Origin of the sequence: Pseudomonas sp. B2M1-30 (assembly GCF_025447575.1) — a bacterium.
Lineage (GTDB): Bacteria > Pseudomonadota > Gammaproteobacteria > Pseudomonadales > Pseudomonadaceae > Aquipseudomonas > Aquipseudomonas botevensis.
Genome location: NZ_JAOEJT010000004.1, coordinates 170,367 through 228,037 on the forward strand (window position 1 = coordinate 170,367; position 57,671 = coordinate 228,037).

Consider the following 57,671-nt stretch of genomic DNA (forward strand, 5'->3'; position numbering starts at 1 on the left):
AATGTCCGAGGCGATTTTCTTGAAGTTCTCCCACCAGGCCCAGCGCGCATTGCTGTCGGCATCAGCGGTGGAGACCGCGATCATTCGCCCGTCATTGAGAATCTTGTTGAGTTGCTGGTGGTAGCGATAGCGCCACAGCGGCTCCCGGATCGGTGTCGCACTGAATTGCAGGCGCGGATTGTCCACCGGGGTTTCGCGCCACGACGGACGTGAATCGCCCGGCTCCTTTGGATACCACTTGATAAAGGTCAGGCGCTGTTCGAGATCGGCAAAAAAGTGTCCGCGCTGGCCGTGATCGACGAACTGACTGAAGAACTGCCGATAACTGACGCCCGTGGCCGGCGAAGTCTTGTTTTCCCGCAACTGGCGGGTCAGCTCGTTCATGAAGTCGATCGTGGAGTTGTACTCCTTGAGCGGGTGATCCGGATCGTGCGGCACCCATGCCAGCACCTTGCGCGAAACCTCTTCGCAGTAAGGCGCCGGCTGAATGATCAGAATGCCGGTGAGGTTCAGGTCCATCATGCCCAGGTCACAGAGCAGCATGGTCTGACCGTGGAATTTCAGATCGAGCCGGCCCCGCAGCAGTTCGCCGATCAGCCGGTGGGCTTCGCGAGTGATGTCATGTCGAACCAGCGCCATGTGCGCCGCTGCCTTGAGCGCGGCTTGCTGGCTCTGCTGTACGCGCACTCGCAGGTAGGACTGGGCGACCGGCTCCGGGTTGAGCAGGTAGCTTTCAAGGTGAGCCTTGAACTGCGCCCCCAGGTCCAGTTCCCGGCAGAGTTTCTGAAACTGGCGGATGGTGATTTTTTTATCCAGGGGCGAGAGGTCGTAGAGGTCGCGATAAGGATCGGTTTTCAACAGGAAGGCGGATTCATCGGTGAATGTTTCATCTTCGGAAAAGTTGTGCAGGGCGGCATCCAGTAATGAGACTTTTCGAATCGAATAACCTTTCGCAACGTGTATGACCCACCAAGGCGTACCTTGCGGTACATACAGTCTCAAGTAAGTGTTATTTACATCAACTTCGATATCCACCAGTTCACGCAGTTTTGCCTTTAACAACGGTTCGGCAAAGGCATAAGCGTTTTTTACACGGTCGAGCAATTGGTCGGTTTTGTTCTGTGTGTCCCAGGCTTTCAGGTTGGCATCGGATATCCGGTTCAGTGCTTTCTTGGGGGCCTTGATCATCCAGCGTTCACGCTTGTGCGAGGCGTTGCGCAGCGCTTCGCTGCGGTGCAGTTGCATATCAGCGAATACCGGATGGATATGCGATTTAATTAAGTCGTAATGTTGCCCTTTGTTTTCGGATGTTGCGGTCATTGTTAAAGCCTTGAGTCAGTCTGGAATCGCCAGACTAACGTTCAAGGTCTTGAATGATTAGTTTAAAAGTCTGCTGCCGAACAACGTCCTTCATGAGTGAATGATTGAATATTGAAATGCATAAAATAAATAAATACCGCCCCTGTCAGTGTTTCATTCAAGTGTCGAATCATTCACCGAGGCCACGGTCGGTGCCTGTGGCGGAGTGCATTGTGAATGGCTGCCCGGTTGCAGGTAGTTATTGAGAATCGGCGCCATGCCCTTGAGTACCTGCACCGGCAGGGCCGAGGTGAATTTGAAGTTTTCCGCCGAGCGACCGGGGACGTAGGCGGTGAGCGTGCCGAAGTGGCTGTCGCCGATGTAGAACACAAAGGTCGCGGTCCGGTTGATCGACTTGGAACTGAGAATCCGCCCGCCGGAGCCGATGGCCTCGATGCGGTTGTCGCCGGTGCCGGTCTTGCCGCCCATCGCCAGTGGCGTGCCATCGGCCAGTTTGAAACTGCCGGCAACACGTTTGGCCGTACCGGCGTCCACCACTTGCGACAACGCTTCGCGCATGGCCGTGGCGACTTCCGACGGCATCACCCGTTTGCCGACGTGCGGGTCGTTGACCAGCCGCGTTTCATACGGTGTATCCGCTGCAAAATGCAGGCTGTCGATGCGCAGGGTCGGCATGCGCACGCCGTCGTTGAGGATGGTGCCGATCAGCTCGGCCAGGGCTGCCGGACGGTCGCCGGAACTGCCGATGGCGGTCGCCAGCGATGGCACCAGATGATCGAACGGGTAGCCGACTTTCTGCCAGCGCTGATGGATCTCGAGAAACGCCTCGATCTCCAGCATGGTGCGGATCCGGCTGTCCCGTGCGCCCTTGTGCTTGCTCTTGAACAGCCAGCTGTAGACTTCCTGGCGCTCGAATTCGCTGGCCTTGACGATCTGGCTGAAGGTCGCGTCGGGGTGGTTGAGCAGGTAGCCGATCATCCACAGGTCCAGCGGGTGAACCTTGGCGATGAAGCCCTGGTCCGGCAGATCGTAGGTGCCGGGACCGTAGGCCAGGTAGAGCCGTTCCAGGCGTTCGTCGGTGAGTTTTTCGGTGAGCTTGGTGCCCTTGAGGTGCGAGCGCACGAAGCTGTTGAAGTCTTCCTGGCTGGCGTTCGGCAGCAGGTAGCGATGCACGGCGGCCATGCGGATCGGCGTCGGGCGCATGCTGTCGAGGAAGGTTTCCAGGCGCGCCTGGGTGTCCTTGTTCTTGTACTTCTTCCAGAACTTGAGCAGGAACGAGGTGCCTTCGCGGTCGGCGAAATTCGCCAGGTATTCCTGGCGCCGCGGGTCGCGGTCGTCCTTGAGCAGTTCGGCGCTGTTGTTGGGGCCGGAGTAGGTGGTGTAGCGCACCAGGTCGCGCATCAGGCGAATGAACGGCAGGTTGATCGATTCGCGCAGGGCATCGCGCAGGGTCGGCATGCGGCCGTTGTCTTCCTTGCGAAAGTTGTGGAACACATGCAGGCCGCCACCGGTGAAAAACGCCTCGCCGGGGCTGGCCGAGTATTTGCGGTCAAGGGCGGCGCCAAGCATCTTCGACAGGTCGCGATCCTTGTTCTGCACCAGGTAGTCGATGACCCACTGGCTCAGGCGATCCTGATCCGGCACGTCGACTTTTTTCAGTTCCGGCACGGACATGCCGGCGTACTTGTCGTGCAGCTCGGAGATGATCTGCAAATAAGTGGTCAGCACGCGCATCTTGGCCGTGGAGCCGAGTTCGAGCTTGCTGCCCTCGTTGATGTCGAACGGTTGGTCGGTGCTGTCGGTCTGCACCCGCACTCGCGAGCCGTCCGGGGTCAGTTCGAACAGGGTGAAGCTGTAGCGCACCTGGGTGGTGCTGGTCGGCGTCAGCAGGCGTTCGCCGAGCAGGCCGATTTCGGCGGCGTAGGCCGGGTCGGCGAGTTTCTTCAGGTAAGCGGTGGCTTCGGTCTGCAACTCGCCTTGCAGGGTGCTGGTGGCCGAGAGGTCGAGGCGATCGAGGTCGTACAGCGGCCGGTTGAGCATCGAGGCCAGGCGACTGCGGGCGACGCTGATGCCCTTGTTGGTTTCGATCGGCTGGATGGTCGGTTGGGTCTGCCAGTCGCGGTAACTGACTTTGCTGGCAAGCGCGGCATCGGCCAGGGCGCTGTCGATCACCCCGTTCTGCTTGAGCAGGCGCAGGTGGCTGTCGGTAAGGTCGGCCAGTTCGTCGTGGCCCTTGGTCAGGTAATGGGAAGGGCGGCGCTGGGCGATCATCAGCGAGAGCATTTCGCGCAGGGCCAGGCCCTTGGCGGCCATGGTCTGCGGATCGGTGGCGCTGCTTGCGAGTTTTTCGTTGGCCTGGTTGAAGTCGGCGCCGTACCAGACCCGCAAGCCTTCGGCCATGCCATGCACTTCGCCATGGCCGGGTACGGCCGACAACGGCACGCTGTTGAGGTAGTCGCGAATGATGTTCTGCCGCGCCACCAGGGTTTGCGGCCCGGCCTGATAGGCGCGCACGCTGGCGGAAATCATCTGGCGGATCTTCTCGGCTCCGGACACCGTCAGGCCATCGGGTGAGTGGCGGTATTTTTCCAGTTGCGTCGCCAGCGTACTGCCGCCCGCCGATTGCCCCGGCAGATGCAGCAGCTTGGCGACCTGCGACCAGGCGGCCATGCCAAAGCGCGGCCAGTCCACCGCCGGGTTGGCGAGCGGTTGTTTCGGGTCGAGCAGGAAACGGTTCTCGATGAACAACAGGCTGTTGACCACCACCGGCGGAATCGCCGCGAAACTCGAATACAGCTGTTGCGGATATTGGTACTGATACAGCGGCGCGGCACGGCAGTCGGTGATCGACAGCCCGGCCTGGATTTTCTCGGAATAGGGCACGAACAGGCCCTTGTCGGTGTAGCCGAGCAGGGCGGCGGAGAAGCGGGTCTGCTCGGTGATCACGTAATTGCGTTTGAGCAGTCGCGGCAGGAACTCATCCAGCGAGCTGTAGCCCAGGCGCAGGTCGAACGGCCCGTTGCCCGGATAGCGGATCGCTTCGCTCGGCCCCGGTTGCAACTCGTATTTCAACGACGCCGCGTACTGGCTGACCTGCCGCGACTGAAAGCGCGAGGTGCGCATCTCCTTGGCCGCTGCCAGTCCCACCACAATCGCAATGATCAACAACAACAGCCAGAAAGCCTTCCACCCATGCCGGTTACGACGGGGTTTTTCAGGTATAGGCGCTTCATCCACACGTTCAGTCGGAACCACGGTTTTACTCGAATCGGTTTGCCACAAAGCGCCCATAGTCGATTGATCCATTCACGCAGATTGATCGGACTTGTCTGAAGCTTAGTCGGTGGTTGGCGCTGGTGAAAAAATTGTGAAGGACGGTGGGCGACAGGGATCTGAACAAATCTGCCGGGCGGGCCGTTCACCCTCGTCAGGCGTGCGTGTTGCCCTGGAAATGGCGCAATAGAGCGCTTGCGCGATTAATCGCATTCACGGCTGAACATGACCCTGCACCATTACCGTGCAATACTCGCCAACCCGTTCGACGGTGGTTTTCTCTGGTTTTCATAGACAGTATTTCTCCGTGGGATGGCAAATCATCGAGAGTTATCTCTGAATGTCGCGGTTTATAGAGTGAATTACCCTGTCCGATGTTTCTTACACTGCACGCCCCGCCGATCCTGCAGGTCTGCCCTGCAAGACGCATCTGTCCACGAAACAGATGTGGTTTCAGGAGGTGAAGGCTTATCGGCCGACGCTTCGAGACTCGATGGGTCATATCCAATAACAAGATGAGGTTGTCCTTCCATGTCATCAGGTAATCACCTGCAGGCTGGCGAATCCGCTCAGGGCGGTCCGCTCAAACGCGAACTCGGCGAACGGCACATTCGCTTGATGGCGCTCGGCGCCTGTATCGGCGTCGGTCTGTTCCTGGGGTCGGCCAAGGCCATCGAAATGGCCGGTCCGGCAATCATGCTGTCTTACATCATCGGCGGTCTGGCGATCCTGGTGATCATGCGCGCCCTTGGCGAAATGGCCGTACACAACCCGGTGGCCGGCTCCTTCAGCCGCTACGCCCAGGATTATCTCGGCCCGTTGGCGGGGTTTCTCACCGGCTGGAACTACTGGTTCCTGTGGCTGGTGACCTGCGTCGCGGAAATCACGGCGGTGGCGGTGTACATGGGCATCTGGTTCCCCGACGTACCGCGCTGGATCTGGGCGCTCGCGGCGCTGGTCAGCATGGGCTCGGTCAACCTGATCGCGGTGAAGGCCTTCGGTGAGTTCGAATTCTGGTTCGCGCTGATCAAGATCGTCACCATCATCGCCATGGTGCTGGGCGGCATCGGCATCATCGCGTTCGGTTTCGGCAACGATGGCGTGGCGCTGGGGATTTCCAACCTCTGGACCCACGGCGGGTTCATGCCCAACGGCGTGCAGGGCGTGCTGATGTCGCTGCAAATGGTCATGTTCGCCTATCTGGGCGTGGAGATGATCGGCCTGACCGCCGGTGAAGCGAAGAACCCGCAGAAGACCATTCCCGATGCGATCGGCTCGGTGTTCTGGCGGATCCTGCTGTTCTACGTCGGCGCGCTGTTCGTGATCCTGTCGATCTATCCGTGGAATGAAATCGGCACCCAGGGCAGTCCGTTCGTGATGACCTTCGAACGCCTGGGGATCAAGACCGCTGCGGGCATCATCAACTTCGTGGTGATCACCGCTGCGCTGTCGTCGTGCAACGGTGGCATCTTCAGCACCGGGCGCATGCTCTACAGCCTGGCGCAGAACGGCCAGGCCCCGGCCGGGTTCGCCAGGACCTCGAGCAACGGCGTGCCGCGTCGCGCCTTGCTGCTGTCGATCGGCGCGTTGCTGCTGGGTGTGCTGCTCAACTATCTGGTGCCGGAAAAAGTCTTCGTCTGGGTTACCTCGATTGCCACCTTCGGCGCGATCTGGACCTGGGTGATGATCCTGCTGGCCCAGCTGAAATTCCGCAAAGGCCTGAGCGCCAGCGAACGTGCCGGGCTGAAATACAAGATGTGGCTGTACCCGGTCAGCTCGTACTTCGCGCTGGCGTTCCTGGTGCTGGTGGTGGGCCTGATGGCGTACTTCCCGGATACCCGCGTGGCGCTCTATGTCGGGCCTGCGTTCCTGGTGCTGCTGACCGTTTTGTTCTACGTGTTCAAGTTGCAACCGAACGAAGGCTCGCAAGGCGCGGTGCGTTCCGCTTCCTGATCGAAGACGTCTGCAATGCCAAGGCCCCGCTCGCAAGACCGGGGCCTTTTTCGTTGGGCGGCCGGCGCCCACCGTCGGTCTGAAAAACTGACAGAAAACCCATTGTCAGACTCCAATCTTTATCACTATCGATGCCACTCGACAGTGAATGGAGTCACCGTAATGAGGATGAGCGATTTTTTCGTTCGTGAACTCGGCCGCCGTCAGGTCCTGTGGTTTTTTTTGCTCGCGACAGCGCTGTACGTCCTGCCGCTGATCCTCGCGGACTTCCCCTATATCGACGACAACTGGCGCGCGCTGGCCGCCGGTAATGCCTGGGCCGGGCAAGGCCGGTTGTTCGCCGACTGGCTGTATGAGGTGCTGACCTTCAGCGGCGCCGCGCCGAACATTTTCCCCTTGCCGCTGCTGCTGGCAGTTGGGGTGATGGCCCTGGCCCTGAGCCGACTGACGTTTCACTATTTCCCCGAGCCAACCCTGGCCGGTTGCCTGGTGGTGTTGCCGCTCTGGTACAACCCGTTCCTGCTGCAAAACCTGTCCTATCAGTACGACGGCCCATGCATGGCGCTGAGCCTGGCGGCGGTGATTTTCGCCATCAGCTTCGACAGCGTTTCGCGGGTGCAGCGATGGTTGATTCCGGCGGCACTGCTGGCGCTGGCGATCGGGCTGTATCAGATCAGCCTCAATGTGTTTCTCGGCTTGTGCGGGGTGGCGTTGATCCGCGCGATTCATCGTCGCGTCCCATGGGCGCAGATCTGGCGAATGCTTGGCTGCAAAGGCGCGCAACTGGGCCTGGGGGTGTTGATCTACAGCGGCACGGCGTACCCGTTCATGTTGCCCGAGGGTCGCAGCGACCTGCTGAACTGGAACGCCCATCCGTTGCTGCAGATCGGCATCAATGGTGGGCGGGTGCTGGAGAAAGTCGCCCTGCTGTTTCACGGTGGCTACCCGTGGCTGTTCGGTCTGTTGCTGTTGTGTGCCGTGATGGGCATGGCGCGGCTTGGACGCCAGACACCGCGCTGGAGCGGGTTGCTGGCCTGTCTGTCAGTGCTGGTTTCACTGGTTCTGCTGGTGCCCGGCATGACCCTGCTGTTTCGCGATTTCAACGAAGGCGCACGCACCCTGATCGGCTTTGGCGTGCTGCTGGTCCTGCTGTTCTACCTGGCGAATCTGGGGCTGGCGCCGCTGCACCGGCGTTTGCCCTTGTTGCTGATGATTCCGTTGCTGGCGACGCTGTCGCTGTCGTTCGCTTACGGGCGCGTGCTGACGATGCAGAAAACCTTCGCCACGTCGGTCCTGTACAGCCTCGGCCAGGACATCAACGCCCATCGGCAACTGCGCGAAGCGAAAAGGATTTACCTGTCGGTCAGCTATTCCGATCACTGGCTGGTGGGCGCGGCCGGTTCATTCAAACAGCTGCCGGTGCTGCGTTATCTGCTGAATGTCGACTACGCGGTACTCGCGGAAAACCTGCCGGGCGTGGGCATCACCAACGTGGTCGCCGAACGCGAGCGGCGCAATGCCACCCGCGTCGGCTACCAGGGCTTTCCAGCGTTACTGGAGAGCCGCTTCTACCGGATCTATCTGATCGGCGACTACGGTTTCATCGTCCTCAAGGAGCCTGCACCGATCAAAACGCTGCAGTGGTGAGCAACCCAGTTTGGAACCTCATGCCGCTGCGGCGTCCTGCGGTTCGAAACTGTCCGCCCGCGCCATCTGCCACATCCGCGAGTAGAACTCGCCGTTCACTTCCCCGGTGAGCAATTCCCCCGGCTTGAGGAAGACGTGCAACTGCGAGAACAGCTTGATCTCGGTCGCCGACATGCGCCGCACCAGATGCTTGGCCGACAGTTGCGAGGGGTGATCGAGGCCGGCGGCGGCGAGCATTTCGGCCAGGGCCTTGAGGGTGTTGCGGTGGAAGTTGTAGACCCGCTGCGCCTTGTCCGGGACCACGAGGGCACGTTGGCGCAGGGCATCCTGGGTGGCGACGCCGGTCGGGCATTTGTTGGTGTGGCAGCTCTGCGACTGGATGCAGCCGATGGCGAACATGAAGCCGCGTGCCGAGTTGGCCCAGTCGGCACCGGTGGCCAGGACGCTGGCGATGTCGAAGGCGCTGACGATCTTGCCGCTGGCGCCGAGTTTGATCTTGTCCCGCAGGTTCAGGCCGACCAGGGTGTTGTGGACGAACAGCAGGCCTTCGCGCATCGGCACACCGATGTGGTCGGTGAACTCCACCGGTGCGGCGCCGGTGCCGCCTTCCTTGCCGTCGACGACGATGAAGTCCGGGAGAATGCCGGTTTCCAGCATGGCTTTGGCGATGCCCATGAACTCCCACGGATGGCCGAGGCAGAACTTGAAACCCACCGGTTTGCCGCCGGACAGTTCACGCAGTTGCTGGATGAAATGCATCATTTCCAGCGGAGTGGAAAACGCGCTGTGGCGTGACGGCGAGATGCAGTCTTCGCCCATCATGATGCCGCGCGTGTCGGCGATTTCCTGAGTGACCTTGTGCTTGGGCAGAATCCCGCCGTGGCCGGGTTTGGCGCCCTGGCTCATCTTGATTTCGATCATCCGCACCTGCGGGTTCTGCGCCTGGGTGGCGAAGCGCTCCGGGTCGAAGCGGCCGTCGCTGGTGCGGCAACCGAAGTAGCCGCTGCCCAACTCCCAGGTCAGGTCGCCGCCGTTTTCGCGGTGGTAGGGGCTGATGCTGCCTTCGCCGGTGTCATGGGCGAAGTTGCCGAGTTTGGCGCCCTGGTTCAGCGCGCGGATGGCGTTGGCGCTGAGCGAGCCGAAGCTCATGGCCGAGATGTTGAACACCGAAGCCGAGTACGGCTGGGTGCATTGCGGGCCGCCGACGGTGACGCGGAAACTGCTCGGGTCGCTCAATGGCGCGGGGCGCATCGAATGGCCGATGAACTCGAAACCGGACTGATACACGTCGATCAGGGTGCCGAACGGTTTGTCGGCGGTTTCATTCTTGGCCCGCGAGTACACCAACGAGCGCTGGGCGCGGGAGAAGGGCAGGGCGTCGCTGTCGGACTCCAGCAGGTACTGGCGGATTTCCGGGCGGATGCCTTCGACCAGATAACGGATGTTGCCCAGGATCGGATAGTTGCGGCGTACCGCGTGCGGGCTCTGCATCAGGTCGAACAGACCGATCAGGCTCAATACCCCTGTCACGGCGGTGATCGGCCACAGCCAGTCATGTTCGAGGAAGGGCAGGCTGGCGAGGGTGAATATCACGCAGACGGCAAAGAAGGCGTAGCGGCTCAGGAGTGACAGGCTCATACGGTTTCCCTGGTTCGGACTCGGATTTTCTGCGCCGCAGATCCCTGTGTGGGTGTGGGTTTGCTCGCGAAAGCGCCAGTCCGGCCAACAGCATGTCGGATGTGACGGCCCCTTCGCGGGCAAGCCCGCTCCCACGGGAAAGCGGTCCAGCGTTGCTCAGGCGTTCTGCGCCTGGAGAAAGATCGAAAACAGCTCCGACTGGGATTTGATCCCCAGCTTGCTGTACATGTGTTTCTTATGGACTTTCACGGTTTCTACGGAGATTTCCAGCTTACGGGCGATTTCTTTACTGGAGCAACCGCTGAGCATCAAACGCCCGACATCCAGTTCCCGGGCGGTCAATTGCGCGCCCTTGAGCTGTTGCACCGATTCTTCCAGTTGCGCCCGCCAGTCGTTGTGTACCGGTGGCGGGGCGAGGGCGACGACTTCGTTGATTTCGTAGGGCAGGCGCTGGCGCAGCAAACCCAGCACCCACGGCTGGATCAGCGACAGCAGGGCAATCTGTTCGGCACTGAAACGCTGTTTGCTGCCCAGCGACAGGCACAACGTACGGTCGCCTTCGAGCTGGCAATTGAACTGGATTTCGTCGGCCACCACATTCAGACGAAAGTATCGCTGGTAATACTCGGTCAGCTCGAAGTGCTCCGGCGCCACTTCCGACAGTCGATACAACCCGGTGCGCGATTGCTCGCGGCAGGCGATGTAGAAGGGGTCGAGCAGGTACAGACCGCGCAGGTAGTCCTGGAACAACTGGTCGGGGCTGCCGTCCTCGCCGGGGCATTCGGCGAACACTTGCGGGTGCCGGTCGGCGCTGAACAGCAGGGCCACCCAGCTATCGAACGTGACGTATTGGTCGAGCAGACGCACCAGTTGCGCCCAGAAGTTAGGCTTGTCGAGGGCATCGATCAACTGCCCGACGGCCCGGTGCCAGGTGATGTCGTCAAACGAAAGTGTCATGGATCTACCCCTATCGGGTTACCCCGGCCGCGTGATTCCCTGGCCGGTCGCTGCTGCGCATACTGGCTCACAGACAGCCACCGGGCAATCTTTCAGCGTCCGGCGCTCATAACAAGGAATACCCATGAAAGTCGAACTCGCCCAACTGGCGGGCCGTGACAATGGCACGGTCTATAACCTGGAACGCGCCCTGGCGGCGATTGCTGCCTGCAGCGCTGACACGCAATTGGTCGTGTTCCCCGAAACTCACCTGATGGGCTTCCCAACGGCCGAGACCGTGGCTGAGGTTGCCGAGCCGCTGGACGGCCCGACCGTCAGCGCAGTGCAGGCCGCCGCCCGCGAACGCAACATCGCCGTGGTGATCGGCATGGCCGAAAACGACAACGGCCGCTTCTACAACACCACGCTGCTGATCACTCCCGAAGGCATCGCCCTGAAATACCGCAAGACCCACCTCTGGGCTTCGGATCGCGGTGTGTTCGAGGCGGGCGACCGTTATGCCACATGCCTGTGGAACGGCGTGCGGGTCGGCCTGCTGATCTGCTACGACATCGAATTTCCGGAAACCGCCCGCGCCCTCGCGCAATTGGGCGCCGAACTGTTGATCGTGACCAACGGCAACATGGACCCCTACGGCCCGACCCACCGCACCGCGATCATGGCCCGCGCCCAGGAAAACCAGGCGTATGCGCTGATGGTCAATCGCGTGGAAGCCGGCGATGACGGCCTGATGTTTGCGGGTGGCAGTGCGCTGGTGGATCCGCTGGGCACGCTGCTGTTCGAGGCCGGGCGGGAAGAGGGGCGGTTCAGTGTCGAGCTGGATTTCGGCCAGCTGGAGATCGCGCGCAAGGATTACCGCTATCTGGATGATCAGCGGTTGAAGTTGCCTGGGGAAATTGTGGAGCGGGACGGTGGTGTCCGGGAGCTGTTGATTCCCCACCGTTGAACGCAGCCCTCACCCTGACCCTCTCCCGGAGGGAGAGGAACTGACCGAGTTGTTCTTGCAAGCTGCATCGACCGGAAACATCAGGTCGAACTCAGGGCTTGAAATGTACAAGGATCGGCTCCCTTTCCCCCTCTCCCCCATGGGGGAGAGGGCTGGGGTGAGGGGGAATGGATTTCACGTCGGACACTTGAGTCCGGCAACACCAGAACAACAACGCAACACCCGAAATATTGCCGAACTCGGCTCTGCCATAAATCCAATAAAATTCGGAGTAGACGCTCATGGCTGGTTTGCAACGCACTCTCTCGCTAGGGTCGGTGGTGCTGTTCGGCATCGCCTATATGACGCCGATCATCGTCCTCGGCACCTTCGGTATCCTCGCCCAATCCACTGCCGGCATGGTGCCCGCCGCGTATCTGGCGGCGCTGGTCGCGATGTTTTTCACCGCCCTGAGCTACGGGCACATGGCCGCCGCGTTCCCCGTGGCCGGGTCGGCCTACAGCTACGTGCGCAAGGCCATCAGCCCGAAACTCGGCTTCATCGCCGGTTGGGCGGTGTTGCTCGATTATCTGTTCCTGCCGATGGCGATCTGGCTGATCGGCGCGGCGTATCTGGCGTCGGCATTCCCTGCCGTGCCGCAATGGATCTGGGTGCTGGCGTTCATCGGCATCACCAGCGCGATCAATATTGTCGGCCTGAAACTGGCGAACGGCATCAACGCCTTGCTGATGCTGGTGCAATTCCTCGTGCTGGTTGCCTTCGTGGCGCTGTGCGTCCACTACGTCGGGGGTGACGCCAGTCAGCCGCTGTGGTCGATCAAACCGTTCTTCAATGGCGACATGCAGATGCCGCTGATCATGAGCGGCGCGGCGATCGCCTGTTACTCGTTCCTCGGATTCGATGCGGTCAGCACCCTTACCGAAGAAACCCGTGATCCGCGTCGCACCATCCCTCGGGCGATCATGCTGATCACCCTGATCGGCGGGCTGATTTTCGTCGTCGTGGCGTACTTCGTGCAGACTGCCCACCCGTCGTTCCAGTTCGACAGCGTCGACTCGGCGGCCTATGAAATCGCCCGCAACATCGGCGGCGACCTGTTCGTCTCGATCTTCCTGATCGGTCTGATCGTCGGCCAGTTCGCCTCGGGTCTGTCCGCCCAGGCCAGCGGTTCGCGGCTGCTGTTCGCCATGGGCCGTGACGGCGTGTTGCCGAAATCGTTCTTCGGCACCCTGCACGCGCGTTTCGGCACGCCGATCAACAGTATCCTGCTGTGCGCGGTCGTCGCGTTGCTGGCGCTGAAACTCGACGTGACCACCTCGACCTCGTTCATCAACTTCGGTGCGTTCCTGGCATTCAGCCTGGTCAACCTGTCGGTGATCTTCCACTACTGGATCGGTGGCGACAAAAGAGGCCCGCGCGAACTGATGCTGTTCCTGATCTTCCCGTTCATCGGTCTGGTGGCGGATCTGTGGCTGATGGTCAGCCTCGATCACCTGGCGGTGTACCTGGGCCTGAGCTGGCTGGCGATCGGTGTGGTCTACCTCGCGGTATTGACCGGCGGCTTCCGTCGTCAGCCGCCGGAGATGGACTTCCAGGAAGCGGCGTAAGCGAGCCTCAGGCGGCCGGTCGGGTCTGGCGCAGCGGCAGTTCCACCCGGAACGTTGTGCCGACCCCGAGTTCGCTGTTGACGGTGATTTCCCCGCCGTGTTTTTTCACGATGCCGTAGGACAGGGACAGGCCCAGCCCTGTCCCCTGGCCGACCGGTTTGGTGGTGAAGAACGGGTCGAAGATTTTCTGCAGGGTTTGCGGCGCAATGCCCGAGCCATTGTCGGCGACTTCGATCCACGCGGTTTCACCCTGTTGCCCGGTGCGCAGGGTGATGGTGCCGCGCTCGGAACCCATGGCCTGCGCCGCATTGACCACCAGGTTCATGACCACCTGGTTGATTTGCGACGGCAGGCATTCGACTTCCGGCAACGCCTGATAATCCTTGATCACATCGGCCTTGTATTTGAGTTCGCTGGCGACGATGTTCAGAGTCGAATCGATGCCCTGCTGCAAGTCGGCCCACTGCCATTCCAGCTGGCTGTCGACCCGGGAGAAATCCTTCAGGTCCTTGACGATCTGTCCGACCCGGCCGATGCCGTCCTTGGATTCCCTGATCAGCGACGGAATGTCATCGAGCAGAAAATCCAGTTCGTTTTTCTCGCGTAATTGCTGTAACTGCGCGGCGGACTCAGCCCCCAGCGTCTGACTCGCCACCTGATAGGCATCGAGTATCTCCAGCAACTGCTGGAAGTAGCTGTCCAGCGCCCCGAGGTTGGAGGCGACGAAGCCGATCGGATTGTTGATTTCATGGGCGACGCCGGCCGCCAGTTGCCCCAGCGACGCGAGTTTTTCCGATTGCACCAACTGGCCTTCGAGCTGTTTGCGCTCGTCGATTTCCCGCTGCAATGCTTCGCTGGCCTGCTTGAACTGCGTGGTGCGCTGATCCACCTGATGTTCCAGCTCATGCATTTGCATCGAGGCGCGTTCGGTCATGTCCCATTTGGTCAGCAGGGTATTGGCCATCTGCTGGACTTCGATGTTGTCGAAAGGCTTTTTCAGGATCAGCAAGCGGTCGTGGGCGTGCAGGCGCTCCAGCAGTTCATCCCAGGAATAATCGGAATAGGCGGTGCAGACCACCACCTGCAATTTGGGATCTTTCTGCCACAAGTGCTCGATGGTTTTTGCCCCGTCCCAGCCGTCGGGCATGCGCATGTCGACGAACGCCAGGGCGAACGGCCGTTGTGCGTCCATGGCCGCGATCAGCCTGGCCAATCCTTCCTCGCCGCCATAGGCCGATTCCATCTCGAACTTCTGTTGCACGGGTTTGGCGGTTTCGCCGAACAGCGCGGCTTCCATTGCATCCAGCTCGACCGATTGGGCCTGGGCCGGGGCGAGAATCTTGCGAAAGTCATCGTGAATCGACGGCATGTCGTCGATCACCAGAACCCGGCGGTTGGATGGTTCGCTCATGCGTCCTCCGTTACCTTGATCAGCGGAATTTGCAGGGTAAACAACGCGCCCAGGCCCGGCCCGTCACTGTGGGCGGTGAGGTGGCCGTTCATCTCGATGGCCGCCAGGGCACAGCTGTGCAGGCCAAAACCGTGGCCTTCCTTGCGGGTGGTGAAGCCGTGGGCAAAGATCCGCGTCATGTTTTCCGGGGCGATCCCCTCGCCATCGTCCTTCACGCTGATTTCCAGGAAGTTGTCATCGACAACCCTGGCGCCGAGGGTGATGGTGCGCGGTCGATTGTTGAGGTCGGACATCGCGTATTTGGCGTTGCTGATCAGGTTGATCAGGATCAGCAGCAAGCGGTGCTTGTCGCCCATCACCTGGGGCACGTCGCCGTATTCCTTGACCACCGTGACGTGGTGCCGGGTCAGCGCGCCGGCGTTCATGCGCAGGGCGTCTTCGAGCATCTGGCTGATGTACAACGGTTCGGCCAGGCTGTTGGCCCCGGCGTAGGATTGCTGGGTGGCGACGATGTCCTTGATGTGATCGACGCTTTTGTTCATCTGGTTCAGTTCGTCGACCATTTCCTGCTGTTCTGCGGCGATGGCGCCGACCAGTTGATTGAGGTAACCGGGCAGCAGCTTGCCCTTGTCGTCCTGGGTCAGGAAATGGCCGAGGTCATCCGGGTGCTCGTTAATCATCTGCATGGCCTTGCCCAGGCCCTGGGTTTTGCTGGCGCGCAATTTGCGCGCGATCAGGTCGGAGGAAATGTTCACGCTGTTGAGTACGTTGCCGACGTTGTGCAGCACGTTGGTCGCGATCTCGGCCATCCCGGCCTGACGAGCGGAGTCGAGCAGTTCGCTCTGGGCATTCTTGAGTTCCTGGGTACGTTCCTCGACCCGCTGTTCCAGCACCTCATTGGCGGTTTGCAACGCGCTGTTGATCCGGTTGATCTCGGCGAAACTGCGGATCAGGCTGATGGCCAGCCAGAGCAGCGACAGCATCAGCAGGACGGAAAACACCAGCAGGTAAAAGTGGTACTGGCGATTGACCTTCTCGGCTTGCTGCTGATCCAGGTCGAGCAGGTTGGTGATGTTGTCCAATCGTTCGGCCGAGGGGATCGCTTCGATCTGTTCGAGCAATTCGTTGACGATCGGCTGCTCGCGCAGGATCAGGCCGATGTGATTGCTGACGATCTTGATCGGGGTTTGAAAGTCAGCCGGCAGACGCTGCGCGTTGACCGCCAGTTTGCTCAGCCCGACTTCGATGTCGGCGGCCTTGTCGGCCGAGGTGACCTGAGCGAACTCCAGGGCACTGAGCAATAGGTCATAGGTGTCGGTGGCGATGTTCTGCATCTGCAGTTTGTCGAGGTCGGACAGACTCGCCAGTTGCACCTGAATGTCGTCTTCGGCGGTCGGCAGGAAGGCCAGGGAGTTGCGCAGCAACGCGTTGTGCGATTTGAAGCGTTCCACCAGCCGGGTCTTTTCCTCCATCGCCTTAAGGAAGCCTCCGTGGGCGTCCTCCCATTTACCGGGATCGTTGCGCCCGTGGTCTGCCTCCATGCTGTCGAAGCGCTGCCACAATCGGTTCATCTCGTTCATCGGCGAGACGAGTGGATCGTAGTTGTGGGAAATCGCCACCCGCGCCTTGAGGATTTCGTTTTCCCACAAGGAGTCCTGCTGCTTGATCTGGCGAATCAGGTCCCGGGATTCGGTATAGGTCGTGGTCTGTTCGGAGTTCGACTTGAGGTACAGAAAGACCAGAATCGAGGCCAGCACCACGGCAATCAGGCCCACCAGCAACAGGCTGGCGCGGCGCGAAACATTCATCATGGCGTGTCCTCCCAGTGACCGCTCAGGGTCTTGAGAAACTGGATGATCAGGGCTTTGTCTTCGTCGCTGGGCATGCGCCCCAATTGATACTTGAACATCACGTCCACGGCGCGCTCCAGCGTCGGCGCCGAACCGTCGTGGAAGTACGGCGCGGTCAGGGCCACGTTGCGCAGACTCGGCACCTTGAACACGGCACGATCGGCTTCGTCGCCGGTGACGTTGAAGCGGCCCTGGTCGGCCTCGGTCGGGTTGCCGCGATCAGCGATGTAGTCGCCGAAGACCCCGAATTTCTGAAACATGTTGCCGCCGATGTTGACCCCTTGATGACAGGCGATGCAGCCGTAGTCCTTGAAGCGCTGGTAACCGTACTTTTCATCGAGGGTCAGGATCTCCGTGTTGCCTTTGAGGTACTGATCGAATCGCGAATCGGGCGTCGCCAGTGTGCGTTCGTAGCTGGCCAGGGCGTTCTGGATATTGGCTTTGGTCACGGCGTCCGGATAGGCGGCGCCGAAGCCCTGGCGATACCCCGGATCGTCGCTCAGCCGTTGCACCACGGTGTCCCAGCTACTGCCCATTTCGTGGGGGCTGGTGATGACTTTGTCACTTTGCTCTTCAAGGGTTTCGACGCGGCCGTCCCAGAACTGACGAAAATTGAGGCGGGCGTTGAACACGCTCGGGGTGTTGACCGGCAGCGGTTGCCCATCGAAACCCTGGGAGAAGGCGCGAGTGTCGGCGCCGCCCTTGTCCAGTTGATGGCAACTGGCGCAGGACAGCGTGTTGTTGGTCGATAACCGTGGATCATTGAACAACTGGCGCCCCAGTTTCACCCGCGCCGGATCCTCCTTCGGCACGTCGGGCAGGGGTTTGAGAGGTTCGTCCAGCGGCGCGGCAGCGGCGCCTGCCGCCAATCCGCAGAGCAGCAATGTCAGGGCGTAACGGGTAGCTTTCATCGGCAATCGCCTCCCTGGCTCCAGGCCGGGTTATTGTTTTTGCGGGTTCTTCAGAGCGTCCACGGCCCCGGCGGTCCCGCGCTCAGCAACTGGGCGAAGGCGTCCGGCGGCAGGGCTTTGCTGAAGTAGTAGCCCTGGCCTTCCTCACAGTGCCGGGCCTTGAGAAACGCCAGTTGCTGAGCAGTTTCGATCCCTTCGGCGATGACTTTCAGGTTCAGGCTGCGGCCCAGGCTGATGATCGCGACGACCAGGGCGGCGTCGTTGCTGTCGGTACTCAGGCCGCGAATGAACGACTGGTCGATTTTCAACACGTCGATGGGGAAACGGCGCAGGTAACTCAGGCTGGAATAACCGGTGCCGAAGTCGTCGATCGCCAGCCGGATGCCCAGCGCTCTCAGGCGGTTCAGCGCGGTCATGGTGGTTTCGACGTTTTGCATCAGCACGCCTTCGGTGATTTCCAGCTCCAGCAGGCGCGGATCGAGGCCGGTCTGTTCGAGGATTTTTTCGATATCCTCGACGAAATGGCGCTGGCGAAAGTCGATGGGCGAGGTGTTGACCGACATCAGGATCGGCGGCAACCCGGCGGCTTGCCAGGCGCGGGTCTGGCGACAGGCTTCGGCCAGCACCCATTTGCTCAGCGGTACGATCAGGCCGCTGTCTTCGGCCACCGGGATGAAATCCGACGGGTAGACCCAGCCATGTCCCGGTTTCTGCCAGCGCACCAGCGCTTCGGCGCCGATCACCTGGCCGCTGTCCAGGGCGATTTTCGGTTGGTAGTGCAGGACGAATTCGTTGCGTTGCAGGGCCTGGCGAATCCCGGACTCGATGCTTTGCTGTTCCCGGGCGCGCTGGTTCATCGCCTCGATAAAAAAACCGATGTTGTCCGGCCCGCTTTCCTTGACGTTGTGCATGGCGGTCTCGGCCTTTTTGATCAGGTCGATCGCTTCCAGCCCGTCGTCCGGGTAAAGGCTGATGCCCAGGCTGGCGGTGACGCTGAGGTCATGCCCGGCAATCGTCTGCGCGGTACGCACGGCCGCGAGGAGTTTTTCCGCGATGCCGCGCGTCTGTTGCGGATGATTGATGTCGCTGAGGATCACCACGAATTCATCCGAGCCATAGCGAAACACCGAGTCCGACTCGCGCACGCTCGCCTGCAACTGCTGGCCGACCCGTTTGAGCATTTCGTCCCCGGCCGGATGCCCGAGCGCATTGTTGATGCGCTTGAAGCGGTCGAGGCCGAGAAACATCACCACCAGTTGCTTGTCATGTCGACGGCACACGGCCAGGGACTGGGTCAGACGATCGCCGAGCAGAGTGCTGTTGGGCAGCCCGGTGAGCGCGTCGTATTGCAGCAGGTGGGACACTTTCAGCAGTTCATTGACCCGCGCCTCGATGGTGCGCTCCAGGCTGAGCATTTTCAGCGCCGCGTCCTGGGCCAGTTGCCATTTCCAGGTCAGGGCATTGGCCATCTGGCGGATTTCCAGGGTGTCGAACGGCTTTTTCAGAATCAGCAACTGGTCGCCGAACTCCAGCCGCTCGGCCATCGCCTCCCAGCTGTAGTCGCTGAAGGCAGTGCACAAGGCGATTTGCAGGTTCGGGTCGGCGTTCCACAGTTGTTCGATGGTTTCCAGTCCGTCCCAGCCCGGCGGCATGCGCATGTCGGTGAACGCCAGCGCATAAGGACGACCATCGGCCACGGCGCGCTGAACCAGCTTCAGGGCTTCCTGACCCTGATAGGCCGAGTCGAGCTGGAAGGTCAGGTGCGGCGATTGGTGCGTGCCGAACAGGGTCTGTTCAAGGCTGTCCAGATCGGCGGCGCCGCTGACATCAGGCGTCAGGATCTTGCGAAAGTCATCGTGGATCGCCGGCGTATCGTCAACGATGAGAATGCGCCGGTTGGTCTGGGGGAAGGGCGTTTTCATCCCTGATCCTCCCGGGGGAGCAGGGCGGCCGCGCTCCCGTCCTTCAGCAGGCGGGCGGCTTGTTCAGGGCTGACGGCTTCGCTGAAACACAGGCCCTGCACGTTGTTCAGCGGCGCGGCGGCGAGCGCGCCGCCGCTATCCGCTGGCTGGACACCTTCGGCGCTGATGTCGATGGCCAGGTCGCGGGCGAAATTGACGATCGCCCGCAACGTGTTGGCGCCGACTTCATCCTGGGCCGCGTTGTCGATCAGGGTCTGGGCGAGTTTCAGGTGGTTGACCCGGTAGGTTTTCAGCCAGTCGAAGGACGAATACTCGGTGCCGAAGTCATCGATGGCGATGGTCACGCCCAGTTCACGCAGGCGCGGCAGTACATCGTTGTGGGTCCACTTGGTCTGGGCCAGTGTCGCTTCGGTAACATCGAAACGCAGATCCCAGGGCGCAAGCTCCCAGCGCGCGGTGGTGCGCAGCACGTCGTAGATCAGTTCGGGACCACTCTTGAGCTGCGCCAGGGAAATCTTGATCGCCATCACCGGTGGCGCCACGCCCTCGTTACGCCACTGGTGCATCTGCCAGCAGGCGTGGTCCAGCACCCAGCGCCCGAGAGGGATGATTGCCCCGGTCTTCTCCGCCGCCGGCACAAACGCCGAGGCCGGCAGCAGGCCGTGGCGGGGATGTTGCCAACTGACCTGCGCGGCCATGCCGAGAATCTTGCCGCTGTGCATGTCCACTTCCGGCGTGTAGTCGAGCTTCAGGCCGCCCTGTTCCAGGGCTGTGAGCAGTTCTTCGGCGAGGGCCATGCGCTCGGCCACTTCCTGAGTGATTTCCTCGGAGTAGAACTGATACTGATTGCGCCCCGTTTCCTTGGCGCGGTACAGCGCCATGTCGGCCTGGGCCAGCAGGCTGTCGGCGTCGAGGCTGATGGCCCGGTACAGACAGATGCCGATGCTGACGGAAATATGCAGGGAATTGCCTGCCAGCAGATAAGGCACCAGCAGCGCATCGCGGATCTTGCCGGCGATGGCGGCGGACTGGGTTGGCTCGCTGACGTCCAGTTGCAGGATCGCGAACTCGTCGCCGCCCAGACGTGCCACCACGTCGTTTTCCCGCACATTGGTTTTGATCCGCCGCGCCACTTCCTGCAACAGCAGGTCACCGACCGGATGGCCGAGGGTGTCGTTGATCCGCTTGAAGTGATCCAGATCCAGATAAAAAACCGCGAATGCCGACGCGCCCCGACGTGCGGCGGCAAAGGCCTGGTGCAGGCGTTCGATCAGTGTGGCGCGATTGGCCAGCCCGGTGAGTCCGTCCGTGCGCGCCAGCGTGGCCATTTTTTCCTCGGCCTGGCGGCGCTCGGTGATGTCGATGATGATCCCTTCGACTTCCAGCAAACGGCCGTCCTGGTCACGCACCGGGATGTAGCGGTTTTCCACCCAGCGCCAGTCGCCTGCGCCCGTGTGCAGGCGAAACTCGATGGAGGCGCCCTCGGCATCGCGATCCAGCACCCGGCCCATGGCCGTATCAACGCTGGACAGATCGTCCGGGTGAATCAGGGTCCGCGCCCAACTGTCCGACCCCACCAGGTCGGCGGCGAGGTGACCGAAGCGGGTGATGTTGTGGGAGATGTACAGCAGTGGAAACGACGGATCGCCCTTCAGGCGGTACAGGATGGTCGGGCTGTTCTGCACGATGATGTTGGCATCGGACAGCTCCCGGGTGCGTGCCTCGACGGCTTGTTCGAGCTGGCTCATCTTCAGTGCGGCGTCTTCGGTCATCTGCCATTTGACCGTGAGGGCACTGGCCATCTGCCGGATCTCGATGGCGTCGAAGGGTTTTTTCAGAATCAACAGACGATCGTTCAGCTCCAGCCGCCCGTCGATGTCTTCCCAGGAATAGTCGGAGTACGCCGTACACAGCGCCACTTGCAGTTTGGGATCGACTTGCCACAAGCGCTCGATGGTTTCCAGGCCATCCCAGCCCGGCGGCATGCGCATGTCGATGAAGGCCATTGCGTAGGGATTTTCAGCGGCGAGGGCGGCTTCGAGTTTCGCCAGGGCTTCCTGGCCCTGAAAGGCCGAATCCAGCTCGAAATGCACCGCGCGGTTGGCAGAAGGCGTGCCGAACAGCAGGCTTTCGGTTGCGTCCAGGCCATTGTCTTCGGTGGTGGCCGGGCAGAGGATTTTCTTGAAGTCGTCATGGATCGACGCGGTGTCGTCGACGATGAGCACGCGGCGATTGACTCGCACCGGTTGCGCGCTCATGGGGCAATACCTGCAAAACCAACCACTTGGGTCATCGGGAGCATCCTTATTCCCCTCATCAAATGCCTGCTCGCAGGCTGCTTTTGGCATCCAGCGTATAGAGCATAGATGCGCCGCCGACACTTCGCCTGTCGATGTGTCGTGGATGATTTGCGTGAGTGGCGCGAAAAATCATCTAGCCTTTCCTGCATATGCGCAGGCAAGCCAGGACGTAGGCCGGCGGCGTTGTTACGTCTACTGTTCAGCCTGAGGTCACGCCATGGAAGAGCAATCCACTCCGACTTCGACCCATCGACCCAAGGTGTTGCTGGTCGATGACGAGGAACCGATCCTCAACAGTCTGCGTCGCCTGCTGCGGGGGCAGCCTTACGACGTGCTGCTGGCCACCAGCGGTGCACAGGCGCTGGAGCTGCTGGAGCAACACCCGGTCGATCTGGTGATGAGTGACGCGCGCATGCCCAACATGGACGGCGCCACGTTGCTGACTCATGTCCGCCAGCGTTACCCGCAGACCACGCGGATCATGCTCACCGGTTATGCCGATCCCACGGCGATCATCAAAGCCATCAACGACGGGCAGATCGATCGCTACATCAGCAAACCGTGGAATGACGAAGAACTGCTGCTGACCTTGCGCCAGGCGCTGGAACATCAGCATCTGGAACGTGAGCGCGAACGTCTGGAACGGTTGAACCGGGCACAGAACGATCAGCTCAAGTTGCTCAACAGCACCCTGGAAAAACACGTCGCCGCCCGCACCGCCGAATTGCAGCAGACCGCCGACATGCTCGATCTGGCCTATGAGGAACTCAAGCACAGCTATGTCACCGGCACCGAAGTGTTTTCGCTGCTGGCCAACCTGCGCCTGCCGCCGGCCAAACAGACCAACCGGCAAATCATCGAACTGGTCCGCGCCTACTGCAAGGCACACAGCCTCGATGAAGCCAGCAGCCGCGACCTGACCATGGCCGCCGCGCTGTACAACATCGGCAAGTTGAGCTGGCCGGACAACATGATGGTGACCCCGGCGGATCTGCTGCGACACACCGACCGTGATCTTTATCGCGATTATCCGAAGCAGAGCGAATCGTTGTTGATGACCCTCGACCCGATGAAGGATGCGGCGCGCTTGATCCTGCACCATCAGGAACGCTGGGACGGCAGCGGTTTCCCCGACCGGCTCAAGGGCGAGGCGATTCCGCTGGGGGCGCGGCTGTTGAAACTGGCGGTGGATTTCGTCGAGCTGCAATGCGGCCTGATCCTCGAACGGCACATGAACAGCGACGAAGCGCTGCTCTACCTGCGCCAGTACGCGGGCAAGCTCTACGACCCCGATCTGATCGAGGATTTCATCAAGGTCTGCGCGACGTTCCTCAGCGATGTCACGCTGGCCGATCCGACGGTCAAGGTGCTGTCCACCCGCGAGCTGGCGGCCGGGATGATCCTGGCGCGCAACCTCAATGCCGACAACGGTATGCTGCTGCTCAATGCCGGCAAGATTCTCAGCGGGCCGCTGGTGGACAAACTGATCGCCTTCGAAGCCATGGAAGGCGGCAAGTACAAGGTGTTCGTGAAGGTCCCGGAGGAGGTCCAGGCGCTGCTGGAAGCTCAGGGCTGATGGCGGTGCAGGTGACGTCGGCGGGGCGGGCATGGGATCCTTGCGGTTTTTCTCAAGGCCCGTGGCTGACCCATGACTTCTGCATCCGCCGTTACCGCCCGCATCATCCGCATCGCCGCCGCCCTGTTGATCGGCCCTGACGGCCGCACGCTGCTGGTGCGCAAGCGCGGCACCACGGCGTTCATGCAACCGGGCGGCAAGATCGAAACCGATGAGCTGCCGGTGCACGCACTGGCCCGGGAGCTGGAAGAAGAGTTGGGCCTGGTCATCGATCCTGTACACGCCACATTTCTTGGACAGTTTTGCGCCCCGGCCGCCAACGAGCCGGGATTTGTCGTGCAGGCGGACATTTTTCAGCTGCGCATCGACGCCGATGTCTGTCCGGCCGCCGAAATCGAAGAAGTGATCTGGATCGATCCGGCCACCGATGGCGGGGTGCCTCTCGCCCCATTGACACGCGACCTGATCCTGCCGTTTTATCGAGCCTCGCTGACCGCTATCGCTTGATCATCCACGCACAGGACGCCGCCCATGATCCCGCTTCATGACTTGCTGATTTTCGCCGCCGCTGCGCTGCTGATGGTGCTGACGCCGGGGCCGAACATGATCTACCTGATCTCGCGCTCGATCTGTCAGGGGCGCAAGGCCGGAGTGACGTCGTTGCTGGGGGTGGTGGGCGGGTTTTTCGTCCACATGTTCGCCGCCGCTGCCGGTCTGACGGCGGTGTTTCTTGCGGTGCCGATGGCCTATGAAGTGTTGAAGTGGGCCGGCGCGCTGTACCTGCTGTGGCTGGCCTGGCAAGCGGTCAAGCCTGGCGCGCGCTCGCCCTTCGAGGCGCAGCAATTGCCGGCGGACTCCACGCGCAAACTGATCAGCATGGGCTTTCTCACCAGTGCGCTGAACCCGAAGATAGCGGTGTTCTATCTCTCGGTGTTCCCGCAGTTCATTTCGCCGGAACACGGCTCGGTGTTCAGCCAGAGCATCATGCTCGGCCTGACCCAGATCAGCGTCAGTTTCTCCGTCAACCTGTTGATTGCACTGTTCGCGGCGGGCATCGCCTCGTGGTTCGTCAACAACCCGACCTGGCTGGCGGCGCAGCGTTATTTCATGGGCTTCGTGCTGGGTGGCCTGGCCGTGCGCCTGATGTTCGAGCAACGCCGGATGGCCTGAACATGTGGATCGAACGCCTGGACGCCAGCCATGCGCTGGCCTACCGCGAGTTGATGCTCGAAGCCTACGACCGCCACCCGCAGGCGTTCACCTCCAGCGTGCGCGAGCGCGCGGCGATGCCGTTGAGCTGGTGGGAGTCACGCCTGACCGGCAAGCTCGATGTGGTTTTCGGCGCATTCGAGGCGGGCAGACTGGCCGGCATCGTCGGCCTGGCGTTCGAACCACGGGAGAAGGCCCGCCACAAAACCACCCTGTTCGGCATGTACGTGTCAGCCGAGTTTCGCCAGCACGGTCTGGGCCGACAACTGGTACAGGCTGCTCTTGCCGAAGCGCAAACCCACCCGACCCTGAAAGTCATTCAACTGACCGTCACCGCCGGCAACGACCCCGCGTTCAATCTCTACCAGCGTTGCGGCTTCATCCAGTTCGGCCTGGAACCCCTGGCGGTGCGAGTGGGCGAGGACTACTTCGACAAGATCCACATGTGGCGTGAACTCTGACGATCACCGACCGACTCGCACAATCTTGTGCTAGCGCACCGCGCTGACCCCGTCCAGCGTCGAGAACGAGGTGTCCTTGGCCGTCAGCAGGAAGTCGCGCATGTACGGTGCGTCGAGCATGTCGGCGCGGATGGCGGCGTAGAGGGTTGCAAACAGGCCTTTCTCGCCCAGGCGCTTGGCTTTCACGTAACCGCGCGAGCTGTATTCATGCAGCGCCCAGTGCGGCATGCCGCACACGCCACGGCCGCTGGCGACCAGTTGCATCATCATCACCGTCAGTTCCGAAGTGCGGACCTGCGCCGGTTCGATGTCGGCCGGTTCCAGGAAGCGGGTGAAGATGTCCAGGCGGTCGCGCTCCACCGGGTAGGTGATCAGGGTCTCCGTCAGCAGGTCTTCCGGGACGATGTAGGGCTTGCTAGCCAGCGCATGCTGGTTGGCCACCGCGAGCATCGCTTCGTAGGTGAACAGCGGCACGTAGGTGAGGCCGGCGATTTCCAGCGGATCGGAGGTCACCACCAGATCCAGGTCGCCCCGGGCCAGGGCTGGCAGCGGGGCGAAGGAGAAACCCGAGGCGAGGTCGAGTTCGACTTCCGGCCAGGCATCGCGGAACTGGTCGATGGTCGGCATCAGCCACTGAAAGCAGCTATGGCATTCGATCGCCATGTGCAGGCGCCCGGCCGTACCGCCGGCCAGTCGGCTGATGTCGCGTTCGGCGGCGCGCAGCAGCGGCAGGGTGGCGTCGGCCAGTTGCAGCAGGCGCAGGCCGGCGCTGGTGAAGCGCACCGGTTTGGTCTTGCGCACGAACAGCGGCATGCCCATGCGTTCTTCCAGCTCCTTGAACTGGTGGGACAGCGCCGATTGGGTCAGGTGCAGGCGGTCGGCGGCATCGACCAGGCTGTCGGCTTCACGCAGGGCATGCAGGGTTTTCAGGTGACGGATCTCAAGCACCGCAGGCTCCATGAAGAAAATTTGTGACAATCTTAAGAATGTTGAGTTTGTCTCATGTTGTTCGGACTGTCGAGGGGGAGCAGAAATGACCGCTCGGCACTCTTCATCAAACTGTCACGCAACTGTGGCAGCGCGCTCGAACAAACTTCATCAGACTCGCGCTCTACTGGGGTTCTGCGTTTCGGTGTTTTTCATGTTCAAGGGATTTTTTTCAATCGCGGCTTTTCTGCTCGCGGTTTTTTGCGGTTCGCCGACGTTTGCGGCGACGCGTTGCGACGTCAATGTACCGACCGAACGGGTCGATCTGGAGCAGGTGAGCCTGGCCTACCAGAGCATCGGCCGTGCCTCGGATCCGGCGCTGTTGCTGGTGATGGGCCTGGGCGGGCAGTTGATTCACTGGCCGGACGAAGTGGTGGTCGCGCTGTGTCAGCAGGGCTTTCGGGTGATTCGCTATGACAACCGCGATGTCGGCCTGTCGACCTGGCGCCAGGCACCGGCCGAGGCCAACCTGACTTTTGAAGTGCTGCGCTACAAACTCGGCCTGCCGGTGGCGGCGCCGTACAGCCTGACCGACATGGCCGATGACGCCCTCGGGCTGATGGATGCGTTGCACATCGAGCAGTTCCATGTACTCGGCGCAAGCATGGGCGGGATGATCGCCCAGCATCTGGCGGCGATGGCCCCGCAACGGGTGGAAAGCCTGACCCTGATCATGACCAGTTCCGGCGCCGAAGGTCTGCCGGCACCGAGCGCGGCGCTGGTGCAATTGCTGTCGCGCCGTGGTGCGCCGAATCGTGAAGTGGCGCTGGAGCAACAGGCCGATCTGCTGGCGGCGCTGGGCAGCCCGGCGGTCAGCGATGACCGCCAGGCCCTGCTGCATCAGGCGGCGCTGTCCTATGACCGGGCGTTCAATCCCGAGGGGGTGAAGCGGCAGATCATGGCGATCCTCGCCGAGCCGAGCCGGGTGGCGTTGCTCAACCAGTTGCGGGTGCCGACGCTGGTGGTGCATGGCACGGCCGATCCGTTGCTGCCGGTGATGCACGGCGTGCATCTGGCGGCGCATATTCGTGGCAGTCAGCTGCGGCTGATTCCGGGACTGGCCCACCGTTTCCAGGAGGCGTTCAAGGAACCGTTGCTGGCGGCGGTGTTGCCGTACTTGCAGCAGCATCGTGAAGACACGTCGCACTGGGCGCAGATCGAGCCGGTGGCGGGTGGCAACCTGTTGTAGCGGGTGGTTTTTGCGGTGGTTGTTCGTGCCTCTTCGCGGTCAAGCCCGCTCCCACATTGGCAGGAGTTGCCTTTGCAGGAGAGGGATGACCAAGACAGTTGCTCCCACATCGGTTGTGTTGCTTTTGTGGGAGCGGGCTTGCCCGCGAAGGGTTCAGCGCACGATCTTGTCGACGTGAATCCCCAGTTTTTTCAGGCGATACCAGAAGCTGCGCTCGGAGATGCCGATCAGTTGCGCAGCCGCGGCCTGAACCCCGTTGCTCTGGTGCAGGGCGGCGAGGATGTACGCCTTTTCGACCTCGGCGAGCGCGGCTTCCAGATCCGCCGGCACGCCGTTGATTTCGCTCAGCGGCGCGCTGCTGTCAGCGGTTTGCGCGGCGAACAGGTAGGCCGGCAGATCCTGTTCCTCGATGACCCCGGCGGAGGCGACGATGGTCGCGCGCTCCACGCAGTTCTGCAGTTCGCGGATATTGCCCGGCCATGAATAACGGGTCATGGCCTGCAACGCCTGCGGGCTGAAACCGGTGATGCGCTTGCCGGCGGCAGCGCCCAGGGTGTGGGCGAAATGCCGGGCCAGCGGAGCGATGTCCTCGACCCGTTCGCGCAAGGCCGGCAAAGGAATCGGGAACACATTCAGGCGGTAATACAGGTCTTCGCGAAACTCCTTGTTGGCCACCGCTTCCAGCAGATTCTTGTTGGTCGCGGCGATGACCCGCACATCGACCTTGCGCTCGCGAGTATCGCCCACCGGTTCGATCACCCGCTCTTGCAAGGCACGCAGGATCTTCGCCTGCAAGGCCAGCGGCATTTCACCGATTTCGTCGAGAAACAGGGTGCCCTTGTCGGCCTGCTGAAAGCGCCCGATGCGATCCGCCACGGCGCCGGTGAACGCGCCTTTGCGATGCCCGAACATTTCACTTTCGAGCAAGCCTTCGGGGATCGCCGCGCAGTTGACCGCGACGAAGGGTTTGTCGGCGCGGTTGCCGTGTTTGTGGATGGCCCGGGCGACCATTTCCTTGCCGGTGCCGCTTTCGCCGCTGAGCAGCACGGTGGCGGCGCTTTCCCGCACCGAATCCACGGCCTGGAGCACACTGCGAAAGCTCGGGCTGTCGCCGATCAGGCTGTCGATCTGCGCCTGCTCGTCGAGTTCGGCGCGCAGGCGCTGGTTGTCCTTGAGGATGTCGCGAAATTGCAGGGCCTTGCTGACGGTGATGTCCAGTTCGTCGATGTCGAACGGCTTGGCGATGTAGTCGAAGGCGCCGTTGCGCATCGATTGCACGGCGTTTTTCACCGTGCTGTAGGCGGTCATGACAATCACCGGCACCTGCGGGTAGCGGTTTTTGACTTCCGCCAGCAGTTGCGGGCCGTCCATGCCGGGCATGCGCCAGTCGCTGATGATCAGGTCGATGTCTTCGGACTCCAGCACTTTGAGCGCATGCAGGCCGTTGCCGGCGGTGAACACCGCAATGCCGTTCTGACTCAGGGCCGAAGCCAGCAGATCGCAGAGCTTGGGCTCGTCATCGACCACCAGTACGTTATGCGTCATCGCTGCCCTCATCGAGTTCTTCACCGTTGGCCGGAATGTACAGGCTGAAGGTAGCCCCGGCATCTTTTTCACTGATGCATTCGATGCGCCCGTCATGGTTTTCCATGATCGAGTACACCTTGGCCAGGCCCAGCCCGGTGCCGGAGGCCTTGGTGGTGACGAACGGCGTGAAGATCCGTTCGAGCATGTCCGGCTCGATGCCCTGGCCAGTGTCGCTGACGCTGATCACCGTGTAGTCCTGGTCGCTGCTGATGCCCAAGGTCAGGCGGCCGCCGTCGGGCATGGCGTCGATGGCGTTGACGATCAGGTTGAGGCCGGCCTGCTTGAGTTGCCGCGCGTCGGCATACAGGGTCGCGGCGGGCGCGCGGTCGTCGATCTGCACATCGATGTTGTGGCTGCTCAGCTCCGGTGCGCAGAAACCCGCCAGCTCCTCCACCAGCGGCCGCGCCAGTTGGGTTGTACGCAGCGGTGCGCTGGGTTTGGCGAAGTCGAGAAACTCGGTGATCAGGTCGTTGATGCGGCTGACCTCGCTGACCACGTATTCGAGGTGACGCTTGTCGTTTTCCGGCAGGTCGGCGCGCCGGTGCAGCAGTTGCGTGGCGGTCTTGATGATGCCCAGCGGGTTGCGGATTTCATGGGCCAGGCCCATCGCGACTTCGCCCAGTGCATGCAGGCGGTCGCGGCGCCGCAGTTGCGATTCCAGGTGCTGCAATTCGCCCAGGCGTTCGCTCATGTGGTTGAACGTGCTGCTCAGCTCCGCCAGTTCATCGCCGCCGGTCACCGGCAGACGCTGGCGATAATCCCCGGCGATCACCGCTTGCACGCCTTTGGACAGGCCGCGCAACGGTTTGGTCAGCCGCTGCGACACCAGCCAGCCCACGGCCAGCGAAGCCGCCGAACTGAGCAGGAAAATCAGGATGAACAGGTTGCTCTGGTTCACCAGCCCGACCAGCGTGGAGTGGCGCAGCAAGCCGCTGAAAACCACGCCTTGCAACTCGCCGCTTTCATTGAGGATCGGTCGATAGATGCCGCTGTAGCGACTGGTTGACTGCTCGATGGGTTGCTGGGTGGTACGCAGCAGTTGTTCGATGTTTTTCGGTACGGCCGCCGGGTGATCCTCGAAGCGCTGGGTGGAAAAAATTTCCGACAGGTTGCCGTCTTTGGCCAGATACAAACGCAGATCCAGCGAATGCACATCGGCAACGCTGGTCAGAAAGCTTTCATCCAGATAGGTGCCCACCACCAGTTTGTAGTCGACACCTTCCTGCTCGGTGGCAAAGGTCGAGACCACGGTGCCGGTGCTGACGCCGCCGACCTGAAGCGTCTGCAAGACCGCTTTGGGCGCCAGGCTGATCTGCCGCACGATGTCGTCGGCGGCGGTGCTGAACACCACTTTGTGATCGCTGTCGCGTACCAGGGCCACCACGTCGATCCCCATGGAGTCGGCGATGTCGGCGGTGAGTTTGTCATGCCGGGTGCTCGCCCGATCCGTGGGCGGACGGGTATAGCGCAGGAATAACTGCGCGACCCGGGCGTTGTCGCGGAGGATTTCGCTGATCTCGTCCTCGACGATCTTGGTCGACTCCTGCAGCCAGATCCGCACGTTGCTGTCGAAAATCTGCGACAGGGTCGTGGCGGCCAGCTCGGCGGCAATCATGGTGGGAATCACGCTGACCAGCCAGAACGCCAACACCAGCTTGCGTTGCAGGCTCCAGCCGGAGAGGGCGAAGGGTCGGGCGGTGGCGCGGCGGTCGTTGATCATCATGCTCGCTTATTGCTGTTCGCTGATTGCAGCCGCCATGGCCGGATCGGTTCGATCCGGGCGGATGAACACTTTCACCAGCCGCAGCAGGCGATCGAATACAGGGTTGCGGTGACGGAAAAACACGGTGTTGCCGACAAACGAGCAACCCAGGCGCAGCTTACTGGCATACCCCGCCTGACCGCACGCGTAGAGTGCAATGCCGTGTTCAATACAGTAGCCGACATTGGCCAGCCAGCTGCGCATGTACAGATGGTGATCGCGAGTACGGGCCAGGTCATGGGCGAAGAATTTGTCGACCATGCGATGTCCGTCCAGCAACACCAGGTTGAACGCCACCAGTTCGTCCTCGATCCAATACAGCGCGCACGCAGCGCGTTCATCGAGGTGTTCGAGGACTTCATGAAAGTAGCCGTGGGGCAGGCGTTCGAAGGTCAGGTCGCTGCGGGCCAGGGTCGCCTCGTAGAGCTGCATCATGCGCGGCAGCAGGTCGTGTACCGAGCGTCGCCACTCGATGCGCGGGCCTTGTTTGCGCAAGGTGCGACGCAAGTCCTTGCGAGTGGACTTGCCAAGGCTGCCCAGGTAAGCGTCCACCGAACCGAAGGTGATCGGCAGTTCGGCACCGGGCAGGCCGGGCATGCTTTGCAGTCCGGCCTGACGGCACGCCGCCAGCCATTGCGGGTTGCGATGACTGGCGTCCTTGACCGCCAGCAGGCCGATTCCGGCCCGGTCGGCATCCTCGCGGGCCAGTTCCAGCAGGCGAACGAACAACGACGGCAAGCGGGCCGGATCGAGGTGCGGTGCCGTGCCGACATGGCATTGCTCGGCGACTGGCGATCCAAGTGCGTACAGATGAATGTCGAACATCCCCGGCCACCAGCGGCGCAACCGTTCGCTGATGCGCTTGGCCGGGCCTTGCAGGGTGGTATCGAGGGAATAGGCGGTGGTGAATGCCACCGCCGCCGCGATCAACTGGTCGTCCTCGTAGAGCGTCAGGTAGCGCCAGGCAAATCCGGCGATACCGGCACGCTCGACGGCGCGATAGTAGGCCCAGTCTTCCAGTTCATCGGGAAAGCAGGCGTTCCATGCAGCGCAGTCAATCGCTTCGATGGTTGCAAGGGTTCGGGCCGTGATCACATCGCTTCCTTAAAGGGTTCTCGTCGTGCAATCGGTTTACGCCAGTTGTCGGTATTCCTGAGCCGGCAGGGAATGGCTGACGGAGGGCACCGCCGCCCGATGGTTTTCGATGAAGTCCACGCTCAGCTCCACGACACGCCGGTATTGCAGGTCGACCGTGATCATGTGATAGCAGTCGTCGAGCAGAATCTTCACCACGTCGCCGCCGAGCTTGCGCTCCACGTAGTCGGCGTTCCAGCGGCTGGTGATGTCGTCCTCGATGGAGTGCAGGACCAGCGCCGGGGTGGTGATGGACGGCATGCGTTTCTTCACCACGGCGTTCATGCGGTGCAGTTCGCGCACGGTCACGCCCTCCATGGTCAGCAGACCGGCCTGACTGCTCTGGCCTTCTTTCATCTGCCGTTCGACGATGGCGCGCAAACGTTCGTTCTTGATGCCGTAGGGTGGTTTTTCCTCGAAGCGACAGATGTGTACGCCGAACGGAATCTTCATCAACAGCGGCGTAAGGAACGCCAGTTTGTGGATGCTCCAGCCGTCGTACTTGAGGGTCGTGGAATACATCAGCAACCCGGCCACTTGCCCCGGATGTTCGGACGCCACGTACATCGACATCACCGCCCCCATGGACAGGCCACCGACGAACACTTTCGAGTGATGGCGGCGGATGTCGACGAAGGTCTTGCGCACCCCCTCGTACCAGTCGCGCCAACCGGTGGCTTGCAGATCGGCGTTGTTCCCGCAGTGCCCGGCCAGGGTCGGCACATAGACCGTACACCCGGCCTTGGCCAGGCCCACGGCCACCCGACGCAACTCCGTCGGGGTGCCGGTGAGGCCGTGGATCAACAGCACCGCGACCTCCCCCGAGCCGAGAACGAAACCGGCGTTGCCTTCGCCCAGATCGATCCCGTGCTCGTTCATCGCTTCATCGCCCGGTGCAGAAGACGGTCGAGCAGGGCCAGGCCGAGGTCGATTTCCGGATAGCTGATTTCCAGCGATGGCGCGAGGGTGATGACGTTCTTGTAGTAGCCGCCGACGTCGAGGATCAGGCCCAGGCGCTTGCCGTCGATCTCGATGTCGCCCTTCATGCCTTCCTCGACCATGAAGTCCAGGGTGGCCTTGTCCGGGGTGAAGCCATCCGGCGCGCAGATTTCGCAACGCAGCGCCAGGCCCAGACCGTCGACGTCGCCGATGATCGGGTAGCGCTTCTTCAGGTCTTGCAGGCCTTCGAGGAAGTATTTGCCCTTGGCCATGACCATCGCGCCGTAGTCGACTTCGCTGGTCATCTTGAACATTTCCAGGCCCACGGCGGTGCCCAGCGGGTTGGAGGCGAAGGTGGAGTGGGTCGAGCCTGGCGGGAAGACTTTCGGGTTGATCAGTTCTTCCTTGGCCCAGATGCCGCCCAGCGGGTTGAGGCCGTTGGTCAGGGCTTTACCGAAGACGATCACGTCCGGTTTGACGTCGAAGTGTTCGATCGACCACAGCTTGCCGGTGCGATAGAAACCCATCTGGATTTCGTCGACGACCATCAGGATGCCGTGCTGGTCCAGCACATGCTTGAGTTCGCTGTAGAAGTTCATCGGCGGAATCACGTAGCCGCCGGTGCCCTGGATCGGCTCGACGTAGAACGCGGCGTATTCACTGGCGCCGACCTTCGGGTCCCACACACCGTTGTATTCGGTCTCGAACAGGCGGGCGAACTGCTGCACGCAGTAGCTGCCGTACTCTTCCTTGGTCATGCCTTTCGGGCCACGGAAGTGGTACGGGAACGGGATGAACTGCGCGCGCTCGCCGAAGTGGCCGTAGCGGCGGCGATAGCGGTAGCTGGAGGTGATCGACGAGGCGCCGAGGGTACGGCCGTGATAACCGCCCTCGAAGGCGAACATCAGGCTCTTGCCGTTGCTGGCGTTGCGCACCACTTTGAGCGAGTCCTCGATGGACTGCGAGCCGCCGACGTTGAAATGCACCCGGCCGTCGAGGCCGAACTTGTTCTTGGCGTCGACCGCGATCATTTCCGACAGCTCGATCTTGCCCTTGTGCAGGTACTGGCTGGCGATCTGCGGCAGGGTGTCGATCTGTTGTTTCAGGGCATTGTTCAGACGCGGGTTGGCGTAGCCGAAGTTGACCGCCGAGTACCACATTTGCAGGTCCAGGTAGGCCTGGTCTTCGGTGTCCCAGACGTAGGAGCCTTCGCAGCGGCTGAAGATGCGCGGCGGCTCGATGTAGTGGACGGTGTCGCCGTAGGAGCAGTACTTGGCTTCTTTTTCCAGAAGGATCTGGTCTTCGGCTGTCGCGATGCGGATATCAGACATGGTGCAGGGTTTCCTGTGCTTCAGAAGTGGATTCGGTGATGAAACGCACGGCGTTGGCCGCGCGGGCCAGCGGCAGCCGGGCCAGCAGCGCCGGCAGTTCGGCGAAGCTGTCGAAACGGGCGTAAGGGATGGCGTTACGCTCGCAGTGTTCGGCCAGACGGCCCTTGGCGAAAACGAAATCGGCGGTGGAGGCTACGCACATGTCGGACTGGCCGTCGCCGATCACCAGCACGCGTTTGCTCGACGGCGTGGACTTGCATTTGCAGTTGCCGGAGGCCGCGCGGCAGGCGTCGCTGGCGTAGGGGAAATCGATGCGCCATTTGTCGTGATCGACCTGGCGCAGGCGGTTGGCGAGGATCGGCAGCAAGGTGACGTAGTTGCGCGCAAGGATTCGCGCGATGCCTTGCTCGATGCCGTCGCTGACCACTTCAACGGTGGCGCCGAGGCCGATCACGTGGTCGACGAAGTCGGGGAAGTCCGGATCGATCTCGACGCTGTCGAAGAACGCCAGCAGTTGCGAAGGCGTGGCCTGGATCAGCGCGAGCTGGCGGCTGAGGCATTCACGCGAACCGATGGTGCCTTGCAGCCATTCGTTTTCGATCGCCTCCCAGCTCGGGTCGGCGAAGCGTTCCAGGATGCTGTCGATTACGTCGGTACGGGTGATGGTCCCGTCGAAGTCACACACGATATGCCAGTCAATCATCTGCGTTACCTGTTGCGTCGGTGCAGTTGTCGGGATGCGCGGTCAGCGCCTGGCAGGGGAGGGAGCAGGGACTATGCCAAGTCGGCGAGGCCCGGTAATGGCGGGGGCGAGCGGGGTTTTCGCGAAACGGAGCTACAATTTTTGTAGCTTGCTACAAACAACATGAGTGCTTGCGCGAAGGGGCTTATCCGGGGATTGATGCGCGCAGGTTTGCAAAAGGAATGACCTCATGACGCGCAACACGCTGGCTGTATTGATCGCATTGACCTGCCTGTCCGGGGCCGCCCGTGCCGACGGCATCACCGGTGAGGCCGGCGTCGGGCTGGGTTATCAGCCTCACGATCCGATCGGCAGCCGCTACGAAACGCGGCCGCTTCCGTATCTCGATCTGGACTGGGGGGACGTCAGCCTCAGTACCGATGACGGCCTGACCTGGAACGCCCTGAAAAGCAATGGTTTCAGCGCCGGGCCGTATCTCAATTACCTGCCCGGACGCACGGCCAACGGTGAGTTGCGCGGCCTGCGTGACGTGCCGGACATGGCCGAGGCCGGCGGCTTCGTGCAATACGCCCCGGCCGATTTCTGGCGGGTGTTCGCCTCGGTCGGCCAGGCCGTGGGCGGTGGCAGTGGCCAGGGCGGGGTATTCGGCCGGGTCGGCGGCGAGATCGGTTATCCACTGGGCGGCGGGGTGATCGGCAGCAGCAACCTGACTGCGCATTTTGCCGATGCCCAAGGCACTCAGACCTTCTTCGGCGTCAGTGATCGCGAGGCGCAGGACTCCGGTATCCGCGCCTACAACGCCGGAGGCGGTTTGCAGAACATGACTCTGACCCAGAGCTTCGAGATTCCCCTGGCGCCACACTGGTCGCTGGTCACCAGCGCGAGCTGGATTCACCTGACCCGTTCGGCGGCGGACAGCAGCATTGTCAAAGCAGTGGGCGACACCAATCAGGGCGAGGTACAGGCCGCCATCGCCTACAAGTTCGACTGATCCCGGCCTGCCTTCCTGCGCCCGGACTATCGGGCCAGGGGAATCTGGTCTGAGGTTTGCAAACAGCCGTGTCGAACCCATTCCCTCAGGATGTTCTTCATGGCTCGTCCCGTTTACCGTCTGCTGGCCCATTCCTTGTGGGACCTGATTCCCATTGCCCTGGGCCTGGCCCATTTTGCCTTTGTGCTGTGGCTGGTTTGTGCCTTCCACGGGCTGTCCTGGTGGGCCTTCGTGCCGTTGGCGCTGGGCTACGCGATCAGCCTGTCGTGGAGCATCAACAGCATTTCCCACAATCAGATCCACAACGCCTATTTCACCCCGGCGTGGCTGAACCGTGGGTTTGATCTGCTGTTGTCGGTGACTATCGGTTTTTCGCAAACCCTGTATCGCGATATCCACAACCGCCATCACCGGGGCAACTCGGATCTGCCGGATGCGGACGGCAAAACCGTTGATCCGCTGTCGATTTATCAGCGGGGCAAGGACGGGCAGCCGGAGAATCCCTGGGCCTACACCTTTCTGAGCTTTTTCCGTGACGATCCCAAGCCCATTTACACCGAGATGCGCCGCAAACGCCCGAAGGACGCACGTTGGGTGCAGGTGGAAATCTATGTGACGGTGGCGTTTTATCTGCTGCTGGCGGTGTACGACTGGCAAGCAGTGCTGGTGTTGTTGCCGTTCTGGTATCTGGGCCAGGCGCTGTCGTCGCTCAACGGTTACTACGAACACTTCGGCGGCAACCCGGACCTGCCCATCGCCTGGGGCGTCAGCGCCTACAGCCCGCTGTACAACCTGCTGTGGATGAACAACGGCTACCACGCCGAACACCATTACCGGCCGAAAATGCACTGGACCCGGGTCAAGGCGTTTCATCGGCAGATCGCCCAGGAACAGCGCGAGGCGGGGGTCAAGGAGATTCCGCTGGCCCACGGGCTGGGCTTTCTGCTGACTCACCGCAAGCAAGACAGTTGAGGCGTTTGGCGTGAGCTGCCGCTTGCGGCAGCTCACTTGAGCGGTGTCAGTTCTCTTCGCCTTCAGCCAGCAAGGCGATCCCGGCCATGATGACGGCCACGCCGACCCAGTGCAGCAGACTGATCTGCTCGCCCAGCCCCAGCCACGATCCCAGCAGCACGCCGACAAAGACCAGCGAACTGAGGGGAAAGGCCAGCGACAGACTGCTGCGCCGCAGGATCAGCATCCAGACGAAGAACGCGCCGACGTAGCAGGCGATCGCCACCCAGACGCCAGGCGTCAGGACGATGTCTTGCAGCCATTGCAGGCTGAAATCCATCTGCCCCAGGTGATCACCCCCAACCTTGCTGGCGATCTGTCCGCCACTTTCCAGAATAATCAGCAGCGCCCAGAGCACGACGGTGCCCAGACGTCCGTGGAGCCATTGCATCGAGTCTTTTCCTTGCAGCGTCATGGGTGATTCAGACATGGCCGACACACACGAGCATCACGCCCGCCGTAATCACCAGAGTTCCCAGCCAGCGCCGGCGGCTGACGGTTTCGCCCAGCACCACTTTGCCCGCCAGCACCACGCCGCAATAGGCCAGCGCGGCGGCGGGAAACAGCAGGCTCAACGGCGCCCGCGAGAGGGCGCCGAGCCAGACGAAAAACTCGACCACATAGGCGCCGATCCCGCACCACAACAACGGCGCATTGAACACCTGGCCCCAGAACACCTGGAGGCGGAAGTCGCCGTCCAGTTGCGGCAGGCGATCCAGGCCGAGCTTGAAACAGAGCTGGCCGATGACGTCCAGAACAATGGACAGGGCCACCAGCACGATCACGGTGAAGGTCATGGAAACAGCTCCTCGAACAGCTCGATCAAGACCTGATTGGTCGCGGCATTGCGTAGGAGATCGGCGTCACTCCAGCGCTCGGCGGGCGGCTGATCGGTCCTGGCCTCCCAGCGTTTGAACAGGTTGCTGAAGGCCGGGCGGGCGTATTCGCCGCAGATGTCGATCCCCAGCACACGCTTGTTCGCCGCCAGCGCGCGCAAGGCCTGGAGCATGTGGCTCAGGCGCATGCCGCCCTGATCCCAATTGGTGGCGGCGTCTTCGCTGGCCAGCACGTCTTTGTCGATGGTGATCCACACCGCATCGGTCGGCAGGCCGGCAATCATGTTGTCCAGGAACAGCGCCCAGTCCAGCGTGGACAGGTTGTGCCAGTGCAGCATGTTTTCCTGCTGCTCATGCCCGGCGCCATCACCGATCCGTCCCCAGACCTTGGAGGGCGGGTGCTGCCACGGGAACAGCTGCAAGACCCCGCGCTTGAGTGCGCTCAGGTTACCGCCCTTCAGTTGCGGATTTTGCAGGTCGTCGCTGCACGGGCCGAGGGTCACGATGCGGCGGATGTTCGGCAGCTTCAGCGCCTGATTGACCCAGGAGCCGCAATGCCGCCGGGGCGCGAAGCGCACCCAGTCCGGATGATTGTCGAAATGAATGAGGCTGACCGGCTCGGGCAGGTCAGTGAGAAAGGCCGGGGTCAGGTGGTGATAGTCACCGGAGCCGACGAAGAAGATTTCCGGCGCAGGTCCGCTGTGCCGGGGCCGTTGCTGCAAGCGTTCGGCGAACCGCCGCCAGGTGCGCTCGCTGGACCAGAGGCGCAGTTTCGGGCCGAGGTCGAGCAGGTCGAGGCGTCTGGCGCGGCCGCTGTCGAGCAGGCGCGCAATCGGCGCCTGGGCAGTCAGGCTGTGATCGAGATCGAGAATGTTCAAGGTCGCTATTCACCCTTGGCAGACCCATCCAGACACCGGCCTCATCCATCATGAGGGCCGGCCGGGCGGGCTTTGCCGGGTAAATGCAAGGGACGGGCCAGCGCTGTTTCAGGCGTGCAGGCGAACCCAGAGCGTGACCAGCACGGTCGCGGCGATCAGCCACGCCACCACCGCCACGGCCAGTGATGCCTCCAGGCGCAGGCGATCGAGCATCACGTAGAGGGTCGCCAGGTAGATGAAGTACGGAATGATCGACCACATGCCGAACACGATGGTGGCTTTCAGGTCGTCCAGCGAGCGGCCCTTGCCGACGATGTAGTGGGCAATCAGGGCGAACGTCGGAAACAACGGCACCAGCCCGGCGATGTAATAGTTCTTGGTTTTCGACAGCGCCGCGAGGATCACCACCACCGCCGCGCCCAGTGCCGCTTTCAGAATCAGATCCACGTCGTTCTCGCTTAATGGCTCAGGCCGTACTTTTTCACTTTGTCGAACAGCGTGGTCTTGGCCATGCCCAGTTCCTGGCTGGCCTGGGTCAGGTTGCCGCCGCTGCGCTGCAAGGCATCGCCGAGCAGATTGCGCTCGAAGGCTTCCACCGCTTCGGCGAATGCCAGGCCCTGACCACCACTGCTCGCGCCGGACTTCTTGAACGCCGGCAGGCCGAGGGCGAAGCGTTCGGCGACGTTGCGCAGTTCACGCACGTTGCCCGGCCAGTCGTGGCTCATCAGGTTCGACAGGGTCTGGTTGTCCAGCTCGGGGGCCGTGCGGTCGAAACGCAGGGCCGATTGCTGGGTGAAGTGTTCGAACAGTTGCAGGATGTCTTCGCGGCGCTCGCGCAGCGGCGGCAGTTCCAGCGTCACCACGTTGAGGCGGTAATACAGGTCGCTGCGAAACTCCCCGGCCTTGCTCGATTCGTCGAGGTCGGATTTGGTCGCGGCGATCACCCGGCAATCCACCGCCACGCTCTGGTTCGAGCCGAGGCGTTCGAGGGTGCGTTCCTGCAACACCCGCAGCAGTTTGATCTGCAGGGGCAGGGGCATGCTTTCCACTTCGTCGAGGAACAACGTGCCGCCGTCGGCGTGTTCGATCTTGCCGATCCGCCGCTTGCCGGCGCCGGTGAAGGCGTTGGCCTCGTGGCCGAAGATTTCGCTTTCGAAGAGGTTTTCCGGCAGGCCGCCGCAGTTCAGCGCAACAAACTGTTTGCCGTGCCGGCGGCTGAAGTCGTGCAGGCAACGCGCGACCAGTTCCTTGCCGGTGCCGGTTTCACCTTCGATCAACACGTTGGCCGAGGTGTCGGCGACGTTGGCGATCAGTTCGCGCAGGTTTTGCATGGCCGGCGAGCGGCCGATGATCCGTCCCTCAAGCGAGTCGCGCTCGGCCAGTTGCCGGCGCAGCGACGAGACTTCCCGCGCCAGCCCACGTTGCTCCAGGGCACGGCGGGCGACGTCCACCAGACGCTCCGGGGAGAATGGTTTCTCCATGAAGTCGTAGGCGCCTTTCTGCATCGCGCCGACCGCCATCGAGATGTCGCCGTGGCCGGTAATCAGCACCACTGGCAGGCTGCGATCCCGCGCCTTGAGCCGGCTCAGCAGCTCCAGGCCATCGATGCCGGGCAGACGGATGTCGCTGATGACAATGCCGGCGAAGTCGTCGCCGACCCGCTCCAGCGCTTCTTCGGCACTGCCGACGCCGATGCAGGGAATGTCTTCCAGGGTCAGCGCCTGCTGGCAACCGAGCAGGACATGAGGATCGTCTTCGACGATCAGCACACTAAGGTCGTTGTTCATATCGGCTCGGCAGGAGTAGGGCTTACCAACGGCAAACTGAGGACGAAGGTGGTGCCACCGCTGGCCGGGTGTTCGACACCCAGATGGCCGCCAGTGGCGGCAGCGAGGCTGGCGGACAGGGTCAGGCCGAGGCCCAGGCCCTGCTCGCCGGGTTTGGTGGTGAAGAACGGCTCGAACAGATGCTTGCGCGCCTCGGCGTCGATGCCGTGGCCGTTGTCGCGCACCCGCAGGCGATATTTGCCGTCGAATTCCTCGCCTTCCAGCCACAGTTCCGGCAGCGGTTGCGCCTGCATGGCGTCGAGGGCGTTGCCGATCAGGTTGAGCAGAATCTGTTCGAGGCGGGTCTGGTCGATCTGCACCTGCACGTCGTCGAACTGCCGATGCAATTGCAGCGCTGTGTTTTCCAGGCGCGCGCCGAGCACTTGCAGCGCCGCATCCACCGCTTTGCCGAGGCTGGCACGGCCCTTGTCGTCGCCACGCCGGGCGAAGGCGCGCAGGCTGGCGGTGATCCGGCCCATGCGGTCGATCAGGTCGTTGATGGTTTTCAGGTTGGTGCTGGCGACATCGAGCTGGCCGCGTTCGAGGAAGCGAATGGTGTTGCCGGACAAGGTGCGCATCGCCGCCAGCGGCTGGTTCAGTTCGTGGGCGATGCTGGTGGACATCTGCCCGATGGCGGCGAGTTTGCCGGCCTGGACCAACTCGTCCTGGGCGCGGCGCAGGGTTTCCTCGGCCTGGCGTCGTTCGCGGATCTGGCTCTTGAGCCGATCGTTGCTGGCGCGCAGGTCGGCGGTGCGTTCGGTAATCCGACGCTCCAGTTGATTGTTGGCTTCCTGCAACGCTTCGCGGGCGGCGAGGCGGGTGGCAATCACTTTACGGCGCTCGTTCCAGGCGATCAGCAGGAACGCCACCAGAGCGAAGGCCACGGCCACCAGAATGCCCTGGTTGATCGCTTCGCGGCGCAAGTCCTGCAACGGTGTCAGCAGGGTGAAGTTCCATTGCGTGTCGCTCAGCGGTCGGGTTTGCGCCAGGTAACTGATGTCTTCTTCGTCGGCCTTCACTTCGCTATTGGCCGGGAAGGTGAGTTTTTCCACGCCTTCGGCCAGGGTTTCCCGGGCCAGTGGTTGCAGTTCGTTGAGCGGGAACCAGTAGTACTGGAGGCTGCGGGCGAGTTTTTCCTTGATCGCGTCGCTCAGCGGCACCACTGATTTCAGGCGCCGGGCCGGATCGCTGGAAAGAATGATGATGCCGTTCTCATCGCTGACGAACGCTTCAAGACGCGCCCGTTGCCAGCGCTCTTCCATGGCCTCCAGTCGCACCTTGACCACCGCGACGCCGATGATCTTGCCGTGTTCTTCCAGGCCGTGGGCCAGGTAGTAGCCGGGTTCGCCGCTGGTGCTGCCAATGCCGTAGAAGCGTCCGGGCTGACCGCGTACGGCGTTCTGGAAATAGGCACGGAACGACAGGTCTTCACCGAGGTAGCTGTCGACATCGCGCCAGTTGCTGGTGGCCACCACGCGGCCGGTGGTGTCCATGACGTAAATGGCCCGGCTGCGGCTGCGCCGGTTCAGGCCATCCAGGTATTCGTTGACCGTTTGCCGGTGTTCGGCGCTCGGATCGTCCAGCAACTGCGAAACGCTCGATTCGAGCTCCAGCAGGCTGGGCAGGTAGGTGTATTTGCTGATTTCGCTTTCGACCGCGCGGGCGTGCAGTTCCAGCTGACGCTGGCCGTTTTCGCCGAGGCTGCGGATGCCGAAGTGTTCACTGGTCCAGAAGCCGACGTAACCCAGTCCGATCATCAGGGCGATGATCAGCGGCGGCAGGAACAAATGGCGGATCAGACGGGGTTTCACGGCAAGTGATGGCGTGGTTGCGCGATAAAGAGTGGGGTCGCATTTCATCACAGATGCCTTGGGTCAACCACAACACAAATCTACTGGCTTCATCTATCCGGTGTGGGAGCGGGCAAGCCCGCTCCCACAGGTTCAGCGGGGTTCTTCAGTGCTGCAGGATTTTCTCGAGGAAGTGCTGCGCGCGTTCCGAGCGTTTGCTCACGTCGCCGAAGAACTCTTCTTTCGGGCAGTCCTCGATGATTTTGCCCTGGTCCATGAAAATCACACGATCAGCCACTTTGCGGGCGAAGCCCATTTCGTGGGTCACGCACATCATGGTCATGCCTTCGTGGGCCAGTTGCACCATCACGTCGAGCACTTCGTTGACCATTTCCGGGTCGAGGGCCGAGGTCGGTTCGTCGAACAGCATGACGATCGGGTCCATCGCCAGCGCACGGGCAATGGCCACACGCTGCTGCTGGCCGCCGGACAATTGGCCCGGGTGCTTGTGGGCATGGGCCGACAGGCCGACGCGGTCGAGCAGTTGCAGGCCTTTCTTGGTCGCTTCTTCCTTGCTGCGGCCCAGCACCTTGATCTGCGCGATGGTCAGGTTTTCGGTGATGGTCAGGTGCGGGAACAGTTCGAAGTGCTGGAATACCATGCCGACGCGCGAACGCAGTTTCGGCAGGTTGGTCTTCGGATCGGCGATCGAGGTGCCGTCGACCACGATGTCGCCCTTCTGGAACGGCTCCAGTGCGTTGACGCACTTGATCAGGGTCGACTTGCCCGAACCCGACGGGCCGCAGACCACGATCACTTCGCCTTTCTTGACCTCGGTGCTGCAGTCAGTCAGCACCTGGAAGTCCCCATACCACTTGTTGATGTTTTTGATAGAGATCATACGGCGAACCTTTTTTGCAGGCGCTTGACCAACCGCGAGGCGGCGAAGCTGATGATGAAGTACACGAGACCAGCGAAGATCAGGAACTCATTGGAGCGACCGATGATGTCGCCGCTGGCGCGAGAGGCGTTGAGGAAGTCCACCAGGCCCACGGTGTAGACCAGCGAGGTGTCCTGGAACAGGATGATGCTCTGCTGCAACAGCAGCGGGGTCATCTTGCGGAACGCCTGGGGCAGGATGATCAGGCGCATCATCTGGCCGTAGGTCATGCCCAGTGCCTGGGCGGCGCCCATCTGGCCCTTGGGAATCGACTGCACGCCGGCACGGACGATTTCGCAGAAGTACGCCGCTTCGAACATCATGAACGCCACGATGCAGGAGGTGAACGCTCCGATCGGCGTGTCTTCGCCGGTGATCCAGCGCAGCACGAACGGCACCGCCAGGTAGAACCAGGTGATGACCAGCAGCAGCGGGATCGAGCGGAAGTAGTTGACGTAGGCACCGGCGATATTCGCCAGCAGCTTGTTATGGGACAGGCGCATCAGCGCCAGGATCGTCCCGATGATGATCCCGCCGATCACGCCCAGGGCCATCAGCTTGAGGGTCATCACCATGCCGTTCCATAAACCGGGAATGGCCGGGATGATGCCACTGAAATCGAGTTCCATTATTTACCCCCCACGGAGATCAGGCCGGGCACGGCGACTTTCTTCTCGACCAGGCGCATCAGCAGCATCAGGCTCATGTTGAGGGTGAAATAGATCAGGGTCGCCAGGGTGAACGCTTCGAACAGGTTGGCCGAGAACTCGGCGGTCTGTTTGGTCTGCGCCAGCAGCTCCATCAGGCCGATCAGCGACGCCACGGAGGAGTTCTTGAACACGTTCAGGAATTCCGAAGTGAGCGGCGGAATGATGATCCGGTAAGCCTGTGGCAGCAGCACGTTCCAGTAGATCTGCGGCAGCTTGAAGCCCATGGCGCGGGCGGCGGATTCCTGGCCGCGCGGCAGCGCCTGGATACCGGTACGCACTTGTTCGCAGACCCGCGCGGCGGTGAACAGGCCCAGGCACACGACGACGCTCAGGTAGGCCGAGGTGGTCGGGTTCAGGTCCTGCTTGTACCACTCCTGCAGGTTTTCCGGCAGCAGGTCGGGCACCAGGAAGTACCAGATGAACAGCTGAACCAGCAGCGGCACGTTACGGAACAGCTCGACGTAGCAGGTGGCGATGCCCGACACGATGCGGTTCGGCACGGTGCGCATGATGCCCAGCAGCGAGCCGAGTACCAGTGCGATGATCCACGCGACGATGGCGATGGCGATGGTCCAGCCCAGACCGGAGATGAACCAGTCGAGATAGGTCTCGCTGCCCACGCCGGTGGACTTGAAGAACACGCCCCAGTCCCAGTTGTAATTCATTAGGGTCTCCCCTCGATTCGATCGATGTACAAGTGCCCGCCTGGGGAAGATCCTTTCCCGTCTGACGTTGAACGCCAGGCACACGCGATCGGCTCGAAAACCACCAGGTCGAGTGTTCCAGTTGAAACCAGCAGGTATTGGCTGTCGCCTGAGGGAAGATTGGCTCCCTCAGGCGATAAGGTTAGATCAATGTCAGATCTTCACGTCTGGCGCCGGCTTGTCGCTCGGGTTGGCGATCAGGTCTTTAACCTTGTCGCTCATCGGGAAGTTCAGGTTCAGGCCTTTTGGCGGGATCGGGCTTTCGAACCACTTGCTGTAGATCTTGTTGATTTCGCCGGACTTGTACAGGGCGACAATCGCGTCATCCACGGCTTTCTTGAAGGCCGGGTCGTCTTTGCGAACCATGCAGGCGTAGGCTTCGAAGGACTGTGGAGTACCGGTGATGACCCAGTCGTCCGGCTTCTTGGCCTTGGCTTCTTCGCCGGCCAGCAGGGCGTCGTCCATCATGAAGGCAACGGCGCGGCCGCTTTCCAGCATGTTGAAGGATTCGCCGTGGTCTTTGGCGGAGATGATGTTCATGCCCATCTGCTTGTCGGCGTTCATCGCTTTGATGATGCGCTCGGACGTGGTGCCGGCGGTGGTCACGACGTTTTTGCCTTTCAGGTCGGCGAAGTCAGCGTAGGACGGCTTGCCTTCCTTGTTTTTCTTGACCAGCAGACGGGTGCCGATTTCGAAAATGTTGACGGTGAAGTCGACTTGCTGGGCGCGCTCGGCGTTGTTGGTGGTGGAGCCGCACTCGATGTCCGCGGTGCCGTTCTGGATCAGCGGGATACGGGTTTGCGAGGTCACCAGGTTGTACTTGGTCTGCAGGTCGGGTTTGTTCAGGTCTTTTTTCAGGGCTTCAACGATAGCGACCTGAATGTCGTGGGAGTAGCCGACGGGTTTGCCTGAACCATCCGCGATGTAGGAAAACGGAATGGAGCTGTCGCGGTGAGCGAGCGTGATGGTGCCCGAATCGTTGATCTTCTTAAGGGTGCCGGTGAGTTCGGCAGCGAAAACTGGTGTGCTGATCAGAGCGGCAGCAATGGCTGCGCCCAGGATATGGGGAACGATGCGCATCAAATTTTCCTCGACATTGTTTTTTTTATGGAGCCGGTTGAGCGGGCCCTTTTGTGCTTCGAATGCCTGACGGCTCCTGTTGTGTTGGCGCAACAGACATTCGTCGGGAGAGTGTAGAGCATGAGTCGTGCCAGACCAGTTGATACTGGTTAAGATATTGATTTATATCGGTATTTATATTTTTTTAAGGTGTTTTTCCACGTTTCTGATCCGGTTATCCGAACCGACCGCAAGGTCGCGTTCGGAAAACCGAATGCGGACGGTTCAGCGCCAGACCGGCAACGCGTCGAGCATGAACAGCAGGTGCGATACCGCGCAGAGTCCCCCGAAAAACAGCACCAGAACGATCATCGGCATACCGCCCCAGACCCGGTAGCGCGGACTGCAATAGCGTTTGCGCGAGGCCCGGGCCAGCAGCGCCGGCGTGACGACCGCCCAGAGCGTGGCGGCCAGTCCGGCAAAACCGATGGCGTGAATGAACCCTTCCGGCCAGAGAAAGCCGCCCAGCATCGGTGGCAGGAAGGTCACGGCAGCGGTTCGCAGGCGCCCCATGGGGTAATCGTCGAAGCCGAGTACGTCAGCCAGGTAATCGAACAGACCCAGCGTCACACCGAGAAACGAGCAGGCTACGGCGAAGTTGGAGAAGAAGGTCAGCAGCAGATCGACATTGGCGCTGTCCAGGCGCGAGCCAAGCGCACTGATCAGCACGTCGATATTGCCGCCGCGCTGGGCAATATCCTTGAACGCCTCGCGCGGAATATTGCCCATGCTGCACAGCATCCATACCAGGTACAGACCCAGTGCGATCAGCGTGCCGCCCAGCAGGCAGGCGCGGATTCGTCGCGGCTCCTTGCCGTAGTGCTTCATCAGGCTCGGCACATTGCCGTGGAAACCGAACGAAGTCAGGCAGAAGGGCAGCGTCACCAACAGATAGGGCCAGTAAGCGCTGTCGCCGCTGCTCTGGTTGAGCAGCGTGGCCGGCTGGACATGACTGAGCAGGCCGCCGAAGGTCAGGAAGAACGCCAGGATCTTCGCGCCGAACACCAGGGTGGTCATTCGGCTCACCGCCGAAGTGCTGAGCCAGACAATGAATGCCACCAACAGGGTGAAGCCCAGCCCGCCGATGCGCGGTGACAGCTCAAGGCCCATGGCATGCGCGGTGTGGTGAATCACCGAGCCACTGGCGGAAATATAGGCGTAGGTCAGGGTGTAAAGCACAAAGACGATGCTCAGACCGTTGACCCGGTTCCAGGTGCGACCAAGCAGGTCGCGGGTGATGGTCGAGAAGCTCGCGCCTTCGTGGTAGTTCAGGTTGGCCTCAAGAATCATCAGGCCGGAATGCAAGGTGCAGAACCAGGCAAACACCAATACCGCGACGGAACCGTAGAACCATAGTCCGGACATGACCACCGGCAAGGAAAACATCCCCGCGCCGACGATGGTGCCGCCGATGATCATGGCGCCGCCCAGTACCGAGGGCGAGCGTTCGACAGCGCTGGGTGCAGCGGATGAAGCAAGTGAGGTGGAACGCATGGCGGGGCCTGCATTGATATTGTTATGAAGGGTTCGATCCAGTGAACCTCCGGCAGGCGTGAGCCGGCCCGCGAAAGCGCGGTATCAGCCAGCATCGATGCCTGCTGACGCCCGCCGCCGCGGGCCGGCTCAGTCCTGCAGGTTCGACGCTTACCTGATGTTCAGCCGTTGCGCCAACCGGCTCACCGCCTGCAACAGAAACCCGTCCTGCCCCGGCAATGCATCGAACGACAGCCCCACGGGCAAGGCATCCGCCGCCGCTACCGGTATGGTGATGCTCGGTGCCGCCAGATTGCTCGCCGGATCGGTATTGCGCACGAATCGCTCGAAATGGCTTTCCATTGCGCAATCCTCCAGCAGCGGTGCGCTGCAACTGACGGTCGGGTACGCCATCAGATCCAGCCGATGCCGGGTGAACAGTCCCCGGTATTCCTGCTCCAGCCGTACCTTGCCCATCAACGCCTGTACATAGTCGGTGTAGGAAATCGCCGGGCTTTCCAGTTGGGCAGTGAGGATCTTCTTGATCCCGGGATCTTCGATCCGCGCCAGGATGTCGAGGAATTCTGCGCCGCGTCCTTCCTTCATCAGGAATCGAGGAAAGTCGATGAAGAATTCGTAGATTGGCAACGGAAACTGGATGCACTCGTTGAGCTCGCCGATCACGCTGTCGTCGACCGGGACGATCTGCACGTCACTGGCGGCGAGCGTGTCGATGGCGGCACGGCAGTCGCGGCTGACGTTGTCATCCAGGTCGGCCCAGAGGAAGCGTTCGGGAATGCCGATGCGCAACGGGTGATTCGTGGGCAGTGCTGGCAGGTGGTGGGCAGTCAGGTGCCCATGGACAAACCGGCAGTCCTCCACCGTGCGCGTCAGCAGGCCCGGCGTGTCTTTGGTCTGCGAGACGGGGACGATGCCGTCGGCCGGATACCCGCCAGTGGTCGGGCGCAAGCCGACGATCCCGCAGAACGCCGCCGGAATGCGCACCGAACCGCCGGTGTCGGTGCCCACCGCGCACGGCACCAGCCCGGCGGCGACAGCGGCGGCGCAACCGCCGCTGCTGCCCCCGGCACTGTAGCGCTCGTTCGTCGGGTTGATGACCGCGCCGTGGGTGTGATTGGCCGAGGTCACGCCGAACGACAGTTCGTGCATGTTGTTCTTGCCTACCACGCGCGCACCCAGTTGCTTGAATCGTGCAACGATGCCGGCGTCGGCCTGTGGCAGGTAATCGGCAAGGCCGGGTGTACCGGCGGTGGTCGGCATGCCCAGCACGTTGATGTTGTCCTTGAAGGACACCGGCAAGCCATACAGCGGCGCTTGCCGATCCGCGTCCGCGACATAGGCCAGCATCGCCGGGTCGAAAGTGATGAAGCTGTTCAGATGCTGCGCGTTGCCATGGCGCTCGCGCAGAGCCTGCTGCCAGGTGTCGAGGCAGAGCTCGCCCCGGCGAAATCCGTTAACGAGCTGTTCGATTGAAAACTGACTGTACATGGAAAGTCTCGGCGAAAAGGGAAGGACGCACTCAGCAGTAGCGGTACTGCGGAACCAGACCGTCGAGCGGGTTGCCGGCGATCAGATCGCCCCCCAGGCTGCTGATGACCGCGCACGCCGTGTTCAGGGCCGTCTGGATCGAGCCTTCGGCCCAGCCGCCAGTGAATGAGGCGCCGCAACCGGCCAGGTAAAGACCGGTATCCTGTTGCGGATCCAGAGCGGTGCGGAACTGATAGAACAGGCGCTCGGAATAGATGTCGTCACCGGGAAAGTTCAGCTTGAAGGCACCGAGCGCATGCTTGTCGGTCAGCCAGTCGTATTCGAGTACGTAGCGCTGATAGTCGCCGTTGAGCGGAATCAGATGGCGGGCAAATTCCGGCGCACTCATCGCCAGTTCATCCACCAGGCGCAGGCAGCGCTGCACCTTGTCGGTCATCGAGACCATCTTGTGCGAGTCGTCTTCCCAGGTGTAACTGATCAGCACGACTCCCCAGGCGTCCGGGTCCTGTGGCGCGTAGTCCAGGCAGTACACGCCCTTGACCAGGGTGTCGGTCTGGATGTTCTGCGCCAGGCCGTGCTTGAGCCAGAACTTGTCCCTGGTCAGGATGAACAGCTTGGACGAGCCGACCATATGGGTTTCGTTGATCGCCCGGGCCACGTCACGGTTCACGAACGCCTGGTTCTGGGTGAGCTTGAGATTGACCTGCAAGGCGCGGGTCGTGGTCGTGGTGATCACCCGGTCGCAGGCATAGGTTTCGCCGTTGCTGCCGGCCAGCAGGATTTGTCCGTCGGCGCCCTTATTGATCGATTCAATGCGGGTTCGGCAGATCATGTCGCGCAGTTGCATGCCGTTGAACGAGGTGTCGGCGATCAGCTCCGCCAGCGAAGAAATGCCGTTCGGCACCAGCCGCTGATTGACCTCGAGCGCGTTGACCACCAAACGCAGGATTTCGGTGAACGAGGCGCGATAAACCGACTGGAACCCGCCGGAGCCGATGCCCAGCGAGCCGAACAGGTGGAAGTCTTCCGGCTTGCGCCAGACTTTGCCACCCGGCGGGTTCTTGCTGGTGAAGATGCGCACCATGGCCGAATAGAACGAGCTGTCACCGAAGCAATCCAGATAGCGTTGCCACTCCGGCTGCACTTCACTGTAGGCATGCTGCTTGAGCAGTTCGGTCAGCAACAGCGGCGGGGCGAGTCGGGTGCCGTCTTCCAGCACCGCGCCTTCTCTGAGAAAGGCATTCCAGCCCTGATGCACGGTCGTGAACAATGCCGGCGGCGGCTGCATCGCGGCCCAATGATAAGCCTCGCCCCGATAGTGCAGCTCGGTATCGACCACCCCCGGATCGGGAAAGGCTTCGGTGGTCTGGATGCCAAACTTGTCGAGGTAATGGAAAAGCCCGACTTCGCTTGGCGGAAAGCGCATGGCGCCCATTTCCGCAATGAACTGCGGTTGCTCTTCATCGAAGCATTGGGTCAGCAGACGCCCGCCGATGTGGGTTTTTTCCGCCTCGAACAGCGTCACGCGACGGGCACCCGCCCGCAGCAGTTCATAGGCTGCCACCAGCCCGGTGAGACCGGCACCGACGATGCCAATGTGTTTTTCCGCCGTTTGCGCGGGCAGGTATCCGATGGCCTGGTCGGCATTGCGCAGGAACTGACCGTAGTCGTAGAGCAGGTCGACGTAAGGGAAAGACAGGCACGCGGTATCCTGGCGGGCAGGATTGTTCTTGGAGTTCACGGGGGGGAGTTCTCGGTCGGGTCAGATGATGAGCTGCAGGCTTTCGAGGGCGCGATCAGGGTTGAGCAACAGGATCTTCTTGCCCTGGATTTTCCACTCGCCATCGATGTGGATCAGACGATGTTCGACGGTCGCCGGGTAATGCCATTCGTGGTCGCCACGGGCTTCGCAATACAGCAGATTGCTGCTGGCGACGGCGCTGTGCGACGGTTCTTCGACCGTGATCCGTGGGCGCTGGGCAATGTGCAGGCAGCGGCTTTTCGGTTGCTGGGAAAAATTGCGGGCATTGGCCAGACGGTTGATGCGCAGGGTGGTCAGGAAGCGATCCTCGTACACCAGCGAGGATTCGTGCAGGGGGCTGCGTTGTTCGCGGTTCATGGGAATCCAGTAGGTGTAGTCGTCGCTCAGCAGCCGCTGCCAGGTGTCAAAGTCCTGTTGGTCGAGCAGGTGCATCTCGGTCTCGAGCAAGCGCTCGACGGCCCGTTCAGTTTGATCGTGGTGCATGGTCGTCCCGCATCAGGTTTTGCCAGTTGTCGTAGAAGTTGCGCATCGCCAGTTCACTGGTGCCGGACACCACGCGGGTCCGGTTGTAGGACTCGCCCGGCTCGAACAGGCGCGAGACGTTGACCCATTCGTTGGCGTCGCTGTGCAGCCCTTCCATCGCACGTTCGTACATCTCCACATCGTCATGGGCGACCATCGAGCACGGCGAGTTGATCAGGTTGTTGTACTGCACGGTCCTTTCCAGCAACTGCACGGGGGCACCCTGCAATTCGAAGATCCACGACTCGACGATGGTTTCCTTCGCGCTGACCGGGCGGATCACCCGCAAGGTCTGGATCGGACCCTTGACCATCAGGTTGGGGAAATACACGGTGTTGTGACGGGTATCGTCGAGGATTGTCCGGGCCTGTTCTTCGCCATAACTTTCCACCATCAGTTCCCAGTAGCCGGGAATGCCCGTGTAGGCCTTGTGGATCGAATTGCTGACGCCGGTGTGTCCGTGGCCGTTGGGCCACACGCGAATGCCCATGCCGGCGAAGAATTCGTACGAGGCCATGAACGGCGAAAACAGCTCCACGGCCATCGGCGCCGGCTGGCTCTGGTCGCCGGTTTCTTTCCACAGGCGAATGGCTTCGCCGGCCGAGGATTCGTGGGCGATCATCGGGTGGCAGGTGTCGGTCTGGTTGTCGACCACCATCTTCCAGTTGCAGCGATGCTTGTGCAGCAACGGCTGGCCGATCACACGCAACTGACCCTGCGGGGAGCGCATGACCATGTTGTCCAGCGTCGACAGCGACTCGCCAAAAAACTCGTCGAAACCGATACCGGTTTCGCTCAGCCGTACAAACACGAAACCGCGATAGTTGCGCATCGCCGCGACGGCCCGCATGCCTTTGTGGGCCGAGCAACTGCTCAGATCGCAGTCGTCGTATTCCTTTTTGACCGGGATGCTCAGCAGCTCGCCGTCGGTCTTGAATGTCCAGGCGTGGTAGGGGCAGCGCATGAAGCGGCCGACGTTGCCGCGAGCTTCGGCCAGCACTTTCACGCCCTTGTGCGGGCAGCGGTTGTGCAGCACCACGATGTCGCCGTTCTTCTGGCGCACCATTGCCAGGGGTTGGGCGGCGAGGGTGGCCGTGAAATAGTCGCCGGTTTCGGGAATCAGGCTGTCGTGACCCAGGTAGCACCAGCTCGCGGCAAAGACCCGCTGCTGTTCCTGTTCGAAAAGTTGCTGATCAAGGAACAGAGACTTATGCACTTCTCTGCCATTGAAATAGTTGTCCAACGGGGGAGTCCTCTTCAGATCGCCAGTTTCAGGCGTGGGCTTTTCGCCCGGGAAACGCAGGGATAGATTCGTGCGCTGCAGGCAGCTTCCTGTTCGCTCATGATGAAGTCCCGGTGCTCGACGTCGCCTTCCAGCACATCCAGCGCGCAGACGCCGCACTCGCCGCGACGGCAGTCATAGACCGGATCGAGACCGGCGTCTTCCAGGGCTTCGAGCAGGGTCTGGCCGGGTCCGACCTCGAGGGTCACGCCGGAATCCACCGCCTCAACCGTGAACCCCTGGGCACCTTCCTCTCTGGCAACGTTGAACACCTCCAGATGTACCTGTTCGCGAGCCAGCCCGGCGGACTCGGCGTGGCTCAGGATGTCGTTGAGCATCGCCGCCGGGCCGCAGACGTAGAGGCGGTCTTCGGGGCTGAGGTCAGCGAGTATCTGGCTGATCGCCGGGCGCTGGCCGGACAGGTGCAAGTGCATGCGTTCTTGCAGCAGTGTGCTCAGGTCTTCGGCGTAAGCGGCGTCCTCGGCGCTACGGGCGAAGTAGTGCAACTGCGCTGAACGATCCAGCGCCGCCAGGTGCCGGAGGATGCCTGTCAGCGGCGTGATGCCGATGCCGCCGGCGATTGCGATGTCGCGTCCGGTCCGTGCGTCGAGCGGGTAGTTGAAGGTATTGAACGGGCCTTCGAGCTGCACCTGATCGCCGACCTCCAGCGACCGTATGTACGGGCTGCTGGGGGATTCGTCGCAGAGGCGGATGGCGAAGGTGAAATGGCCTTCGGCACTGTTGCCCAGTTCCACGGTGGAGTAGTGACGCCAGTCGCCGCAGGACGGTATCAACCATTTGAAGTGCGCACCGGCATGGGCCGATCCGGTTGAAACGGGCGCGCCGCTGAGGGTGATTTCCTTGATCGATGCCGAGAGCATCCGGCAAAGGGTAACGGTGTAGTTCATGCCGGATTTTCCTGGGCAAGCGGTGTTTCATGCAGGTACAGCCAGCGGATGCTGTGGTGATGCACGCGCAGGAGCGCGATGGAAACGCGCGAAGTCTCGCGCCCGTCCTGTCGATGGGTTTCCTTGTAACGCAGGGCCACGGTCGGGCCTTCATGCCAGATCGTATGCAGGTCGCTGATGGCGATCGTGAGACCTGGACGGGCACCGACCGCCCCTTTGAACAATTGCTCGACCTGCGCTCGGTCGACCACGGCCGCGGCGGTGGTGACCATGCTGAAGTCTTCGGCGAAGACATCCATCAGGGGGGCAATGGCGGCTTCGCCGGCACCGTCGGCATTGGTGAAAACACGATGGATCAGTTCATGCACGTGGTGAATGCTGTGGCGTGCTTGTTCAACCGGGTTGTTGTTCATGGCATTCCTTTGGAGGGTTCAGTTGGCTCATGTGAAACAGCGGAAACAACCCGACCAGCGCGGCAATCGCAAAAGTGGCGTGATAGGCCGGGGTCGAGTCGAACTGTTTGAGCAGCAGGTTGTAGATCATCAGGAACAGCGCCGCGCCGACGCTGAACGACATCTGCCGATTGATGTTCCAGATCACGCTGGCCTTATGGGTTTCGCTGCCTTTGAAGTCCATCAGCGAGGTGGTTTGAGCGGTGTTGGCCCCGATCCCGCCGCCAATGCCCATCAGGCTGTAGGCGATCACGATCACCCAGATATCGGTCGGTGCATTCACCAGCATCAGCGTGGCGATCCCGGCGCTGTGCAGCAGCATGCCGAGGGTGAACAGGCGTCGGGCTCCGACCTTGTTGTAGACCCGACCGCAGGTGAGCATCGCGATGAAGGCGCCAGTGGCGTAGAGGATCATGAACATGCCGGTCAGGCGGGCGCTGAAGTGCAGGGTGTTCTGCAGGAAGAAAATGCTCATCAGGTTGACCCCGGTGAACACGCCGGGAATCGCGTAATAAATGGAGATCGAGGTGCTGAGTTTTTTGCTTTTGAGCAGGCTCAGGTCGATGATCGCGTCGCTGGCGCGACGGTAGTGCAGCAGGTACAGCGCCACAAACATCAGGCCCGCCGTGACACAGGCGATCGCTTCAACGACGGGGTAGTCACCGCCGTACAAAGACATGCCCATCAGCAGGCTGCCCAGTGCAGCGCTGACCAGCAGCAGTCCGAGGATGTCCGGACGTTGCAGGCTGGTCGGTCGGGTTTCGCGGATCCAGAACCACGATAAACCGGCGGCGATCAGCGAAAACGGAATGTTGCTGTAAAACACCCAGCGCCACGAGCTGCTGTCGACGATGATGCCGCCGACGGTTGGCGAAATCGCCGGGGCGATCAGGGCCACGGCCATCACCAGCGTGGAGATTTTGGCCCGCTGTTCGCCCTGGAACAGATTGAAGGTCAATGCCTGTCCCACTGGAATCAGCAAGCCGCCGCCGATGCCCTGCACGAAACGCCAGATCACCAGTTCATGAAAACTGTCGGCCAGCCCGCACATCCAGACGGCGGCGGTAAATACCAGCATCGAAACGGTGAGAATCTCGCGACTGCCGAAACGTCCGGCCAGCCAGGTGCTGACCGGAATAATCAGCGTCAGACCGAGGATGTAGGCATTGGCCACCCAGGCCACCGATGAACTGCTTACTTGTAACGTTGCCGATATGCTCGGTAATGCCACGGCAGACATGAATATGTTTATGCAATCAATAAAAAAGCCGATCAGAAAGATCAGCGCGATCTTGTAGCGATAATTCATTGTTCTTTCCTCTTTGTTGCAAAGCATAGGGGCGATGGACTTGGAGTGTCGATACGACTATGCTTAAAACAATGTTTGAAAGGATTGAACAGTGAACTCTACCGCCATGCATTCTCATCTAAACCGGGTTCAGACTTTCCTCGCCGTGGTCGATTTTGGCTCCTATACCAAAGCTGCAAACTACCTGAGTATCAGCAAAGCCATGGCCAGCCTGCATGTCAAGGCGCTGGAGGAAGTTCTTTCGGCGACGCTGCTGATCCGCAATACCCGAAATATATCGCTGACTGAAATAGGTCAGGAGTTTTATGAAGAGTTCAAGGGGATTGTCGCGGATATCGATAATGCCTTTGATAATGTGCTGAAGGGTAATAATCGGGTTTCTGGAAAGTTACGGATTAGTTCAACCATTGAATACGGCGAGAAGTTTATTCTTCCGCTGATACCCTTGTTCAGCGAACGTTATCCGGAAATACGCTTGTGCTATAACTTCAATTCTTCATTGAATGATCTGGTGGCGGAAAAACTGGATCTGGTGGTGCGTCTGGGCAATCTGGCGGACTCGGCTTTCAAGAGCCGCAAGTTGGCGGATTATCAAATCGTACTGGTGGCGAGCCCCGCGTTTATCGAACGCCACCCTTTGGCGCAGCCGCAGGACCTGAATGGCGTAGCGTGGATCGCCAACAGCAATCTGCAGGCGCCGACGCAGTGGGTATTGCGCGACGCTCAGGGACAGTCGGTGGAGGTCAGTGGCACCAGTCATTTCGAATCCAACTCTTCCACCGCGATTCGCTCGATGACGTTGTCGTCGCTCGGTGTGTCGGTGCTGCCGGGCTGGGTGGTCGAGGACGATATTGCCAGCGGCCGCTTGGTTCGCCTGTTGCCGACGTACTCGTTGCCTTCTCAGTCGATCAACGTGGTGTTCCCCAATACCGCGCATCTGCCGCACAAGTCGCGGGCGTTCATTGATTTTCTCCTGCTGCATCTGGCGCAGTAACGTAAAAAGCCCCTGAATCGTGAGATTCAGGGGCTTTCGTTAACGCAGCCTGAAGATCAGGCCGCTTCGATCTTGCTGCGCTTCTGCTCGACCTTGCTCAGGTACGCCGCCAGTTTTTCCTGCTCGGCCGGGGTGGTGAACAGTCCCAGTTTGCTGCGGCGCCACAGAATGTCGTGCGCCGTGGTGGCCCACTCTTCGGCGCACAGGTAATCGACTTCACGGGTGTAGAGACCGCCGCCGATGTGTTCGCCCATGTCGGCGAGGCTGTCCACGCCTTCGAGCATGCGCCAGGTGCGGCTGCCGTAGGTGGTGGCCCAGCGACGGGCGATTTCGGTCGGCACCCAGTCGAACTTGTCGCGGATCTGCGCGCACAGGGCCTGCGGGGTGGTCATGTCTTCGCCGCCGGGCAGGGTGGCGGTGGCAGTCCAGCTCGGGCGCATCTGGGTGAAGAACGGCATCAGTTGCGCCATCGCCGATTCGGCGAGTTTGCGGTAGGTGGTCAGCTTGCCGCCGAACACCGACAGCAGCGGCGCCTCTTCGGTGCTGCCGGACAGCGCCAGGGTGTAGTCGCGGGTCACGGCGGACGGGTTGTCGGACTCATCGTTGCACAGCGGACGTACGCCCGAATAAGTGTGCAGGATGTCGTCGCGGCTGATCTGCTTCTTGAAGTGGGCGTTGACCACTTTGATCAGGTAATCGGTTTCGCCGTCGGTGATTGCGACTTTCGCCGGATCGCCGGTGTACTCGCGATCGGTGGTGCCGATCAGCGTCAGGTTGTTCAGGTACGGAATGGTGAAAACGATGCGCTGATCTTCGTTTTGCAGGATGTGCGCGTGATCGCCTTCATACAGCTTCGGCACGATGATGTGGCTGCCCTGGATCAGACGGATGCCGTACGGCGATTCCATCTTCAGGTCGTCACGGATGAACTTGGCGACCCACGGGCCGGCGGCATTCACCAGCGCCTTGGCGCGGATCGAAAACAGGCTGCCGTCGGCGCGTTCCAGATGCAGGTGCCACAGGCCCTTGGTGCGGCGGGCGCTGACGCAACGGGTCTGGGTGTGGATGTGCGCGCCTTTTTCGCGGGCGGCCATGGCGTTGAGTACCACGAGGCGGGCGTCATCGACCCAGCAGTCGGCGTATTCGAAGCCTTTGCTGATTTCGCTTTTCAGTGCGCTGTCGGCGCCGAACTTCAGGCTGCGTGAGCCAGCAAGTTTTTCGCGCTTGCCGAGGTGGTCATACAGGAACAGGCCGGCACGAATCATCCACGCCGGACGCAGGTGCGGGCGGTGCGGCAGCACGAAGCGCATGGGCTTGACGATGTGCGGCGCCTTGGCCAGCAGCACTTCACGCTCGGCCAGCGCTTCGCGCACCAGACGGAATTCGTAATGTTCGAGATAACGCAGGCCGCCGTGAATCAGCTTGCTGCTGGCCGACGAGGTGTGGCTGGCGAGGTCATCCTTTTCGCAAAGGAACACCGAAAGACCGCGACCGGCGGCATCCGCTGCGATCCCCACGCCATTGATCCCGCCGCCGATCACGGCGATATCGTAGACCTCGGAGAGAGGGGGCGTAGGCAAGGTAGAAGTGGGCATCGGCTGGCCTCGGGCTCTTTTGATTTTCTGTTTGGAAATCGAACATGAATGTTCATTTGCGAAAATGGTAGCCGATAAAGACGCGCGCAGCCAGTCGACTTCGATTGAAAAAACTCATCGAAAGACGGTTAAAGGAAAATTATCGAACATGAAATGCGCGTAAGAGCGCGAGAGGTGGGGAGATTGTGCGGACGCTTTCGCGGGCAAGCCCGCTCCCACATTGAAATTCGGTGCTTTTCTGTGGGAGTGGGCTTGCCCACGAAGGCGGCCGAATGGCATGGACAAGACAGTTGCTCCCACAGGGTCTGATGGCGCTTACAAAGCTCAATGACTGTGGGAGCGGGCTTGCCCGCGAAGGCGTCATTGCAGACGCCGCAGGGAGGTCAAACGACTTCGAGACGAATCTTGTGCTGGCTCAGCAATTGCGCCAGTGCCGGCACCGGTTGC

The 57,671-nt window shown here is 61.5% G+C and carries 48 protein-coding genes (2 of these 48 cut by a window edge); 12 read left to right on the forward strand and 36 right to left on the reverse strand.

All coding sequences use genetic code 11. The features are described from left to right. Positions 1-1,245: the beginning of an NEL-type E3 ubiquitin ligase domain-containing protein gene (locus N8H74_RS10290; protein WP_262147349.1), read on the reverse strand. Its footprint begins 3,732 nt before the window's first position; 1,245 of the gene's 4,977 nt are visible here — the first part of the coding sequence; its start codon is at positions 1,243-1,245; the stop codon falls past the left edge of the window. A gap of 228 nt (positions 1,246-1,473) precedes the next feature. Then, positions 1,474-4,611 (reverse strand): transglycosylase domain-containing protein, encoded by a 3,138-nt coding sequence (locus tag N8H74_RS10295; RefSeq protein WP_262147351.1) that lies wholly within the window; start codon positions 4,609-4,611, stop codon positions 1,474-1,476. Positions 4,612-5,124: 513 nt separating this feature from the next. On the opposite strand from N8H74_RS10295, the gene N8H74_RS10300 reads away from it, so the two are divergent. Next, complete coding sequence (locus N8H74_RS10300; protein ID WP_262147353.1) at positions 5,125-6,546, forward strand: amino acid permease; 1,422 nt, start codon at positions 5,125-5,127, stop codon at positions 6,544-6,546. Between the two features lie 162 nt (positions 6,547-6,708). Next, positions 6,709-8,193, forward strand: coding sequence for a glucosyltransferase domain-containing protein (locus N8H74_RS10305; protein WP_262147354.1), 1,485 nt, complete (start codon positions 6,709-6,711; stop codon positions 8,191-8,193). Positions 8,194-8,211: 18 nt separating this feature from the next. Here N8H74_RS10305 and N8H74_RS10310 read toward each other — a convergent pair whose 3' ends face one another. Continuing rightward, complete coding sequence (locus tag N8H74_RS10310; protein WP_262147356.1) at positions 8,212-9,831, reverse strand: FMN-binding glutamate synthase family protein; 1,620 nt, start codon at positions 9,829-9,831, stop codon at positions 8,212-8,214. 156 nt (positions 9,832-9,987) lie between these two features. After that, the gene (locus tag N8H74_RS10315; RefSeq protein ID WP_217833718.1) at positions 9,988-10,788 is read right to left on the reverse strand and encodes a LuxR C-terminal-related transcriptional regulator; all 801 of its coding nucleotides are present in this window, start codon (positions 10,786-10,788) and stop codon (positions 9,988-9,990) included. Between the two features lie 124 nt (positions 10,789-10,912). Between N8H74_RS10315 and N8H74_RS10320 the strand changes: the two genes are divergently transcribed. Continuing rightward, positions 10,913-11,734 (forward strand): carbon-nitrogen hydrolase family protein, encoded by an 822-nt coding sequence (locus tag N8H74_RS10320; protein WP_217833719.1) that lies wholly within the window; start codon positions 10,913-10,915, stop codon positions 11,732-11,734. Between the two features lie 281 nt (positions 11,735-12,015). Next, entirely contained in the window at positions 12,016-13,341 is a 1,326-nt protein-coding gene (locus tag N8H74_RS10325) for an APC family permease (RefSeq protein WP_262147360.1), read from the forward strand. A gap of 7 nt (positions 13,342-13,348) precedes the next feature. Here N8H74_RS10325 and N8H74_RS10330 read toward each other — a convergent pair whose 3' ends face one another. Genes N8H74_RS10330 through N8H74_RS10350 form a run of 5 tightly spaced genes read right to left on the reverse strand, consistent with a single transcriptional unit; the run spans position 13,349 to position 21,693 of the window. Then, on the reverse strand, positions 13,349-14,752 hold the full coding sequence (locus N8H74_RS10330; protein WP_262147362.1) for an ATP-binding protein: 1,404 nt from the start codon (positions 14,750-14,752) through the stop codon (positions 13,349-13,351). Continuing rightward, the gene (locus N8H74_RS10335) at positions 14,749-16,563 is read right to left on the reverse strand and encodes a DAHL domain-containing protein (RefSeq protein ID WP_217833722.1); all 1,815 of its coding nucleotides are present in this window, start codon (positions 16,561-16,563) and stop codon (positions 14,749-14,751) included. The genes N8H74_RS10330 and N8H74_RS10335 overlap by 4 nt, the downstream gene beginning before the upstream one ends. Further along, positions 16,560-17,513: a cytochrome c peroxidase gene (locus N8H74_RS10340; RefSeq protein WP_262147364.1), complete on the reverse strand. Its 954-nt coding sequence runs from the start codon at positions 17,511-17,513 to the stop codon at positions 16,560-16,562. The genes N8H74_RS10335 and N8H74_RS10340 overlap by 4 nt, the downstream gene beginning before the upstream one ends. 50 nt (positions 17,514-17,563) lie before the next feature. Then, complete coding sequence (locus tag N8H74_RS10345) at positions 17,564-19,435, reverse strand: GGDEF and EAL domain-containing protein (RefSeq protein WP_262147366.1); 1,872 nt, start codon at positions 19,433-19,435, stop codon at positions 17,564-17,566. Then, a complete protein-coding gene (locus tag N8H74_RS10350; protein WP_262147368.1) occupies positions 19,432-21,693 on the reverse strand; it encodes an EAL domain-containing protein in 2,262 nt (753 codons plus the stop codon). The genes N8H74_RS10345 and N8H74_RS10350 overlap by 4 nt, the downstream gene beginning before the upstream one ends. A 259-nt stretch (positions 21,694-21,952) precedes the next feature. Here N8H74_RS10350 and N8H74_RS10355 point away from each other — a divergent pair, with 259 nt between their 5' ends. From N8H74_RS10355 to N8H74_RS10370, 4 genes are all read left to right on the forward strand, one after another. Further along, positions 21,953-23,311: an HD domain-containing phosphohydrolase gene (locus N8H74_RS10355; protein WP_217833726.1), complete on the forward strand. Its 1,359-nt coding sequence runs from the start codon at positions 21,953-21,955 to the stop codon at positions 23,309-23,311. 72 nt (positions 23,312-23,383) lie between these two features. Next, positions 23,384-23,818 carry an NUDIX domain-containing protein gene (locus N8H74_RS10360; protein WP_262147370.1) on the forward strand — a complete coding sequence of 145 codons (435 nt, stop codon included), beginning with the start codon at positions 23,384-23,386 and terminating at the stop codon, positions 23,816-23,818. A 24-nt stretch (positions 23,819-23,842) separates the two neighbouring features. Further along, positions 23,843-24,481: a LysE family translocator gene (locus N8H74_RS10365; protein WP_217833728.1), complete on the forward strand. Its 639-nt coding sequence runs from the start codon at positions 23,843-23,845 to the stop codon at positions 24,479-24,481. Between the two features lie 2 nt (positions 24,482-24,483). After that, positions 24,484-24,981, forward strand: coding sequence for a GNAT family N-acetyltransferase (locus N8H74_RS10370; protein WP_217833729.1), 498 nt, complete (start codon positions 24,484-24,486; stop codon positions 24,979-24,981). A gap of 30 nt (positions 24,982-25,011) precedes the next feature. On the opposite strand, the gene metR is transcribed toward N8H74_RS10370, so the two are convergent. Then, the gene (metR, locus tag N8H74_RS10375; protein WP_217833730.1) at positions 25,012-25,929 is read right to left on the reverse strand and encodes a transcriptional regulator MetR; all 918 of its coding nucleotides are present in this window, start codon (positions 25,927-25,929) and stop codon (positions 25,012-25,014) included. Positions 25,930-26,122: 193 nt separating this feature from the next. Between metR and N8H74_RS10380 the strand changes: the two genes are divergently transcribed. Continuing rightward, entirely contained in the window at positions 26,123-27,157 is a 1,035-nt protein-coding gene (locus N8H74_RS10380) for an alpha/beta hydrolase (protein WP_262147374.1), read from the forward strand. 153 nt (positions 27,158-27,310) lie between these two features. Here the strand turns inward: N8H74_RS10380 and N8H74_RS10385 are convergent, their stop codons facing one another. The 6 genes from N8H74_RS10385 to N8H74_RS10410 are packed head-to-tail and all read right to left on the reverse strand — an operon-like array spanning position 27,311 to position 34,613. Next, positions 27,311-28,702 carry a sigma-54 dependent transcriptional regulator gene (locus N8H74_RS10385; protein WP_217833733.1) on the reverse strand — a complete coding sequence of 464 codons (1,392 nt, stop codon included), beginning with the start codon at positions 28,700-28,702 and terminating at the stop codon, positions 27,311-27,313. Continuing rightward, the gene (locus tag N8H74_RS10390; RefSeq protein ID WP_262147709.1) at positions 28,692-30,464 is read right to left on the reverse strand and encodes an ATP-binding protein; all 1,773 of its coding nucleotides are present in this window, start codon (positions 30,462-30,464) and stop codon (positions 28,692-28,694) included. Before N8H74_RS10390 ends, N8H74_RS10385 begins: the two co-directional genes overlap by 11 nt. 9 nt (positions 30,465-30,473) lie before the next feature. Continuing rightward, a complete protein-coding gene (locus N8H74_RS10395) occupies positions 30,474-31,601 on the reverse strand; it encodes a GNAT family N-acetyltransferase (protein WP_262147376.1) in 1,128 nt (375 codons plus the stop codon). A 36-nt stretch (positions 31,602-31,637) separates the two neighbouring features. Further along, on the reverse strand, positions 31,638-32,519 hold the full coding sequence (locus tag N8H74_RS10400; protein WP_262147378.1) for an alpha/beta fold hydrolase: 882 nt from the start codon (positions 32,517-32,519) through the stop codon (positions 31,638-31,640). Beyond that, on the reverse strand, positions 32,516-33,910 hold the full coding sequence (locus N8H74_RS10405) for an aminotransferase class III-fold pyridoxal phosphate-dependent enzyme (RefSeq protein WP_262147380.1): 1,395 nt from the start codon (positions 33,908-33,910) through the stop codon (positions 32,516-32,518). The genes N8H74_RS10400 and N8H74_RS10405 overlap by 4 nt, the downstream gene beginning before the upstream one ends. After that, positions 33,903-34,613, reverse strand: a complete 711-nt coding sequence (locus N8H74_RS10410; RefSeq protein WP_262147381.1) for an HAD-IB family phosphatase — start codon at positions 34,611-34,613, stop codon at positions 33,903-33,905. The genes N8H74_RS10405 and N8H74_RS10410 overlap by 8 nt, the downstream gene beginning before the upstream one ends. Before the next feature lie 229 nt (positions 34,614-34,842). Here N8H74_RS10410 and N8H74_RS10415 point away from each other — a divergent pair, with 229 nt between their 5' ends. Beyond that, positions 34,843-35,604, forward strand: coding sequence for a MipA/OmpV family protein (locus N8H74_RS10415; RefSeq protein ID WP_262147382.1), 762 nt, complete (start codon positions 34,843-34,845; stop codon positions 35,602-35,604). Positions 35,605-35,703: 99 nt separating this feature from the next. After that, the gene (locus tag N8H74_RS10420) at positions 35,704-36,576 is read left to right on the forward strand and encodes a fatty acid desaturase (RefSeq protein ID WP_262147383.1); all 873 of its coding nucleotides are present in this window, start codon (positions 35,704-35,706) and stop codon (positions 36,574-36,576) included. Between the two features lie 46 nt (positions 36,577-36,622). Here the strand turns inward: N8H74_RS10420 and N8H74_RS10425 are convergent, their stop codons facing one another. The 18 genes from N8H74_RS10425 to N8H74_RS10510 all read right to left on the reverse strand — a co-directional run bounded on the left by N8H74_RS10425 (position 36,623) and on the right by N8H74_RS10510 (position 54,635). After that, positions 36,623-37,030 carry an EamA family transporter gene (locus tag N8H74_RS10425; protein WP_217833740.1) on the reverse strand — a complete coding sequence of 136 codons (408 nt, stop codon included), beginning with the start codon at positions 37,028-37,030 and terminating at the stop codon, positions 36,623-36,625. A gap of 7 nt (positions 37,031-37,037) precedes the next feature. Beyond that, the gene (locus N8H74_RS10430; protein WP_262147385.1) at positions 37,038-37,412 is read right to left on the reverse strand and encodes a transporter; all 375 of its coding nucleotides are present in this window, start codon (positions 37,410-37,412) and stop codon (positions 37,038-37,040) included. Next, positions 37,409-38,329, reverse strand: a complete 921-nt coding sequence (locus N8H74_RS10435) for an arginase (RefSeq protein WP_262147386.1) — start codon at positions 38,327-38,329, stop codon at positions 37,409-37,411. The genes N8H74_RS10430 and N8H74_RS10435 overlap by 4 nt, the downstream gene beginning before the upstream one ends. 108 nt (positions 38,330-38,437) lie before the next feature. Next, positions 38,438-38,767 carry a GlpM family protein gene (locus N8H74_RS10440; RefSeq protein WP_217833801.1) on the reverse strand — a complete coding sequence of 110 codons (330 nt, stop codon included), beginning with the start codon at positions 38,765-38,767 and terminating at the stop codon, positions 38,438-38,440. 20 nt (positions 38,768-38,787) lie between these two features. Beyond that, positions 38,788-40,116, reverse strand: a complete 1,329-nt coding sequence (locus tag N8H74_RS10445) for a sigma-54 dependent transcriptional regulator (protein ID WP_262147387.1) — start codon at positions 40,114-40,116, stop codon at positions 38,788-38,790. Continuing rightward, the gene (locus N8H74_RS10450) at positions 40,113-42,014 is read right to left on the reverse strand and encodes an ATP-binding protein (protein WP_217833744.1); all 1,902 of its coding nucleotides are present in this window, start codon (positions 42,012-42,014) and stop codon (positions 40,113-40,115) included. The genes N8H74_RS10445 and N8H74_RS10450 overlap by 4 nt, the downstream gene beginning before the upstream one ends. 97 nt (positions 42,015-42,111) lie before the next feature. Further along, entirely contained in the window at positions 42,112-42,846 is a 735-nt protein-coding gene (locus N8H74_RS10455; RefSeq protein WP_217833745.1) for an amino acid ABC transporter ATP-binding protein, read from the reverse strand. Continuing rightward, positions 42,843-43,514, reverse strand: a complete 672-nt coding sequence (locus N8H74_RS10460; RefSeq protein WP_217833746.1) for an ABC transporter permease subunit — start codon at positions 43,512-43,514, stop codon at positions 42,843-42,845. Before N8H74_RS10460 ends, N8H74_RS10455 begins: the two co-directional genes overlap by 4 nt. Continuing rightward, positions 43,514-44,260, reverse strand: coding sequence for an amino acid ABC transporter permease (locus N8H74_RS10465; protein ID WP_217833747.1), 747 nt, complete (start codon positions 44,258-44,260; stop codon positions 43,514-43,516). Before N8H74_RS10465 ends, N8H74_RS10460 begins: the two co-directional genes overlap by 1 nt. A gap of 192 nt (positions 44,261-44,452) precedes the next feature. Continuing rightward, positions 44,453-45,379, reverse strand: coding sequence for a glutamate/aspartate ABC transporter substrate-binding protein (locus N8H74_RS10470; RefSeq protein WP_262147389.1), 927 nt, complete (start codon positions 45,377-45,379; stop codon positions 44,453-44,455). Positions 45,380-45,643: 264 nt separating this feature from the next. Next, complete coding sequence (gene mtr / locus N8H74_RS10475; protein WP_262147391.1) at positions 45,644-46,912, reverse strand: tryptophan permease; 1,269 nt, start codon at positions 46,910-46,912, stop codon at positions 45,644-45,646. A 150-nt stretch (positions 46,913-47,062) separates the two neighbouring features. Beyond that, positions 47,063-48,400, reverse strand: a complete 1,338-nt coding sequence (locus N8H74_RS10480) for an amidase family protein (protein ID WP_262147393.1) — start codon at positions 48,398-48,400, stop codon at positions 47,063-47,065. 31 nt (positions 48,401-48,431) lie between these two features. Further along, positions 48,432-50,141: an NAD(P)/FAD-dependent oxidoreductase gene (locus N8H74_RS10485; RefSeq protein WP_262147395.1), complete on the reverse strand. Its 1,710-nt coding sequence runs from the start codon at positions 50,139-50,141 to the stop codon at positions 48,432-48,434. 21 nt (positions 50,142-50,162) lie between these two features. Beyond that, entirely contained in the window at positions 50,163-50,645 is a 483-nt protein-coding gene (locus N8H74_RS10490; RefSeq protein ID WP_262147397.1) for an aromatic-ring-hydroxylating dioxygenase subunit beta, read from the reverse strand. Next, positions 50,626-51,900, reverse strand: coding sequence for a Rieske 2Fe-2S domain-containing protein (locus N8H74_RS10495; RefSeq protein WP_262147399.1), 1,275 nt, complete (start codon positions 51,898-51,900; stop codon positions 50,626-50,628). The genes N8H74_RS10490 and N8H74_RS10495 overlap by 20 nt, the downstream gene beginning before the upstream one ends. Before the next feature lie 41 nt (positions 51,901-51,941). Further along, a complete protein-coding gene (locus N8H74_RS10500) occupies positions 51,942-52,874 on the reverse strand; it encodes a PDR/VanB family oxidoreductase (protein ID WP_262147401.1) in 933 nt (310 codons plus the stop codon). Further along, positions 52,871-53,287, reverse strand: a complete 417-nt coding sequence (locus tag N8H74_RS10505; protein WP_262147403.1) for a DUF4440 domain-containing protein — start codon at positions 53,285-53,287, stop codon at positions 52,871-52,873. The genes N8H74_RS10500 and N8H74_RS10505 overlap by 4 nt, the downstream gene beginning before the upstream one ends. Next, complete coding sequence (locus N8H74_RS10510) at positions 53,268-54,635, reverse strand: MFS transporter (RefSeq protein ID WP_262147405.1); 1,368 nt, start codon at positions 54,633-54,635, stop codon at positions 53,268-53,270. Before N8H74_RS10510 ends, N8H74_RS10505 begins: the two co-directional genes overlap by 20 nt. A 106-nt stretch (positions 54,636-54,741) precedes the next feature. On the opposite strand from N8H74_RS10510, the gene N8H74_RS10515 reads away from it, so the two are divergent. Then, positions 54,742-55,629, forward strand: coding sequence for a LysR family transcriptional regulator (locus tag N8H74_RS10515; RefSeq protein ID WP_262147712.1), 888 nt, complete (start codon positions 54,742-54,744; stop codon positions 55,627-55,629). Positions 55,630-55,685: 56 nt separating this feature from the next. Here N8H74_RS10515 and glpD read toward each other — a convergent pair whose 3' ends face one another. After that, positions 55,686-57,224 (reverse strand): glycerol-3-phosphate dehydrogenase, encoded by a 1,539-nt coding sequence (gene glpD / locus N8H74_RS10520; protein ID WP_262147407.1) that lies wholly within the window; start codon positions 57,222-57,224, stop codon positions 55,686-55,688. 383 nt (positions 57,225-57,607) lie between these two features. Further along, a protein-coding gene (locus N8H74_RS10525) for a DeoR/GlpR family transcriptional regulator (protein ID WP_007953179.1) crosses the window boundary here: on the reverse strand, positions 57,608-57,671 show its final stretch. Its footprint extends 692 nt past the window's final position; 64 of the gene's 756 nt are visible here — the last part of the coding sequence; the start codon falls outside the window, past its right edge — the gene reads right to left on this strand; the stop codon is at positions 57,608-57,610.

What these genes read in the sequence shown, in the direction of transcription:
- N8H74_RS10295 (WP_262147351.1), bottom strand. Translation starts at nt 4,611, where the DNA reads ATGGGCGCTTTGTGGCAAACCGATTCGAGTAAAACCGTGGTTCCGACT.
- N8H74_RS10300 (WP_262147353.1), top strand. Translation starts at nt 5,125, where the DNA reads ATGTCATCAGGTAATCACCTGCAGGCTGGCGAATCCGCTCAGGGCGGT.
- N8H74_RS10305 (WP_262147354.1), top strand. Translation starts at nt 6,709, where the DNA reads ATGAGGATGAGCGATTTTTTCGTTCGTGAACTCGGCCGCCGTCAGGTC.
- N8H74_RS10310 (WP_262147356.1), bottom strand. Translation starts at nt 9,831, where the DNA reads ATGAGCCTGTCACTCCTGAGCCGCTACGCCTTCTTTGCCGTCTGCGTG.
- N8H74_RS10315 (WP_217833718.1), bottom strand. Translation starts at nt 10,788, where the DNA reads ATGACACTTTCGTTTGACGACATCACCTGGCACCGGGCCGTCGGGCAG.
- N8H74_RS10320 (WP_217833719.1), top strand. Translation starts at nt 10,913, where the DNA reads ATGAAAGTCGAACTCGCCCAACTGGCGGGCCGTGACAATGGCACGGTC.
- N8H74_RS10325 (WP_262147360.1), top strand. Translation starts at nt 12,016, where the DNA reads ATGGCTGGTTTGCAACGCACTCTCTCGCTAGGGTCGGTGGTGCTGTTC.
- N8H74_RS10330 (WP_262147362.1), bottom strand. Translation starts at nt 14,752, where the DNA reads ATGAGCGAACCATCCAACCGCCGGGTTCTGGTGATCGACGACATGCCG.
- N8H74_RS10335 (WP_217833722.1), bottom strand. Translation starts at nt 16,563, where the DNA reads ATGATGAATGTTTCGCGCCGCGCCAGCCTGTTGCTGGTGGGCCTGATT.
- N8H74_RS10340 (WP_262147364.1), bottom strand. Translation starts at nt 17,513, where the DNA reads ATGAAAGCTACCCGTTACGCCCTGACATTGCTGCTCTGCGGATTGGCG.
- N8H74_RS10345 (WP_262147366.1), bottom strand. Translation starts at nt 19,435, where the DNA reads ATGAAAACGCCCTTCCCCCAGACCAACCGGCGCATTCTCATCGTTGAC.
- N8H74_RS10350 (WP_262147368.1), bottom strand. Translation starts at nt 21,693, where the DNA reads ATGAGCGCGCAACCGGTGCGAGTCAATCGCCGCGTGCTCATCGTCGAC.
- N8H74_RS10355 (WP_217833726.1), top strand. Translation starts at nt 21,953, where the DNA reads ATGGAAGAGCAATCCACTCCGACTTCGACCCATCGACCCAAGGTGTTG.
- N8H74_RS10360 (WP_262147370.1), top strand. Translation starts at nt 23,384, where the DNA reads ATGACTTCTGCATCCGCCGTTACCGCCCGCATCATCCGCATCGCCGCC.
- N8H74_RS10365 (WP_217833728.1), top strand. Translation starts at nt 23,843, where the DNA reads ATGATCCCGCTTCATGACTTGCTGATTTTCGCCGCCGCTGCGCTGCTG.
- N8H74_RS10370 (WP_217833729.1), top strand. Translation starts at nt 24,484, where the DNA reads ATGTGGATCGAACGCCTGGACGCCAGCCATGCGCTGGCCTACCGCGAG.
- N8H74_RS10380 (WP_262147374.1), top strand. Translation starts at nt 26,123, where the DNA reads ATGTTCAAGGGATTTTTTTCAATCGCGGCTTTTCTGCTCGCGGTTTTT.
- N8H74_RS10385 (WP_217833733.1), bottom strand. Translation starts at nt 28,702, where the DNA reads ATGACGCATAACGTACTGGTGGTCGATGACGAGCCCAAGCTCTGCGAT.
- N8H74_RS10390 (WP_262147709.1), bottom strand. Translation starts at nt 30,464, where the DNA reads ATGATCAACGACCGCCGCGCCACCGCCCGACCCTTCGCCCTCTCCGGC.
- N8H74_RS10400 (WP_262147378.1), bottom strand. Translation starts at nt 32,519, where the DNA reads ATGAACGAGCACGGGATCGATCTGGGCGAAGGCAACGCCGGTTTCGTT.
- N8H74_RS10405 (WP_262147380.1), bottom strand. Translation starts at nt 33,910, where the DNA reads ATGTCTGATATCCGCATCGCGACAGCCGAAGACCAGATCCTTCTGGAA.
- N8H74_RS10410 (WP_262147381.1), bottom strand. Translation starts at nt 34,613, where the DNA reads ATGATTGACTGGCATATCGTGTGTGACTTCGACGGGACCATCACCCGT.
- N8H74_RS10415 (WP_262147382.1), top strand. Translation starts at nt 34,843, where the DNA reads ATGACGCGCAACACGCTGGCTGTATTGATCGCATTGACCTGCCTGTCC.
- N8H74_RS10420 (WP_262147383.1), top strand. Translation starts at nt 35,704, where the DNA reads ATGGCTCGTCCCGTTTACCGTCTGCTGGCCCATTCCTTGTGGGACCTG.
- N8H74_RS10425 (WP_217833740.1), bottom strand. Translation starts at nt 37,030, where the DNA reads ATGACGCTGCAAGGAAAAGACTCGATGCAATGGCTCCACGGACGTCTG.
- N8H74_RS10430 (WP_262147385.1), bottom strand. Translation starts at nt 37,412, where the DNA reads ATGACCTTCACCGTGATCGTGCTGGTGGCCCTGTCCATTGTTCTGGAC.
- N8H74_RS10445 (WP_262147387.1), bottom strand. Translation starts at nt 40,116, where the DNA reads ATGAACAACGACCTTAGTGTGCTGATCGTCGAAGACGATCCTCATGTC.
- N8H74_RS10450 (WP_217833744.1), bottom strand. Translation starts at nt 42,014, where the DNA reads ATGAAATGCGACCCCACTCTTTATCGCGCAACCACGCCATCACTTGCC.
- N8H74_RS10455 (WP_217833745.1), bottom strand. Translation starts at nt 42,846, where the DNA reads ATGATCTCTATCAAAAACATCAACAAGTGGTATGGGGACTTCCAGGTG.
- N8H74_RS10460 (WP_217833746.1), bottom strand. Translation starts at nt 43,514, where the DNA reads ATGGAACTCGATTTCAGTGGCATCATCCCGGCCATTCCCGGTTTATGG.
- N8H74_RS10465 (WP_217833747.1), bottom strand. Translation starts at nt 44,260, where the DNA reads ATGAATTACAACTGGGACTGGGGCGTGTTCTTCAAGTCCACCGGCGTG.
- N8H74_RS10470 (WP_262147389.1), bottom strand. Translation starts at nt 45,379, where the DNA reads ATGCGCATCGTTCCCCATATCCTGGGCGCAGCCATTGCTGCCGCTCTG.
- mtr (WP_262147391.1), bottom strand. Translation starts at nt 46,912, where the DNA reads ATGCGTTCCACCTCACTTGCTTCATCCGCTGCACCCAGCGCTGTCGAA.
- N8H74_RS10480 (WP_262147393.1), bottom strand. Translation starts at nt 48,400, where the DNA reads ATGTACAGTCAGTTTTCAATCGAACAGCTCGTTAACGGATTTCGCCGG.
- N8H74_RS10490 (WP_262147397.1), bottom strand. Translation starts at nt 50,645, where the DNA reads ATGCACCACGATCAAACTGAACGGGCCGTCGAGCGCTTGCTCGAGACC.
- N8H74_RS10500 (WP_262147401.1), bottom strand. Translation starts at nt 52,874, where the DNA reads ATGAACTACACCGTTACCCTTTGCCGGATGCTCTCGGCATCGATCAAG.
- N8H74_RS10505 (WP_262147403.1), bottom strand. Translation starts at nt 53,287, where the DNA reads ATGAACAACAACCCGGTTGAACAAGCACGCCACAGCATTCACCACGTG.
- N8H74_RS10510 (WP_262147405.1), bottom strand. Translation starts at nt 54,635, where the DNA reads ATGAATTATCGCTACAAGATCGCGCTGATCTTTCTGATCGGCTTTTTT.
- N8H74_RS10515 (WP_262147712.1), top strand. Translation starts at nt 54,742, where the DNA reads ATGCATTCTCATCTAAACCGGGTTCAGACTTTCCTCGCCGTGGTCGAT.
- glpD (WP_262147407.1), bottom strand. Translation starts at nt 57,224, where the DNA reads ATGCCCACTTCTACCTTGCCTACGCCCCCTCTCTCCGAGGTCTACGAT.